We start from the raw sequence: 57671 nt of genomic DNA on the forward strand, positions 1-57671 counted from the left end.
TGTGTGGTGAGTATGCAGAGTCAGACAGCACTGCCAAGAGAAGATTCCGGCATTTTCCCTATTTGCCGAGGACAGAGCCTAAAAAAACGCTAGGCTCGCCGACAGGTCAGCCTGGCGTTTTGACGGGCAACAGCATTTCCACGCACAGCCCGCCGCCGCCGCGCAAGCTGGCACCGATGCGGCCGCCATGGGCGCTGATGACGTGCCGGGCGATGGCCAGGCCCAGGCCATGGCCGTCCGTGCTGTGCTGGGTATTGCTGGCACGGAAGAACGGTTCAAAGATGCGGGCCAGGTCGGCTGCGGCCACGCCGGGGCCCCGGTCCAGCACGGCGATGCGCAGCCATTCCTGCTTGCCCTCAGGCAGGCGCGACAGTTCCACGTCCACCGTGCCGCCATCGGGGCTGTGCTTGACGGCATTGCGCACCACGTTTTCCACGGCGCGCGCCAGCAGTTCCGGCTGGCCCGTGATGCTGGCGTCGGCCATGGCCGCGTCGACCGCCAGGTTGATGCCCAGCAGGCGCGCCCGGGCTTCATAGCGGGCGTCCTCCACGATGTCGTGCACGAGGTCGGCGATGCCGACATCTTCGCTGTGCGTATGCACGGCGCCCGCTTGCCCGGCGCCCGCTTCCAGCCGTGACAGGGTCAGCAGTTCACCGATCAGTTTATCCATGCGCTCGCTTTCGCGTTCGATGCGCTGCATCGAGGCGGCCATCCTTTCCGGCTGCTGGTGCGCCAGGCCGATGGCGGCCTGCAAGCGCGCCAGTGGAGAGCGCAGCTCGTGCGAGACGTCATGCAGCAAGCGCGTCTGGCTATCCATGAGGCTGCGCAAGCGGCCCGTCATGCGGTCGAAATCGCGGCCCAGGTCCGTCAACTCGTCGCCGCGCTTGCCGCTGGCGTGAAAGCGCGGCGCCAGGTTGCCGTGCGAGGCGGCTTCGAACGCCTGCCGCAGGTCGCGGATGGGGCGCGCAAAATACCAGGCCAGCAAGAAGGCGAACAGCAGGCTGGCGGCGATGGCGGCGGCCAGCGGAATGAAGGTGCGGTAGGGGTTGTCCATGCGCGGGCCGGGCGGCATGCCGCGGCCGAACTCGCCCGGTGGCGGCGGGGCGCCCGCTGAGTTGGGCCGTGGACCGGGTTCCATGGCGCGCGGGCCGTTCAGGGCGACGGCGTTGAGCGTGTCGCGCGCGGCGCCCGCCTCGGCATTGCGGAAGCGTTCGGACGAGGGCAGGAACAGCAGGTAGCGCTGGCCGTCGCTGCCGGTGACCGTGCGCACGACGGGATGGGGCTGGCTTTGCTGCAGCATGGCGCGCGCCTTGGCCAGCATGGCGGGGTGCACCGCGCGGCCCATCAGTTCTTTCCCTTTGGCATCGACGGCAAACACGCGCATGCGTTCGAGCTTGCCCAGGAATTGCCGCAAGGCTTGGCTGCCGCCCGCTTCCAGGGTGGCGCTGGCGGCCTCGATGATCATTTGCGCGGGCGGACTGGTGTCGATGTCGAGGGCCCGTTCCTGCTGCGCGGCCCGGTTTTTCAGCCAGAAGGTGCCGCCGATGCCGATGGTGGCCGTCACTTGCGCCAGCATGATGCACAGAAAAAACTTCCAGAACAGGCGGCCCACGCTTACTCCTTGATCAGCTGGTAGCCGAGACGGTACACGGTCTGCAGGCAGGAGCGGCCGTCGGCCAGGCTGCCGAGCTTGCGGCGCAGGCTGCTCAAGTGGACGTCGATATTGCGGTCGAAGCGGGCCATGGGCCGTCCCAGACCCAGTTCCGACAATTGATTCTTGCTCACGGGCTTGCCCGCATGGCGCACCAGCACTTCCAGCAGGTTGAATTCCGTGCTCGTCAGTTCCAGCTGCGTGCCGGCCCAGGCGGCGCGGCGCTGCTCGGACCACATCGTCAACTGGCCCACGCTCAGCGGCGCCAGGCCCGACGTATCGTGCGGCGCCGCTTGCGCACGGCGCAGGATGGCGCGGATGCGCGCCGTCAGCTCGCGCGGCGTGCACGGCTTGGTCACGTAATCGTCTGCGCCCAGCTCCAGTCCCACGATGCGGTCCGTATCGTCGCCGCGCGCCGTCAGCATCAAGATGGGTAAAGTGCTGCCGGCGCGGATGCGGCGCAGGGTTTCCAGGCCATTCATGCGCGGCATCATGACGTCGAGGATGGCGATGGCATACAGGCCCGTCAGCGCTTCGGCCGCGCCGCTTTCCCCGTCATGCACGGCGCGGGCGTCAAAACCTTCCTGCGTCAGGTATTCCTGGAACATGCCGACCAGTTCCACGTCGTCGTCGATTAACAAAACCTTGCTCATGCCTGTGCTTTTTCGGGTGAATATCGCCCGATGATAGCAGTCAAAGGGGGCTGTTCACGGTGGTTTTACCCGCTTTTACATGCGTCCGCTTACATTTGCGTGCCTTCCTTTACACGCTTTTACGCGGCCCTGACGTTGCTTTACATGTCATGCGCCGACAATCAGGGCTGACCGCCACGAAAGGAAAACCCGATGAAATACATGAGTATCGCCGTCTCCCTGTTGCTGCTGTCCGCCTGCAGCCTGCCGCTGCTGGCGCTGGCCCAGCAAGAATACGTACCGGACGGCCCGCTAGCGCGCGCCATGCAAGGGCCGCCGCCCGGTCTGCCGCCGTTACTGCACGGTATCGACTTGAGCGAAACGCAGCAGGATAAAATTTTCGCCGCCACCTATGCCCAGGCGCCCTTGCTACGGGAACAGGAAAAGATCGCTTTCAAGGCCCATGAACAACTGCGGGCGCTGGCCGGATCCAGCGCCTACGATGATGCGAAAGCCAGTGCGCTGGCGAATACGGCCGCGCAAGCCATGGCAAAGATCAGCTTGCAGCAGGCGCGGCTGGAGCAGCAATTGCTGGCCGTGCTGACGCCGGAACAGCGTAGGCAGGCGCAGCAGCTGGGTGACAGCCGTCACGGCCTGCACGGTTCCCCGCGCCCCCGGTAGGCGGCAGGCAATGATGCGGCGACAGGCATTTGAACGGCGGCAAGTCCTGCGCTGGCTGCTGGCCGGCGCCGCCACCCTGCCTTTGATCAGCTGCGGCGGCGGGTCGGACGCCGGCGACTCGGTCGCAGGCAGCGGTGCCCGCACGGGCACGTCCGGCAGCGCCGGCACCGTTACGATGCCGACCACGGGCGCCTGCCCGGTGATTCCCGAAGAAACGGGCGGGCCGTATCCGGCCGATGGCACGAACACGCATGGCGGCAGCATCATCAACGTGCTGAACCAGTCGGGCGTCGTGCGCAGCGATATCCGCGCCAGTTTCAATGGCGCCACGGGGGTGGCGGCAGGCGTGCCATTGACCATCAAGTTGCAGTTGCTCAACGCCAGCGGCAGTTGCGCCAGTCTGGCCGGCTACGCCGTCTATCTGTGGCATTGCGACCGCGACGGCCTGTATTCGCTGTATTCGAGCGGCGTGACGGCGCAGAATTACTTGCGCGGCGTGCAGGAAACGGACAGCGCCGGCAACCTCAGCTTCACGACCATCTTTCCCGGCTGCTATGCGGGGCGCATGCCGCACGTGCATGTCGAGGTGTATCCCAGCCTGGACAAGGCGGCCAGCGGCGCGAACCGCCTCAAGACGTCGCAGTTCACTTTCCCGATGGCAACCTTGAAGGAAGCCTACACGGCCAGCGGCTACACGGCCAGCGTGCGCAACCTGGCGCAGATCAGCTATGCCACCGACAACGTCTTTCGCGACGGCACCAGCTTGCAGATGGCCACGGTGACGGGCAATGCCACGGACGGCTACATCGTGAGCCTGACCATCGCCGTGAACGGTTAGCTTGCCGTCATGAAACCCAGGTCGCGCCGGCTGAAGTTGCCGATATTCGGAAACACCTCGGCCAGCTGGCTGTCGGCCACGCCGAACCATTTGGCCAGGGTGGCGCCGTACTGGTCGACGGAGGTGGTCGGCAGCAGGGCGCCGGAACCGACATCCAGCTCATGGCCCAGGCCCGTGACGGGGAAGGCGCCGTAGATATCGCGGCCCTTCACGGCGCCGCCCACGACAAAATGGTGCGCGCCCCAGCCGTGATCCGTGCCGTCGCCGTTGCTGCTGAAGGTGCGGCCGAAGTCCGAGGCCGTAAACGTCGTCACCTGGCGCCGCATGTCGGCGCCCTGCAGGGCCGCCAGGGTGGCGTCGAAATATGCGAGTGCGTGCGCCAGGCGCGCCATCAGGTCGGCATGCAGCACTTTTTGCCGGTCATGCGTGTCGAAGCTGCCCAGGGTTACATAAAACACTTGCCGTTTCGCCCCCAGGGGGCCGCGCCCGCCGATGATGCGCGCCACGGTCTGCAATTGCACGGCCAGCGGATTGACGCCGGATGCGCCCGTGTTCGGATTGATGTAGGGCGGCGGATTGGGCACGCCGCCCGCGCCGGCCGGCAGCATGGCGCCGCTGAGGATGCTCTGGCTGGAAATGGCGCGCTGCACCACCGCCACGTGTTCCTGTTCGATCAGGTCGCTGCCCGCATCGTTGATGATGGCGTGCAGCGCGCCCGCGCCGCCCGTGCTGCCATACAGGCTGCCGCTCAGGCCGCGGATGGGCACGGCGCCGGCCTGGCCCACCTGGAACTGGCGCACCTGGCGCCCGCTGAGGAAGACGGTGTTGCCCGCGGCGGAAATGGCCGTAAACATGGCATTCGTATTGAGCGCGCCGGCCACGTCGGCCACCCGCCCGCCCCAGCCCACGCTGGCGCCTTCCGGCGAGCCCGATTGCCACGTCGATTGCTGGTCGTTGTGCGAAAACAGCTTGGGCGGCAAGGCCACGCTGCCTGCCTTGTACTGGGCCAGGGTGGCGGGCTGGATCAGGGTGCCCACATTGGCCACGACGGCGGCGCGGCCATTGTCGAACAGCTCTTTCAGGGGTGCCAGTTGCGGATGCAGGGCGAAGGCGCGGCCCGTTTGCGCGGTAGCGGGCACGATGGGCAATACGCCGCCCGTCTCGCCCACGCCGGGCAGATAGATGGAATCGGCGCCGCCCGTGTTGCGCAGGCGCGCGTATTCACTCCACGAGGTGGGGTCGGTGGCCAGCACCGTGTTGAAGGCATCGTTGCCGCCTGCCATGAACAGGCACACCATGGCCTTGTAGTCGCCGGCCGATTGCGCGGCGGCGTTGCCCATGGCGGCCAGGTTCAGGGCAAAGGGGGCGGCCGTGGTGCCGGCCAGGCTCAGCATGGAGCCGAGGAAGCGGCGGCGGGAAAAATTTTGCATGTGATTCATCCTATTTTTGCACCAGGTAGGCCGGCGAGGCCATGGTCAGGAAAATGGCCAGCTTGACGCGATTGGCCTGGGCCGTGGCAACTTGCGCGGCATTGCTGGCCGTGGCCGTGGGGATGCTGACGCCATTGATGGCCGTCAGGATCTGTCCACGCAGCCTGGCGGGCATGCTGCCATGCATCAGGAGCAGGTCGATACGGTCGAGCAGGGTGACCGCGTCGCTGGCCAGCGCCAATTCGCGCGTGTAGTCGGGCTTGACTTCACGGTTCTCGCCCGCACCGTTATTGACGGCTTCCTGCATGAAGTTCAGGTAGCCCGTCACCGATGGCTCGGCCGTGATCTGCAGTTCCGGCGCCACCAGGCCCGCGCTGGCCAGGGCGGAATTGGGCGGCGTGTAGGCGGGGCGGAAAAAACTGAACACGGAGGGCGGATTCAGCGGGTTCTGGCCCAAGCCGCTCAGTGGGTCGTCGAGATAATAGATGCGGTAGCGCCCGCTGGCAGGCTTGGCATCGAAGGCGCGTAGCCAGCTGGCCAGGCGCAGCAGCGGTTCGCGCAACTTGCCTGTGCGCAAGGTGGTGCCACCTGGAGCCAGTGCCTCCGGATCGAGCAGCACGGCGCGGATGACGGCTTGCATGTCGCCGCGCACGCCGCTGCCATTGTTGGCAAACGCGGCGGCCACGCGGCCCACGTAGGCGGCGCTGGGATTGCTGCTGACCAGGCGCAGGATCAGTTGGCGGCCAAAGAACGGTCCCGCATTGGGATGGTTGAACAGGGTATCGAGTGCCAGTTTCAAGTCGGCCTGGCCGCTGCTGGCGCCGGAAATGCTCTGACCCAGGAAGCGCTTGTCGCCGCTGGAATGATAGGCCGCGTAGTTTTGCATCGGCTTCCAGTCGCGGTCGGGATCGGCTGAGCCGCCATAGAAGCGCGTGGCGCTCTGGTCTGCTCCGGCCCAGCTCCAGCCCGTAAAGACGCGCGCCAGGCCCGCCACGTCGTCGCGCGTGTAGGTGTCGATGGGCTTGCCACCGGACAGTTTCAGGCTGCCATCGGGATTCAGCTGGTACAGGCCGATGGTAAATAGTTGCATCACTTCGCGGGCGAAGTTTTCATCGGGCGTGCGCGTCGCCGATTCCTTTTGGTTGCGCAGGTGGGACAGGTACAGCCCCATCATCGGATGCAGGGCCACGCCTTCGAGCAGGTCGCGGAAGTTGCCGAAGGCATGCTGGCCCAGCATGTCGTAGTAGCTTGCCACGCCACGTACTTGCGGCTGCACGGACTCATTCTGCGTGGAAATGACGAAGATTTCGGACAGGGCAAAGGCCATGCGCTGGCGCAATGGGTCCTCGCCGCGGATGCCTTGTTGCCAGAACGTTTCATAGAACGTTCTGGAACTGATGCGTTCCCCGCCGGCGGCCTGCGCCCCCAGCATGGCGTCGATATATTTGCGGTGCAAGGTTTGCGGCTTGGAGAACTGCGCACGGAACCAGGCGCCGCTATCGCTGGCAGCCAGGGCATCAATGGCCGCCATGTTGGGGCCGAACGTGGCGCGGCCCAGGAAGCGCGATGCCTCCTGGCGCGTGAAGGTGGCTGTCTGGTTGGCCGGTGGCGTGGTCAGGGGCGGCGGTGGAATGGTGTCGCCCGGCGCGGTGCCGGGGGCTGCCGGATCGCCGGGGGCGGTGGTCGCTGGCGGCCCGACCGATATGTCCGGCTTCTGGGTGGCGCCGGTCTTGCTGTCGCCGCCACCGCCGCAGGCGGCAAGCAGGCTGAGTAGGGTGATGGCCAGTAAGCGGCGCAAAGTAGGGTTAGTCATTAGTTTCTTTCGGGCAATCAAATTCTGACCCATTTATTGTAGGGCTTGCCTACCATATTCCTGTTTTCAATTAACTATTTACGTGTTGGCCACGTTTATTTTTGTGGTCAGTTGGCGTAGGGTTAATGGTGTTTTGGAAGGGGTAGCGCGAAGTTTGTCTTTTGAAAATGAAAAATATTTTTTTCCGATAGCACGCACTGTGGCGGATAGGCGACGTAATCATTCCCGCCAATTAAGCTTGTTTGAACGCTCATCTTGACAACGAAACTCGCTTCGCCGGAAACCATGGTTTTTACGCTATCGGCGAAACGCCGTTCGCCGATAGCACCGTGCTTTCCCCACACCCTTTCTTGGAGCATGGCTGGCATGGCCCTTGCGTCAGGGAGGCATGGGCCACCCGCCCGCCGTTCACCGGAGCCTGTCATGACCAGCCGCCTGCTCGCCTATCGTCCCGAAATGGAATTGCCTGAAACGCCGGGCATGCTGCCTTTGCAGCAGGAAGATGCGCTGGCACTGGCGGCGCAGTTGCTGGAATTACAGGGGCCGGCCCAATTCGATGCTTTCCTGGCGCGGCAGCTGGGCGCCACCGCAGCGGGGCAGCAGGTGCGCGGGACGCCGCTGGAAGGGCCGCTGCGCCAGCTGCTGGGCAAGGTGGTGGCGCCCTTGCTGCCCCTGCATTGTGGTTCGCCGCAGGCACTCAAGCAGCGCGCTGCCGGCATCTTCGGCATGGAACTGGAAGGATTGAGCCCGGAAGACAAGGAATTCGAACTGGCGCGCCAGGTCGTGCATCTGATCGATGCCGTCAACACGGCGCTGGCGCAGGACGGCGCCTTGGGCGCGCGGGCGCCCAAGGCGCGGGTGGAAACTGCCCTGCTGCAAGTGGCGCGCAGCGTGGCGCCAGGCTTGCTCAGGCAGGCGGCGCAAACCCCAGGACGGGACGGAGGCCGCTGGCGCCGCGAGGGTGGGCACATCGTCGTGCTCGATTGTTAGCCGGATGGCCAGTCTGTCCGGCACCGTAGTGTCAACTGAAGTGTCAACCGAGGTGCTAACTTTTAGGAGCTCATCATGCATGACTTGGATCGTACGACCCTGGAATACGGACAGGAGATGTCCGGCTTTGAAGCGGAACAGTTCGAGTTTGGCCAGGGCGAGTGGAGCGGCGAGGGCGGCGCGAACGCCATGTTTTCCGAGGCCGAGGAGATGGAACTGGCCAACGAACTGTTGTCAGTCAGCAATGAAGCCGAACTGGAACAATTTCTCGGCAATTTCCTGCGCAAGGCCGCCTCCGTGGCGGGCGGCATCATCAAGTCTCCCGTGGGCCAGGCCGTTGGCGGCGTGCTCAAGGGCGTAGCGAAGAAGGCCATTCCCCTGGCCGGCGGCGCCATCGGCGGCTATTTCGGTGGCCCGCTGGGGGCCAAGATCGGCAGCGGCCTGGCTTCGGCTGCCGGCGGCGCGCTGGGGCTGGAGGCGGAAGCGTCGTCGAACGAGGACCGCGAATTCGAGGGCGCCAAGCAGTTCGTGCGCCTGGCTGCCGACACGGTCAACCGCGCCGCACAAGCGCGCGGCACAGGCGATCCGCGCGCCATCGCCCAGTCGGCGGCCAGCGCGGCGGCGCGCCAGTTCGCGCCCGGCTTGCTGGCGCGCCCCGGCAGCCAGCTCGCCACCCAGAACGGCAGCGGCGCGGGTACGGGCGGCAGCATGGCGCAGGGCGGTGCGCGCAGCCAAGGTAGCCAGGGCGGCATGCGTCCGTCCAGCGGCCGCTGGGCGCGCCAGGGCCATAAAATCGTCCTGTACGGCGTCTGACATCATGGCCATCGGCGCTTACGCTGCCTGGATGCTGGCGCAGGAGGCGCGCTCGCTGCTGACGCGGCTGGCGCGGCTGGAACCGTTCGCATTGATCGAGCCGACGGTGCTGGCGGCGGCCCTGATGCCCAGCGCCCAGTCGGCCATCGAAAGCCAGCTGGTGCAGGGCCGGCGCGCATTGCGGCGCATGGTGGCCCAGTTCCAGTGGTGGCTGCGGCGCGAGCACGCCGATGGCGCCAGCATGGCCACGGCCGCCGAGGCGCAGCGCCGTTTTACCTTCCTGCGCCTGAAGTTCAACGCCGCGCTGACCCAGTTCGACCTGTTCAACGAAGTCATCACGCAGCGCAGCGAGCACAAGACGGGCGTGTGGCTGGCCGGCCTGGACATCGTTGCCGCCGACGCGCTGGCGCTGCCCGGCAATGTGTACCAGCCGCCGCCCGTGATCTGCTACCTGGACCGGGGGCCGGGCGCGGCCATCCGCCGCGCGCGCACGCGCCTGCCCGGTGGCGGCGACAATCCCGTCGCCATCATCCGCCTGCCGCGCGAACGCATGATCGGCAGCAGCATCGCCTCGTCGCTGGTGCACGAGGTGGGCCACCAGGGCGCGGCCTTGCTGGATCTGGTGGCGTCCTTGCGGCCCGTGCTGCAAGCCATGCAGCACGGCGGCAGCGGCTTTGTGCACGTGTGGCAGTTGTGGGAACGGTGGATATCCGAGATCGTGGCCGATTTCTGGTCGCTGGCGCGGGTCGGCGTAGCCGCCACCCTGGGCCTGATCGGCGTGGTCAGCCTGCCGCGCGTGTTTGTCTTCCGCCTCAATATCGACGATCCCCACCCGGTGCCATGGCTGCGGGTGCGCCTGAGCTGCGCCATGGGTCGGGCCTTGTATCCGCATCCGCAATGGGACCGCCTGGAGCAGCTGTGGCTGTCGTACTACCCGCTGGCCGGCCTGCCGCCGGCCCGGCAGCGCCTGCTGGAGCAGCTGCAGGCCAGCATGGCCGCCCTGGTGGGCTTGCTGGTGCAGCACCGGCCACCCGCCTTGCGCGGCGGCTCGCTGGCCGACGCCATGGCCGTGCACACACGCCAGCCGGCCACGCTGGCGCAGCTGTTTCGCAGCTGGATCCTGGCGCCGGGACAGATGTACCAGGCTGCGCCGACCCTGGTGTTCGCCGTGCTGGGCCAGGCGCGCGCCAGCGGTACCCTGAGCCCGGAAGACGAAAGCGAATTGCTGGGGCGTTTGCTGAGCCACTGGGCCCTGCGCAGCACCCTGGACACGTCGGAGCTGTGCGCGGATGTCGTGCGGCATGGCCGCCAGCCCGGCAGGCCGCTGCCGCCCTGGCATCGCGTTTGATTATCCATTGAGGAGAATGACATGAGCAGCAAGATGAGCAGCAATATGGGGGGCAAAAACAGCGGGGCGGGCCAGGCGGGCCCGAAACACCACGGCGGCAGCATCGCTGTCACCGTGCACGAGCAGGACAGCGGGGCCGTGGTCGTCAATGCCGCCATCTGCCTGTACCGGGGCATTGATGCCGACTGCCATCTGTTCAACGCCGCCACCTGGGTAGCCGATCCTGCCATGCTGGTGGGCGTGCGCTGGACGGATGGCCATGGCAGTACCGTGTTTGCCGACCTGGCGACGGGCAGCTACGTGGGGGTGTATGGCAATTTTCCCGCCACGGCGCCCCAGTGTGTGACGGTGCAGTCCGGCTGCAGCGCCGTGCTGTGCTTCAAGCCGCGGCTCAATCCGCAGGTGGGGCTGGTGTTTGAAACGCCGGACTGCCATCCCAGCGACTGTCAGTTCGGCAGGGTGGGCGACCGCGCCGTGGCCACCGTCTCGTTTGACGGCGATCAAAGCGCCGACGGGCGCGACCAGGTGCAGGTGCTGGCCGCCGCGCCATGGGTGCCCATGCGTGGCATGCCGAACGCCTTTTCCACACAAGTGCGGCGCGCCGGCATGCACCGTTTCATGGCGCAGATGATGCTGTCGCAGCGTCCCGAACTGCGCAGCGCCTTGCCCGTGCCGGAAGGTCTCAGCCCGAACGCCATGCTGGCGCTGGATGCGGAATACGAGACGGAGGAGCGCCAGCCGCAGCCCATCTCGGGCAATGTGGGCGTGTCGCTGACGCGCACGGAAACGGAGCCGACGGAAGACTTGCCGCTGTGGACCCTGATACGCAACAGCACCGAAGCGATGTCGTTTACGAATTACCTGCATTTCATGGACAGCCTGTTTTGCGGCGACCTGGCCAATGTGCGCGGCTTCGAGCAGGAGCGTTTCGTCAAGAAGGCTGACATGTTCCAGCAGCTCAAGCAGCGCCGCGCGCTGCCATTCTCGGATGCCGATTCCTACCGCGTGCTGAAGGTGGCGACGGAAGCGTTCGTGATGGTCAATTGTGGCGTGCTGAACCAGCCGCTGGCCTTCAATCCCGCCGAAGACAACGCCTACCTGGACCGGCGCGACATTCCCCAGGGGCGCGACCTGGAAACCGTGCTGCGCAACGATTACCTGGAAAACATCGACGGCTGCCAGACCTTGCCCTACCTGGCCGTGATCCGCCGCAAGCTGCCCGATATCCCCATCAGCATCCCGCGCGGCCAGGAAGGCGAAGTGGACCTGTGCTTCGGCATCATCCAGGAAAGGCTGGCGAACCCTTGCCTGCTGGAACTGATCTGGTCATATTGGCATGAAGAGGGCATGCTGGTGCAAACCATGAACGCCATCGCGCAACGCTTCCAGAACCTGCGCGCGCCGGGCAACGCTCTCGATCCCTTGTCGAACACGGAAATCGACATGCTGCGTCCGCTGAATAATTTACTCTGGGGATACACGCAGGATGAACAGCATCGGCTGACCGTGATGCGCCGGAACTATGAGTATGACCATCACTACGGTGTGCGCCTGGACGGCAAGGCAGTGCAGCACTTCCGGCCAGCCGATAGCCGCTCCAAATTCCTGGAGGCCTTCCACCACTTGCTGCGCCTGCTGACCTCGTTCTACAAGCAGGATGACGACACCACCGTGAAGGCGGATGCCTTCCCCGTGCTCAACGCGCTCAAGGAAATCCACTTGATCCTGTCGCAGGGCGCGCACAACCAGTTCGGCGACTTGCCGTCGACGGCGCGCATCGAAATGCTGATGCAGCAGTGGATGCTGGCGCGGCCGGAATTCCGCGAATTTTTGCCCACGCGCGTGATGGTGGCGTATCCGGAACCATGGATGGACCGGGTCGATGCCATGAAGAAACTGCAGGGCTGGACGGATACGAGTGTGATGCACTTCCGTAACCTGGCCATCTTTGGCGAACAGTTGCTGCTCTCCGTGCGCTATGGCAACTGGAGCGACATCTATGAGCCCACCCAGGCGTTCAACTGGGCGCGCTTCTGGCGCCCGCAAGTGCAGGGCTATATCCACGGCTACCGCGCCGCCACCGGGGTCGACCTGTCCGTCGACAGCAGCGACCCGGCGATCGAAGCGACGATGCCCTCGGTGTTGCTGCGCCAGCGCCTGAGCCAGCAGCTGCGCAGCGTCTAGTGCAAGGGCGAGGGCGGGGCCCGTGCATGCTCGACTTTACCAGTGCCCTGTACCTGGGCATGCGCCATCCGGCGGCCTCGCTGGCACCGTGGAGCAGCTTGAGCCTGGGTCAGCCGGCCGCCCTGCAGGAGCCGCCCGGTGCGCAGGCCCTGGCCGCCAGCCTGGCTGCCCTGCAAGGCTGCGAAGCGGCTTGCGTGCTGCCGTCGACCCTGCACCTGTTCTGGGATCTGTTCGGCATGCTCGCTGCCGAGCGGCTGGTGATCCTCGTCGATGGCGGCAGCTACGCCATCGCGCGCTGGGGCGCCGAGCGGGCGCAGGCGCTGGGCTTGCCGCTGCGATTGTTTCCCAGCGGCGAGATGGCCCCGTTGCGGCGCCTGGTGGCGGCCTGGGGCCGGCAGGGACGGCGCCCATTGATCCTGGCCGATGGCTATGTGCCGGGCGGCGAACAGGTCTTGCCGCTGGCCGGCTACGCGGCCCTGGCGCGGCAGGGAGGCGGTTATCTGCTGCTCGACGATACGCAGGTGCTGGGCGTGGCCGGTGCGCAAGGCGGTGGCTCGGCGCGGCTGCATGGCTTGCCGGGTGGCTACGACAAGGCGGGCGGCCACCTGATCGTCGGCGCCTCGCTGGCCAAGGGATTTGGCGTGCCGCTGGCCGTGCTGGCCGGCAGCCGCAAGCTGCTGCGGCGCTTCGCGGCGCACAGCCAGACGCGCGTGCATGCCAGTCCGCCTTCGGCCGCCGTGCTGGCGGCAGCGGGGCGCGCGCTGGCGCTCAATGCGCGCCATGGCGATACCCTGCGCGCCAGGCTGGCCGACAGGGTGGCGCAATGGCGGACGGGGATGGCGGCGGCCGGCATCGCCTGCCAGGGCGGCAGCTTTCCCGTGCAGCGCCTGCCCGGCCGCGCCCATTTGCGCTCAGCCTTGCGCGTAGCGGGCGTGCTGGCGCTGGCGCAAGCGGGGGATGGTCCCGGCGCGCTGACTTTTCTGCTGCGGGCCGATCAGACGCCCCGGCAACTGGAGCAGGCGATGGACTTGCTTGAACATCACATCAGGAGGCGATATGAACGGAGCGTTTGAAATACTGCCCTTTGCGGGACAGCCAGTGGCGGGCGAAACGGAGTGGGCTGGCGAGTGGGAATGGCAAGGCGAGGAAGAGGGGGAGTGGCAAGGCGAATGGGAGCAAGAACGCATGCGTCCTGGCGGCGGGCGCGGTGGCCCGCGCGGCGGCGGGCTGCGCGGGCGGCCGCCGTTGCGCGGACAGCGCCGTCCCACGCCACCGCGTTATCAGGGGCAGGGACGCCGGCTGCCCCGCCTTGTTCCCCAACCCTTGCCCTATCTGCCGCCGCGCTACCGGGGCTGGGGCGGCTACCCGGCCATCTATCCCACGATGTATCCGGCGCCCTATCCTGTGTTCGACGACCGGCAGGGATTGGACCAGGGGCAGGATCAGGGAGCCGACCAGGGGCAGGACGACGACCAGCAGCAGGGCGAAGTGCCGCCAACCCTGGCCGGCACCATGGGCCGGGTGCCGGAAGCGGCCGCCTTGCGCTACCAGGCGCTGGGGACGCTGGCCAGTGCCTTGCGCGATCCGAATGGCCGTGGCCCGGGCCTGTATGTGATCGAGTTCGATGCGGGCGGACGGCGCCGTGCCTACAGCGGGCAGACGGACGATCTGCACCGCCGTTTGCTGCAGCACCGCCTGTGCGGCCAGATGATGGGCGTGGACTTGAGTACGCACCAGGTATATGTGGCGCCCCTGTCCTCTGCGGTGCAGCGGCGGCGCATCGAGCAACGCATCCACGACGACATGTTTGCCAACCAGCGCGGCGTGCTGACGAACCAGCGGCGCGAACTGGAACTGGCCGTGCTCGGTGAAATGTGGGGCTGACGATAGCAGCTAGCTGACTGGGAAGGAGAACATCATGCACCAACTCGAATGCGAATGCGCGCAATGCCGGCAGCGGGCCGGCGCTGCGTTTGAAGTGCTGGAGTTCGGATCGGACTGGCCCGGCAAGGGCCGTGCGCCGGCTGTCTTCAGCGAAGAGGAAGAACTGCAACTGGCCATGGAATTGCTGGAAGTATCCAGCGAGGAAGAGCTCGATCAGTTTCTCGGCAACGTCTTCAAGAGCGTGTGGAAGGGCGTCAAGAAGGTGGGCTCGACCATTGCCAAGGTGGCCAAGCCCTTGGGCGGCGCCTTGAAGGCCGTGGCCAAGACGGCCTTGCCCATTGTCGGCGGCGCCCTGGGCTCGATGATCCCGATACCGGGCGTGGGTACGGCGCTGGGTTCGGCCCTGGGGCGCGCCGCCAGCAGTGCCCTGGAACTGGAACTGGAAGCCGAGGCGCCAGCCGACCGCGAACTGGAACTGGCGCGCCGCTTCGTGCGCATCGCGGGGCAGGCGGCGCGCCTGGCGGCCGACGGCGACGGCAGCGCGCGCGCCGTGGAAAGCGCACTGACGCGGGCCCTGCACCAGCAGTTGCCGCATTTCCGTTCGGCCGCGCCGCAGAGCGAGGACGAGAGCGGGCGCTGGCGTCGGCGCGGCAACCGCATCGTCGTCATGGGCGACTGGCAATAGCGTGACGGGATGATCATCGATTGCCATTGCCATGCTGGACCGGGCGACGGCCTGAGCGGGCCGTGGGACAGCGATGCGCCGCTGCAGGCCTACCTGCGGCGTGCGCAGGCGGCCGGCATCGCCCGCAGCGTGCTGTTCGCCACCTTCCACTCCGATTACGCGATCGCCAACCATGGCGTGGCGCGCCTGGTCGCGTCCGAGCCGCAGCGTTTTTACGGCTTTGCCTTCGTGCATGCGCGGCGCGACCGGGGCCGCATCATGGACCTGGTGCGCACGGCCGTCGAACGCTACGGCTTTGTCGGCATCAAGGCGCACCGGCTTGATGCGCGCATCAGCGGCGAGGTGTGCGACGCGGCCCGCTTCTTCGGCTTGCCCGTGCTGTACGACCCGGCCGGCGAGGTGGCCGTGGCCGAGTTGCTGGCGCAGCAGTATCCCGACGTCGATTTCATCCTGCCCCACCTGGGCAGTTTCGGCGACGACTGGGCCGCGCAGCTGGCGCTGATCGACCATCTGGCGCGCCACCGTAACATTCATGCGGACAGTTCCGCCGTGCGCCGTTTCGACTTGCTGCAGCAGGCCGTGCGCCGCGCGGGGCCGCACAAGGTCTTGTTCGGTTCGGATGGCCCCTGGCTGCATCCGGGGCTGGAATTGCACAAGATCCACCTGCTGGGCTTGCCGCCGCAGGACATGGCGCTGATCACGGGCGGCAATTTCTTGCGGCTGGCGCGGCTGGCGTGAGGCTGCTTACCGCGCAGCCGGGGTGGTTGGGGGAGTCGCGGCAGTAGTGGCTTGCGCCGCGCAAGTGGCCGACTTGCGGCGTATCTGCAGGGCGCGGTCCGTCACGCCCAGGCGGGCGGCGGCGCGCTGGTTGTTGCCGCCTTCCTCGGCCAGCACGAGGCGGATGGCCATGTCGGTGGCACAGCGCGTGATGTGCGACAGCGTGCAGCCCTGCGCCAGGGCGCGCCGGATGGCCGCCTCGAAGTGCTGGTCGGGCCAGAGCGGCGTCAGCGGCAGTTCTTCGGGGGGCAGGGCGCCGATGGTGATGGGGCCGGGGCCGCAATGGCGGTGCCAGATGCGCGTGACGGTCTGGCGCAGCTCGCGCACATTGCCCGGATAGTCGCGCAGCAGCAGGTATTCGCGCACGGCGGCGTCCAGCGGGGGCGGCGGCCGTTGCGCCAGCTCGGCGAGGAAATGCCGGGCCAGCGGCAGGATGTCGTCCTGGCGCTCGCGCAGGGGCGGCGTTTTGCAACGCCAGCCGGCGATGCGGTAATACAGGTCGGCGCGGAAGGCGCCGCGCGCCACTTCGCCGTCCAGTTCGCGGTTGGTGGCGCAGACGAGGCGAAACTGGGTTGGTTGCCAGGTATTGCCGCCCACGCGCTTGTATTTGCGCTCCTGGATGGCGCGCAGCAGCTGCGCCTGAAGGGGCAGCGGCAGTTCGCCCACTTCGTCGAGGAAGAGCACGCCGCCGTCGGCCAGGGCGAAAGCGCCGTCGCGCGCGGCCGCCGCGCCCGTAAACGCGCCCCGTTCATGGCCGAACAGTTCGCTGCCAGCCAGTTCCGGCGACAGGGTAGTGCAGTCGAGGATGGTGAAGTCGCCGCTGCAGTTGCCGAGGCGGTGGACCAGTTGCGCCAGTAAATCCTTGCCCGTGCCCGTCTCGCCCGTGATCAGCATCGACGCCTGGCTGAAGGCGGCCATTTCCACAATCTGGTGCAGCAAGGCGGTCCAGGCCGCGCTGTCGCCCACCAGCTGCTGGCGCACGGCGTTTGACGCCAGCAGCTGTGCCACGGCTTGCCAGCGCTGCAGGCGCGCCAGCACCTGGCCCGCATCGATGGCGCCGTCTGGCCACAGCAGCACATCGAGCGCGCCGGCGGCCATCAGGGCCCGCTGTTGCGCACAACTTGGGGGACGGCCACAGGCGGCAATGGCCAGCACGCGCGCATGGCTGCACAGCGCCGCCAGCGCTTGCAGCAGCGCGCTATCAGCCTCGGCAAACAGCACGATGCCCGCGCCGTCCTCGTCGCCATCGTGCCGCCGGGCTACAGTTACCTGAGCCTGCTTCAAGGCCGTCATCAGCAAGGCGCCACTGCCAGCCGCCGCCTGCTGCATAATCTCCAGCCAGACCTTGAGCGCCATATACGGGCCATCCCAGTACGCGAGTGGCCCATCTTAGAAGCCCGATACCCCAGCCGTTTGATCTGGCGCAAGCGTGCGCGGTAGCCTGAAATGAAAAACGCCACCTGAAAGGTGGCGCGAATGAATGGCGTTCAACAAACGTTAGAATTAACCGTTTTTAACGAACGTCACGACGGTTCATCCAATCGTAGCGAGCGGCAGTGATTTGTGGCAGAGAAGCGCAACCGTACTCTAGTACGGTGAGCATCGCCGGCCGCAAAGCGCGCCGCGTAGTGGATTGGATGAGCCGTCACTAATCGTCCAATTTGACACAGTCAACAAAATAGCCACGCTTGCCATCGACCTCGCGTTTCACGAGGCCATGTACATCCGTCTCGAAGCCGGGGAAGCGCTCGTTGAAGTCGCGCGCGAAGCGCAGGTAGTCGACGATGGTCTTGTTGAAGCGCTCGCCCGGGATCAGCAGCGGAATGCCCGGTGGATACGGCGTCAGCAGGATGGACGTGATGCGCCCTTCCAGTTCGTCGATGGCCACGCGCTCGATTTCGCGGTGCGCCATCTTGGCGAACGCGTCCGACGGCTTCATGGCCGGGATCATGTCGGACAAATACATTTCCGTCGTCAAACGGGCCACGTCGTAGGCCTTGTAGAAATCGTGGATCTGCTGGCACAGGTCGCGCAAGCCCATTTTCTCGTAGCGTGGGTTGGCCGCCGCGAATTCCGGCAGGATGCGCCACATCGGCTGGTTCTTGTCGTAGTCGTCCTTGAACTGCTGCAACGCGGTCAGCAGGGTATTCCAGCGGCCCTTGGTGATGCCGATGGTAAACATGATGAAGAACGAGTACAGGCCGCATTTTTCAATGATGACGCCGTGCTCGGCCAGGTACTTGGTGACGATGGAGGCGGGGATGCCCGTCTCGCCGAACTGGCCGTCCAGCGACAGGCCCGGGTTGACGATGGTCGCCTTGATCGGGTCGAGCATATTGAAGCCGGGAGCCAGGTCGCCGAAGCCGTGCCAGTCATCCTCGGCGCGTATCATCCAGTCTTCCTGCTGGCCCATGCCTTCGTCGTTGAAGGTGGCCGGACCCCACACCTGGAACCACCAGTCCTGGCCCCATTCCTGGTCGATCTTCTTCATGGCGCGGCGGAAATCGAGCGCTTCCATGATCGATTCTTCCACCAGGGCCGTGCCGCCCGGCGCTTCCATCATGGCCGCGGCCACGTCGCACGAAGCGATGATGGAATACTGCGGCGAGGTCGAGGTGTGCATCAGGTAAGCCTCGTTGAAGGCGTCCTGGTCCAGCTTGACTGTGTCCGATTCGCGCACGAGGATTTGCGAAGCCTGCGACAGGCCGGCCAGCAATTTGTGCGTGGACTGGGTCGAGAAGATCATCGATTCCTTGGCGCGCGGACGGTCCTTGCCGATGGCGTGCATATTCTTGTAGAAATCGTGGAAGGTGGCGTGCGGCAGCCATGCTTCATCGAAGTGCAGGGTGTCGATCTTGCCATCGAGCATTTCGCGCAGGGTTTCCACGTTGTAGATCACGCCATCGTAGGTCGATTGCGTGATGGTCAGAATACGCGGCTTCTTGTTCTTCGCTTCGCGCGCGAACGGATTCGCTTCGATCTTGCGGGCAATGCTTTCCGGCGTGAATTCATGCAGCGGAATGGGGCCGATGATGCCCAGGTGATTGCGCGTCGGCATAAGGAACACGGGAATGGCGCCGCACATGATGATCGAATGCAAGATCGACTTGTGGCAGTTGCGGTCGACGACGACGATGTCGCCTGGCGCCACGGTCGAGTGCCACACCATCTTGTTCGACGTCGAGGTGCCGTTGGTAACGAAATAGCAATGGTCGGCATTGAAGATGCGCGCCGCATTGCGTTCCGACGCGGCGACGGGGCCCGTATGGTCGAGCAGCTGGCCCAGTTCCTCGACGGCGTTGCAGACGTCGGCGCGCAGCATGTTTTCACCGAAGAACTGGTGGAACATCTGGCCGATCGGGGATTTGAGGAACGCCACGCCGCCCGAGTGGCCGGGGCAGTGCCACGAGTAGGAGCCATCGTTGGCGTAGTGCACCAGCGCGCGGAAAAACGGCGGCGACAGGCCGTCCAGGTAGGATTTCGCTTCGCGGATGATGTGGCGCGCGACGAATTCCGGCGTATCTTCGAACATGTGGATGAAACCATGCAGTTCGCGCAGGATATCGTTGGGGATGTGGCGCGAGGTGCGCGTTTCGCCATACAGATAAATGGGAATGTCGGCGTTCTTGTAGCGGATTTCCTCGACGAAGGCGCGCAGCGATTTCAAGGCGTGATCGGTTTCCTCGATGGAACCGGCGCCGAATTCCTCATCGTCGATCGACAGCACGAAGGCTGACGCGCGCGATTGCTGCTGGGCAAATTGCGACAAATCGCCGTAGCTGGTCACGCCCAGCACTTCCATGCCTTCTTTTTCCATTGCGGCGGCAAGGGCGCGAATGCCCAGGCCGGACGTATTTTCAGAACGGAAATCCTCGTCAATGATGACGATAGGGAAACGAAATTTCATGCATGTCTCCAAAAAAGCAAGCCGCCCCTGACAGATGTGAAGGGGCGGACTAGGGCGCGACGGTCAGGCGGTAGGGCAACCCGGCAGCCGCAGAAAAAAAATAAGAACGGGATTCTCGCAGAAATGCGGCATCTGCGGGAAAAAAATATCGTCCCACAGCGTCACACGCTTGCGCTAGCGTGACGCACAGGTGTGACAGGGGTATTACAGCAACACTCTGGCTATCAATATCACCTTATCAGGCTTTGCGTTCCAGCGTGACAAAGGCGTAAGGCAGGCCGGACTTCTCCGACACATGCGCCTCGCGCGCGGTTTCTTGCCACGCGGCATGATCCACGGCGGGGAAGAAGGCGTCGCAGTCGAACGTCTGGCCGATTTCCGTGACGATCAAACGTTGTGCCAGGGCCAGTGACTGCCGGTATATGTCGGCGCCGCCGATGACATAGCCTTCGGCGCCGTCCAGCAGGGCGATGGCCGCTTCCAGCGACGGCGCCGCTTCCACGCCGTCATGGCGCCAGTCCGGATTGCGCGTGATGACGATGTTGCGGCGGTTCGGCAGCGCACGGCCGATGGAATCGAAGGTCTTGCGGCCCATGAGGATGGGGTGGCCCGTCGTCAGGCGCTTGAAATGGGCCAGGTCTTCCGGCAGTTTCCATGGCAGGGTGTTGTCGATGCCGATGCCGCCTTGCTGGTCGGTGGCGACGATGATGGTCAAATGGCTCATTGGTTCTGTGTAATTGGTGGGGGCATGGCCCGATGCCCGTCATTATCGTTGAAATTGCCCGCTGCCTCCAGATGCGCACGCATGGCTCGTGCCAGCGCGCCTGGCGCTTCCAGGGGAATCATGTGGCCCGTGTTGTCTTTCAGTAGATGCAGGGTGGCTTGCGGCAGGCGTGCCGCCATGGCGCGCAGATCGTCGGGAGGGACGAGCTTGTCGTCTTCGGCGCCCACGATCAGCACGGGGCAATCGAGTTCCGGCAGGCGCGCCATCAAGTCGGGGCGGTTGATGGTGGTGACGAATTGCGCCAGCAGCACGTCCTTGCCCAGGTCCAGCCCCATCTGCTTGATCAGTCCCGTGATGGCGACGTCGTCCAGGTGCGACGGGTGCAGCAGTTCGCGCAGGCGCTGGCGCGTGATGCCCGCATAGGCGTTGCGCTCGAGCATGGCGACGATGCGCTGGCGCGCGTTAATTTCCGCCGGCAGCAAACCTTGGGCCGAATTGGCGATCAAAGTGAGAGATTTCACACGTTGCGGGTGCGCCAGCGCGTGTTCCAGCGCCAGGTAGGCGCCCAGCGAAAAACCCATCAGATGGGCTCGCGGCGCGCTGTGGCTGGCGATCATGTCCCGCATCTGCGGGCGCGTGCGCGCCTGGTGCAGGGGCACGTGCTGCAGCTCAAAGGCGTCGCCCAGGGCAGGCGCCAGGCGCGACCACAGGCGCTCGTCGCACAGGGTGCCGGGAATGCAGTCGAGCCGTATCTTGGTGTGGTTCAAGGACAAGCCTGGGGTCAGAGAATAGTGAAAATTTTTGTCGAGCAGCATTATCCGTCATTTCGCGCATCCGGGCAGCGGCAGGGGATTTTTCGTATGGTACTATTTTCAATAGTGCGCGGCTGGCAAGCAGGAACTTTATGGTAGGCTCATGGCTCATCGAGCCGGCGTGCCGGCGACGTGACCTGAAACACCGAATGCAACCCCCACATTAAAGAGGAATTACCATGGCGATCAGTTTGCAAAAAGGCGGCAATGTCAACCTGAGCAAGGAAGCTCCCGGCTTGAAGAAAATCGTGATTGGCCTGGGCTGGGACCCGCGCGCCACCGATGGCGCCGCGTTCGACCTGGACGGCAGCGCCTTCCTGCTGAAAACGGATGGCAAGGCCCGCTCCGATGCCGATTTCATTTTCTATAACAATCTGAAGTCGGCTGACGGCTCCATCGTCCACGCGGGCGACAACACCACGGGCGGCGGCGATGGCGACGACGAGAAAGTTGCCGTCGACCTGGCCAACGTGCCTGCCGATATCGACAAGATCGCCGTGGCCGTCACCATCCACGACGCGGAAAACCGCAAGCAGAATTTCGGCATGGTCGGCAAGGCGTACATCCGTTGCCTGAACGGCGACAACGGCACGGAAATCGCCCGCTACGACCTGTCGGAAGACGGCTCGACGGAAGCGGCCATGATCTTCGGCGAAATCTACCGTGCCGGCAGCGAATGGAAATTCAAGGCCATCGGCCAAGGCTTCAAAGGCGGCCTCGGCCCACTGGCCCGCTCGTTCGGAATTAACGCTTAAGAGCTCCGGAAAACGGCCCATGGCGGCGTTGCGCCGCCATGCATGTTCTGTACTATTCGTACTGTCTTCGGACGACGCGCCTTGCCCTGAGCCGTTATCCGAAGCTCCCACACCTGAATACATAATCCCATGGAAAACCTGATCAAGGGGCAGCGCCTGGCGCTGTCCGGCCTCGTCACGGGCAATGTCGTGCAACTGGGGCTCGCCAGCGCCGGCGTGCCGCTGGACTTTGCGTGTTTCGGCCTCGACGTCAACGGCAAACTGTCCGACGACCGCTACATGACGTTCTTCAACCAGCCGCGCACGCCGTGCGGCGGCGTGGAAACCTCGGCGCCGTCCGGCGATGGGGCCGGTTTCAGCTACCAGCTCGACCGCTTGCCTGCCGCCATCGAGCGCCTGGTCGTCACGGCCGCCATCGATGGCGCGTCCATCATGGCGCAGCTGGGCAGCGGCTACCTGCGCCTGCTCGATGGCGGGCGAGAATTGGCCCGCTACACGTATGCGGGCGCTGATTTTGCGCAAGAAAAAGCCGTCATGCTGGGCGAGTTCTACCGCAAGGACGGCGGCTGGCGCTTCATGGCCGTGGGCCAGGGGTTCAATGGGGGGCTGGACGCGCTGGTCGCGCATTTCGGCGGCGAAGTGGCGCAGGCCGTCGCGGAACCGGCGCCGCCGCCCAAGATTTCCCTGTCGAAAATCTCGCTGACCAAGGCGGGCCAGACGCACAGGGTATCGCTGGAAAAGGGCGCCGGCGCGCCGGGCAAACTTACCGTCAAGGCCACCTGGGTCGATAACGGCGATGGCGACGATGATAACGACGACCTCGATTTGCGTGTCGGCATCCTCTTGCCGAACGGCCAGATGCGCTTCATCCAGGCGCCCGATACGCCCGGCAACTTTGGCGCCATGCCCTTCGTGCGCCACCTGGGCGACGTGGCGGGCGCATCGGGCAAGGAGCCGGCCACGGAAACGGTGGAAGTCAATCCCGCGCTGGCGCAACATTATGGCGGCACGGTGGGCCTCGTCTTCAGCGTGTATTCGGCGCTGGCCAACGGCGCCGTCCCGGTCGCCTCCATGCGGCCGAAGATGGTCATGCAATATGGCGAGCAGATCGTCGAGTGCGCGTTCGACTTCCGCTTGTCCAAGGCGGCCGAGGACGACACGGTCTACACCTATGTGATCGGCATGGCGCGCATCACGCCCGACAGCATCATCCTGGAGCCGTCGGGCAGGACCTCGGAGCCCGGCAGCGAAGCGACGCCATGGCTGAGCTGGCAGGGCGAGAACCTGCAGCTGGCCTTCAACGGTCCCGTTGTTTTCAAGGGGGATGCCAAGGAAGACGAAGATGATTTCAATGCGGACAATCCGCGCCGCTACATCGCCTAGGAGACACTGATGGAAACCTTGTCCAAGGGACAGCGCTTACCGCTGGCCACTCTCGTTCCCGATGGCATGCTGCAGATAGTCGTCGCCGCGCAGGGATTGGCGCTCGACGTGGCCTGTTTCGGCCTCGATGCGGGCGGTAAACTGTCCGACGAGCGCTACATGACCTTTTTCAACCAGCCGCGCACGCCGTGCGACGGCGTGGAAGCGCGGGCCGGCAGCGGCGGCGACATGGCCGAGTTTGCCTTGCAACTGGCGCGCTTGCCGGCCGGCATAGACCGCCTTGTCGTGACGGCGTCCGTCGATGGGGGCGGCGTGATGTCGCAGCTGCAAGCTGGCCACGTGCGCCTGCAGGCGGGCGGGCGCGAGCTGGCCCGTTTCGCCTTTGCTGGCAGTGATTTCGCACAGGAAAAAGCCGTCATGCTGGCAGAAGTCTACCGCAAGGATGGCGGCTGGCGCTGCATGGCCGTGGGACAAGGTTTCAATGGGGGCCTCGACGCGCTGGTCGCCCACTTTGGCGGCGAAGTCGACCAGGCCGCTTCTGCTGCCCCTGCGGCGGCATCGGCCGTCATGCAGGCGAAGATCAACCTGGAAAAACGGGTCGAACGCGATGCGCCGCAGCTGGTCAGCCTGGTCAAGCAGGCGGGCGTGTCCCTGCAAAAAGTGGGCCTATCCGAGCACCGCGCCAAGGTCTGTCTGTGCCTGGATATTTCCGGTTCCATGGGACGGCTGTATAAAGAGGGGCTGGTGCAGCGCTTTGCCGAACGCATCCTGGCCCTGGGCTGCAAGTTCGACGACGATGGCGAGATCGATGTATTTCTGTTCGGCAAGAACGTCCATCATCCGGCACCCATGGACTTGAGCAACTGCAACACTTACGTGGGGCGGGCGATCATCCGCCACCCGCTGGAAGGCGATACGCGCTATGGCGCCGCCATGCAGGCCATCCGCGCATTCTATTTCCCCGATGCGGCCGGTGGCGAGCGCACGCGCCCCGTCGCCGCGGAATTGCCCGTGTACGTCATGTTCGTCACCGATGGCGGCACGAGCGACCAGGCAACGACAGAGAAGCAATTGCGCTGGGCCAGCAATGAACCGATCTTCTGGCAATTCATGGGCATCGGCAAGGGGCGCAAGTCGAAAAGCAAGTTCCTCGCCGCCTTTGCCGATTCCGACTTCCCCTTCCTGGAAAAACTCGACGAATTGCAGGGACGGCTGGTCGACAATGCCAATTACTTTTCCGTCAGCTCGCCCGACGAGCACAGCGATGCGGAACTGTATGATTTGCTGATGACGGAATATCCGGGCTGGCTGAAGCTGGCGCGCAGCAATGGCTTGCTGAGCTAGCTGCTCCTCTAGGGATGAGGCTGTAATGCCACAAGCGCAAGAGATTTGTAAATTGAAGTAAATTGCAATTGTTTGGCTGTGCGTTGGCCCCTAGAATCACGGCATTCGATTCTCGGTTGCCACGCGCTGGCGTTGCGCCTCACAGTTCCTGGGCTATCTATTTCATGCGTAAAATTGTTCTCTACTGCCTGGCGGGCGGCAGCCTGCTGTCTGCCAATGTTTCCGCTCAGGCACAAGCCGCGGCCACCGGCGACGCCGTCGTCAAGCCGTCGGCGCCTGCCAATGCGGCCAAGGCGCCTGCTACCGATGCCCCGCCATCCGTCAGCGTGACGGCCGAACGTCCCACGGGCCGGATCGACCGGCAAGTCTACGACGTCAAGTCCGACGTGGGCAGCAGCAACGGCACGGCGGCCGATGCCTTGAACAATGTGCCATCGGTGGCCGTCGACCCCGATGGCAGCGTTTCCTTGCGCGGCAGCAGCAATGTACAGATTTTGATCGATGGCAAGCCATCGGCCATGCTGCAGGGCGATTCGCGCGGCGCCACCCTGAACGCCATGGCGGCCGACGACATCGAATCGGTGGAAGTGATCAACAATCCCGGCGCCCAGTTCGGCAACGAAGCAGGTGGCGGCCCCATCCTGAACCTGGTGATGCGGCGCAACCGCAAGCCGGGCGGCTTTGCCACCGTCAACGCGAATGCGGGCATCGCCGGGCGCTACAACAGTGCCGTGTCCGGCACCTACAATGAAGGGCCGTGGGGCTACCAGGGCGGCATCAATGTGCGCCACGACGGCCGCAATTCGGTGGGCGAGGTCAGCCGTGAACGCCTGGAGCGAGGCACGGGCGCTTTCGCCCCCAGCAGCCAGCAATCCACCAGCAATGGCTTGAATGACTCGCTGGGCTTGCACGGCACCGTCAATTACAACCTGAACGCGAACGACACCCTTGCCGCCAGCATGTCGTATAACGGGCGCAGCAACGACCAGCGCTCGCTGGACCGCTATATCAACGGCGACAGCACGGGCGGCACCATAGTCGACTATGTGCGCAGCACCGTGCGCAATGGCGACAGCCGCAATTACAGCTGGGGCGGGCGCTACGACCACAAGGGAGAATTGCCGGGCGAAACCCTCAAGATCGACTTGCGCGTATCGTCCTCCACCAACGAGAGCGACAGCGATTACGCGAATACCTACGCGGTGGCGCCCGTGAATGCCTTCGACAGCCGCGCGCGCCAGCACAGCGAGACGGGCAACCGCATCGTCGACTTCAGCGGCGACTATGAGCGTCCGCTGGCGGGTGGCGTCGCCAAGCTGGGCTACAAGGTGGCCGATAACCAGAGCAGCTTCGACACTTTATATACGGATATCCATCCGGGCAACCTTTTTGAAACCGTCAACCCCATGCGCAGCAACCGTTTCGAGCTCGACGAGCGCACCATCGCGCTGTACGGCTCTTACCAGATGCGCTTGAGCGAGCGCTGGGGCGCGCTGGCCGGCCTGCGCGCCGAATACACGGACTTGAACGTGCGCCAGATCACCAGCGGCATCGAGGCCGGCAACAACTACGTCAACTATATTCCCAGCCTGTTCGCTACCTATAAGGTCAGCGACGAGAGCAACCTGCGCTTCAGCTATGCGCACCGCATCCGCCGTCCGAATGCGGGCGACCTGAACCCGTACGTGGTCTACCGAGACGAGTTCAATGTCTCGGCCGGCAATCCCAAGCTGAAACCCACGCAGACGGACTCGTTCGAGATCGGTTATGAAACGAAGATCGCGGGCCTGGAAAGCAGCTTGCGCGCCTACCACCGGCGCGATACGGACGCCATCGTCGATTACCGCTACTTTGTCGGCGACAACGTGCTCCTGACGACGCGTGAAAACGGCGCAGGCAGCCATTCGAGCGGCCTGGAGTTCAGCGTCGGCGGCAAGCTGACGCCATCGTTGACCCTGAACACGAGCGGCAACCTGGCGCGCAGCCAGCAGACCAGTTCGGACGACCTGGGCAACCGCAGCACGCGCACGGCGAATGCTTTGAGCGGCCGCGCGCGCCTCAATTACCAGGTCAATCCCGCTAACCAGTTGCAGCTGGCCCTGCAAATGCAAGGCAAGATGCTGTCGGGACAGGGCTACCGCTCGCCGAACAATACCTTGAATGTGAGCTGGCGCCATACGCTGACGCCGCAGCTGAGCCTGGTCATGAACGTGACCGATATGTTTAGCAGCAACAAGATGGAAACCGTCATCAACAGCGCTTCCTTGCGCGAGACGAGCACGCGGCGCTTCGATGGACGCATGATTTATGTGGGGCTGTCATACCGCCTGGGCGGCGCCACGTCGGCGGCGAAAGAGGGCGAGCGTGCACCGCGTTTCGGTCCGCCGGGCGGACGCGGGCCAGGCGGCCCAGGCCCCGGCGGTCCGGGAGGCGAAGCAGGCTAGGCCGCTGTAGCGATCGCGTTCAGAAAGTCGATAAAACTGTCCGCATGGCGCTCGAAGCGCCATGTGCCCATGCCATGCTCGGCGTGATACACGGGCGCGTCGCCATCGGCGATGGCACCGAGGTCCAGGCAATACGGATCGGCGCCCGCATCGGCGATCACCAGGTACTGTTCCGGCCAGCCGGCGATGGTTGCACTGCTGACGGGATTCCAGGCATAACCGTGCTGGGCCTTGATCAGATCGGCCGCGCCGTACAGGCGCAAACCCTGGAAATACTGCTGGCTGTCGATATGCACGCGCAGCGGCGAATGGCAGGCGAGGAAGCGCCGGTAGTGCTCCGGCAAGGCCCAGCGTTGCGCGATGCCGGCCATGTCGGCAGCGCTGGCGATGGTCAGCCAGTTCGATGGCTGCGCCAGGTCCTGCTCCTTCTTGCGACTGGCTCCCAACTTTTTCTCCAGCCTTGCCGCGGCTTTTTCCAGCGGCGTGCGCGGCTCCTCGAGCGCTGCATGGGTGACGGGCACGGCATGGCCTGCGCCATCCGGGGTGCCATCGCGCTGCCAGGCCAGCACGGCGTCCAGCCGCAGCTGCTCTGCCTTCCAGTGGCCGGGATCGCGGGGCAAGCCCGCATCAAAGGGCTGGCGGCTGAAGACGGCCAGGCTTTTCACGGCCTTGGCCCGCACTTCCAGGCGCGCGGCGCCGGATTCCGCCAGCGCCACCAATGGCGCATAGGCCGCCTTGCCCATGCTTTTCAGCATGCCATCGACAGCCCGGTACGCCAGCTCGGGCTGCGCCAACGCCCATGCAAAAAATGCCGCATGTTCATTGGCTTCCGCCAGTTGCACGATATCGCTCATCAGGAAGGCGCGCCAGTGCAGCAGCTGGCCTTCCCTGGCGTAGGCGATCAGGATGGCGAGCACGGCTTGCCGCTCCTCGGCCGCATGCTTTTTCAGCAGCCGCTCTTTCAGTTTGGAAAACTTGCTGCCGTCCGTTTCGTCAAACAGCTTGCGGTGCAGGGCGGCCAGCGGTGCGACCGCCATCAGACGGCCATTGCCGCCTTGATCGGCGCATGGTGTTCATAACCTTCCAGCGAGAAATCCGACGGCTCGATCTTTTCCAGCCATTCCGGCTCGTACTTGCCCGTTTTCGCATAGTCGGGCACGCGGTCGGAAATGACGAAGCGGGGCGCCGGGAACGGCGTGCGCTTGAGTTGCTCTTCCACCATGTCGAGGTGGTTTTCATAGATGTGCGCGTCGCCGATGAAATACGTGAACCAGCGCGGCGTGTAACCGGTCAGGCGTGCCACCAGATGCAGCAGGGCCGCGCCTTCGGCGATGTTGAACGGCGTGCCCAGGCCGATATCGTTGCTGCGTACATATAGACACAGCGAGATTTCGCGCGTGCTGGCGTTCGGGATGAACTGATACAGCAAATGGCAGGCGGGCAGGGCGACGGCGTCCAGCACGGCCGGGTTCCAGCCGTGGAACAGGATGCGCCGGCTGCCCGGGTTCGTCATGATGGTATCGAGGCACTCGCGCAGCTGGTCGACGGCCTTGTACAACAGCACTTTTTGCACGCCGTCTTCAATCATCTTATCAACGACTTTGAACCCTTTAGATTCGGCATCGCTAATTTGCGCATGCTTACATGCATCAAGTAGTTTGTATGCTGGCCAGCTGCGCCACTGTACGCCATACACGGGGCCCAGGTCATCCTCGCCTTCGCGGTAGGGATTGGCCAGCCATTGCGCATTTTCGTTGGCGTTCTGGTCCCACACTTTGCAGCCCAGCGCGCGGAACTCGGCTGCGTTGCGCGAGGCGCGCAGGAAGGCGCACAATTCGCCGATCACGGATTTGAAAGCCAGTTTCTTGGTCGTCACGGCAGGAAATACACCATTGGCCAAGTCGAAACGCATCATGGCACCCGGCACGCTCAGGGTGCGGATGCCCGTGCGGTTGTCTTGCCAGCTGCCCGTTTTGAGAACGGTCTTGATCAAATCTTGGTATTGCTGCATCTATTTCTCCAACGGGACAGGGCCCAGCTAGTGATATAAATAAGACCTCAATCACCAGCCGGATATGGATTGTAACCAACACAAGCCTATGCGACTAGCATAATTTGCTGAGCCAAAGCCAAACCTATTACACGTATCGATGGTCATGTGGTAACTTCTGTGTCTTCACGGAAATTTTTCCTATTTTCACACCATAAGTAGACAGCCTGTTAAATCCCCCATGTTCTTGCGACAATTTGTAAATAATAATAACGCCGCCGTGGTGGAGATGAGCAGGGCCGATTTTCTCAAGGCCAACCTGCGCCTGATCCTGGCCTGGCCCTTGCTGGGACTGGTCCTGTGCGCGGTGCTGTGGACGGCCACCTTGCTGCAGCTGGAGGCGGAAAAGAAGGTGGCGCAGCAGCAGGCGCTCGACAGCGTCTCTTCGTTATCGAAAGCGTATGGCCAGTACCTGCTGCGCACGCTGGAACAGATGGACCAGCTGACCTTGCAGCTCAAGTATGAGTGGGAAAATTCGCACGGCCAGCTGCGTCTCGACCAATTGAAGACGCAGGGTATGTATGCCTTGCCGCAATTTGCCATTGTCGCTATCCTCGACCGCAAGGGCCATCCCGTGACGGCCACGGCGCCGCTGCAGCGCCTGCGGGTCAACGAGCGCAGCGATTTCCTGCTGCGCCACTGGCGCAGCAATTCCAGCGCGCTGCGCATCGCGCTGGGGAGGGCCAATGCAGCCGGCGAAGCCACGCCGCCCGGCACCGGCGCAAGCCTCGTGCATTTCACGCGCCGGCTGGAAGACGAGGATGGCAATTTTGACGGCGTGCTGCTGATCTCCATTCATTCCAGCTATTTTTCCGAATTCTATAACAGCGTCAGTTTTGGCAAGTTCGGCATGTCGGCCATGGTGGGCGAGGAGGGCGAGCTGTTCAGCACGCGCCTCGGCTCGCGCGTGCTGCCCATTCCGAGCGGCGAGGGCACGCCGTTTCTCGATACCAGCTTCCTGGAAACGGACAGCGGCGCCCTGCACTCGGGCGGCAGGATCGCTTTTTCCGACAAGCAAAGCCGCTACGTGGGCTGGCAGGCGCTGAAAGCCTATCCGTTTACGGCCGTGGTCGGGCTGTCGGACGGCGAAATGCTGCATCCCTACGAGGAGACGCGCACCATTTACATCGGCATCGCCTTTGCCGTCACCTTGCTGCTGCTGGCCTTTGCCGCCGTCGCCACCGTGCTGTCGCTGCGCCTGGCGTGGCGCCACCACCAGTCCGAAGGGGTGCGCAACGCTTACCGCATGGCCACCGAAGGCACCAGCGACGGCTTCTATATCATTGCCGCCCTGCGCGGCGCGGACGGCAGCATCCTCGATTTCGAAATCGTCGATTGCAACGAGCCGGGCGCCGGCTACTTTGGCGTGCGCCGCGAACAGTTGCTGGGCATGCGCTTGCAGTCGCGCGCCCATGAGCCGTATTTTCGCGACCTGATCCATAATTACCGGGCCGCCATGGTCTCCGGCTTTTCCGAGGAAGAGATCGAGCTGCCGGAAGGCAACCCCTTCAAGCTGCGCTGGATACGCCGGCGTCTGGTGCGCAGCGGCGACCGCCTGGCCGTTACCCTGCAAGACATCAGCACGGCCAAGGAGCACGAGCGCGCCTTGCGTCGCCTGGCCAATGAAGATGGCTTGACGGGCTTGCCCAACCGCTATTGGCTGCAGCAATTCCTGCCCGGCGCCCTGGGGCGCGCCGCCATCGCGCGCCACATGCTGGCGTTGCTGTTCATCGACCTGGACGGCTTCAAGGATATCAACGATACGCAGGGCCACGCCGAGGGAGATAAAGTGCTGCGCGCCGCCTCCTTGCGCCTGAAGGCCGTGCTGCGGCCGGGCGACCACGTGGTGCGCCTGGGTGGCGACGAATTCGTCGTTGTGCTCGACCCGGTGGAAGACGACAGCCGCGCCGAACAGGTGGCGCAGCGCATCGCCATCGCCTTCGATGAACCGTTTTACCTGGGCAGCGAACGCCACAAGATGGGCGCCTCGATCGGCATCAGCCTGTATCCGCGCGATGGCGCCGAGACGGAAGTGCTGCTGAAGAATGCCGATATCGCCATGTATGCCGTGAAAGTGGCGGGCAAGGGCCATCACCGCTTCTTCCAGCCGGAACTGTTTGAAACCATCCGCAACCGCCGCGAACTGGAACAAAGCCTGGTGGCGGCGCTGGAGCAGGACCAGTTCCTCGTCGTCTATCAGCCGCGCGTTGACGCCATGAGCGGGCAGCTGTGCAGCATGGAGGCGCTGGTGCGCTGGCACCATCCGCAGCATGGCATGGTGCCGCCGCTGGAATTCATCCCCGTAGCCGAGAGCAGCGGCCTGATTTCGCAGCTGGGCGAAGTCGTCATCGAAAAGGTGTGCCTGCAGATGGCGCGCTGGCAAGCCAGCGGACTGGAACTGGTGCCCGTGTCCATCAACGTCTCGGCGCGCCAGTTCGGCCGTGGCGACGTGCACCAGGTGCTGGCGTCGGCGCTGGCGCGCCACCGCATCGATGCGCGGCTGATCGAGGTGGAAATCACGGAATCGGCCATGATGGATGAACAGAACCGCGCCGTGGAGCAGTTGTCGGCCATCCGCGCGCTGGGCGTGCGCCTGCTGGTCGACGATTTTGGCACCGGCTATTCCTCGCTGTCGCAGCTGCAGAAGTTCGCCATGGATGGCTTGAAGATCGACCGCGCCTTCACCATGGAGCTGGGCCGCTCGGAGCAGGGCGAAGTGTTCGTGCGCGCCATCCTGTCGATGGCGCATGCGCTAGGCATGAGCGTGGTGGCCGAAGGGGTGGAGACGCGCGAGCAGCTCGACATCCTGCGCGCCCTGCAATGCAACGAAGTGCAGGGCTATTTCATCTCGCGCCCCGTGCCCGCCGAACAGATGCTGTCGCTGATGCATCAGCGCTTTCTGATACCGCTGCCAGCCCCCGTGCTGGCAGTGTAGAACGTCGCGATGGGTGAAGAAAACAACGCCGTTTCATAAAAAGAGCGAACGTTCGCTTTTTTCTAAAAAATATTATATGCTTCGCTCATGCCGTCAGTGAATTGGAGTTCACGGCGGCAAGAAAAGTGCAAGACGGGTCAGGTTGAGATGCCCGCGATAGTGTGCCGAAGATAATTTCATATAATAAAGAGAGACCAACTTGAAACATAAATACCTGCCCCTCCTGATCGTTGCCGCGTTCGCCGGCATTTCCTCCACCGCACAAGCATCGGGCTACCGTTTCGGCTCGCAAAGCGTTTCCGCCCAGGGCACGGCCGATGCCAGCGGCGCCGAAGCGGCCGACGCCTCGACCATTTTCTACAACCCGGCCGGCCTGTCGCGCCTGGAAGGCACGCAGTTCATGGGTGGCGGCACCCTGGTGGTGCCGCATTCGACCTATGAAGACACGGGTTCGAGGACCTTTACCGGCCGCATCCCGGGCGGCACCACCAAGGATTACGCGCCGGACGCCGTCTTCGCGCCAGCCCTGTATGCCAGCAAGAAGGTCAATGATCAATGGACCGTCGGCATGGGCATGTTCGTGCCATACGGCGCCAAGCTCGATTATGGCAATGACTGGAGCGGCCGCTATGCGATCACCAACATCAAGCTCGACGCCATCGCCCTGAATCCTTCCGTTTCCTTCAAGGTCAACGAACACCACTCCTTCGGTTTCGGCGTCACCGCTGAGCACATGAAGGCGGAACTGGGCCAGGCCGTCGACGTGCCGGGTTCCGTGGCTTTCCTGGCTCAGCACGCGCCAGCCGCGTCGCAAGCCTTCCTGGCCAATATCGCCAAGACGCAGGGCCTGGCCGCCGCGCAGGCAGCTGGCGCAGCACTCAAGGGCGCCAAGGATGGCCATGCCTCGATGGATGGCGACGACTGGGGTTTCGGTTTCAACCTGGGCTATCTGTACCAGATGAATGAAGGCACGCGTTTCGGTATTTCCTACCGTTCGTCGATTTCGCACAAGCTGAAAGGCGACACGATCTGGGACTTCTCGCAAGTGTCGGACAATGCCGCCGTAAATGCCTTTATCGCCAAGGCATCGAACAAGGTCAATTCCAAGGCGCTGGTGGAAGTGCGCACGCCGGAAACCCTGTCAGTCAACGCCTTCCATCAGATGGATGATCGTTGGGCCTTGATGGGCGACGTCACCTGGACCCGCACCTCGCGCCTGGAGAATCTGGACATCCAGTTCCCGCCGACGGCCGAAGGCCCGGAGCGCATCCGCCAGCAGTGGAAGAACACCTACCGCGTGTCGCTGGGCGCCAACTACAAGTACAGCGAAAACCTGTTGCTGCGCGCCGGTATCGCGCATGACCAGGCGCCAGTGCGCAGCGCCGAACTGCGTCATCCAGCCCTGCCGGACAGCGACCGCATGCAGTACTCGATCGGCGCGAACTGGAAGCTGAACGCCAATTCCTCGCTCGACCTGGCTTACAGCTTCATCGACTTCAAGGATGCCACTGTCAACTACAAGAATGACTGCTCGCCGGTGACCCCTGGCTGCACCGGCAACGGTGAAACCACCAAGGGCCTGTTCAAGACCCGCATGCAGTTGATCGGTCTCGCTTACAACTACAAGTTCTAAGCAGGTAGTGGCGGCCAACCCGGCCGCCATGAAATGGAAAAAGCGCCTTCGGGCGCTTTTTTTTGTGCGGTCTGGGCGGGATGGGCAGGCGGCGGTGCTTCGAAGGTGTTTTCGGGATGTTGAACTTGTTTTTCGAATATGTCAATTTGTCACTATAATGCACCTTGCCATACATCTTGAGTGGCTAAAAACCGACAAGGACAAGACATGCAAATGGATATTTATCAACGCAACAGCGAGGAAGTAGAACGCCTGGCTGTTCCCGCCAGTACCTGCCCATTGGTGCGGCGTTGCGCGCTTGACGCCGGGGAGCGGTGCTCATGAGCCCCACGTTTCCCTCGGTGCAGCCGTTCTACACGGGCTTTGGCGACCCGCCCGTCGGCGCGGTGGTCGCCTTTGCCGGGCCTGTCGCTGACACAGCTTCTCCCGCCGGGTCCCCCGTCGAAGCCTTTGGTTGGCTGGTCTGCGACGGCCGCATGCTGGCCGCCGAGCGCTATCCGGAATTGTTTACAGTGCTCGGGTATCTGTATGGCGGCGTGGACGGGCAGTTTCAATTGCCTGACTACCGGGGCCGCTTCCTGCGCGGCCATGCTGGCGGCACCGGTGCGTGCACCGACATCGGCCGGGGGGATGGACCTGCCCAGCCGGATGCGCGGCCCGATAGCATCGACGTCAACTATCTGATCAAATTCACCTATGGCTTGCGCATGCAGCCGCCATTTCCGGCCTGATTGCCGCGCATGCCCTGATCCAGCAGGCTCAAGGCATGCCGCACGCTGTCGTCCGGCAGGTCCAGCAACTGGTCTCCCACATACCATTCCACCACGCTGTGCCCGGGGAGGGCTGCGTGGCTGGCGCGGCCGAACAGCCAGATGCCGTGCTCCTCGGCCACCTGGTTGCGAATGGCGATGGCCCGCTCGCGCGAGACGGGCAAGTGCAGATGCAGCATGTTGGCCTGCGGCTGGGCAGGGTTGACGGCAATGGCCGGATAGTCGCGCAGCAGCGCGTACAGCCATTCGGTGCGCGCAAAATACTGCGGCATGGCGGCGATGCGCGCGTCGAACTGCATGGCGGCGGCCACCACCCAGGGCGTGCGGTGCACGATATTGCCGCCCTGGCGGTGGAACCATGCGCGCGCCCGTTCGACGAACGGGCGGCTGCCGGCCAGCATGGCGCCACCGAGGCCGCCGATGCCCTTGTACAGCGACACATACACGGAATCAAAGCCGGCGCAGATGGCGGGCAGGGGCTGGCCAAAACCGGCTTGCGCTTCCCACAGGCGCGCGCCATCCATGTGCAGGTGAATGTTGTGGTCGCGGCAGTGCCGTTTGATCTCGTTCAGATCTTCCCACGAAGGGCACTGGCCGCCGATTTCGCGCATCGGCAGCTCGAGCTGCGCGGCGCCCAGCGCATCGGGCACGGCCCGCAAATCGTCCACCGTCCACGGGCGGTGCGGGTCGCCGAGCATCAAGCCCTTGAAGTGATCGAGCAATGCATGGTTGCCCCGCTCGTGGCGCAGGATGTGCGACGTCGGATGCAGCGCCACCAGCGAGGAACCCCGGTCCTGGCACGCCAGGCGCAGGGCAGTCACCTGCGCCATGGTGCCCGTGATGCAGAACACGGCCGCCTCGAAGCCGAGCAGGCTGGCGATCTTGTTCTCGAACTGTTCGATCAGCGCGCCTTCGCCATAGGTGTCGTGCGCGATGTCGTTGGCGTCGCACCAGGCGGCCATGGCGGCGAAGGTGGCCGCTGGCGTGGGCTGGCGCTGCCCAGGCAGGATGGTATGGCAGCGCTGGCGCAGCTCAAGCTCGTTCACGGTCGTTCCTTACAGGGTGGCTGTGGCCAGTTTTGCACCGAAGCCGATGAACATGGCGCCCACGCCGCCGCCCATGCCGGCCGACAGGCGGCGACGGCGGCGGAAGGTCTCGGCCAGGCGCGCGCCGACAAAGATGATGGCCGTCAGATAGCTGAAGCTGATCACCTGGCAGATCAGGCCCAGGCCGATGAAGGACAGCACGGGATTCGGGAAGGCCGGGTCGACAAACTGGATGAAGAAGGAAATGAAGAACAAAATGGCTTTCGGGTTCATCAGGCTGATGATCAGGGCCTTGCGGAACGGATCGCTTTCCTTGGCGGTGCTTGGCGCCACTGCCGCTTCGCCGTCGACGGCACCTGGCGCGCGCAGCTTGCGCCAGCATTGGACCAGCATCTGCAGGCCGATCCAGCCCAGGTAGGCCGCGCCGATGTATTTCACGACGTAGAACAGGGCCGGGCTGGCTTTCAGCAGGGAAGCGACGCCGCAAGCGGACAGCACCATCAGAATCAGGTCGCCGGCGAAGATGCCGAAGGCACCCTGGTAGGCGGGCCGCACGCCGCGCTGGGCGGCGACCGACAGCACATACATGGAATTGGGACCGGGCAGGATGACGATGAAGATGGTGCCCAGTAAAAAGGTCCAGAAATCGGTGATGCCCAGGTTGGCGTGGAAAAGTGCGTTCATGATGGTTCTGTTTAATTGATTTGTGCGTGATGGAATTGCAGGGCCGCCAAATTGGCGTAGATGCCCCCCAATGCGACGAGCGAGGCATGCGTGCCCGTCTCGACGATCTTGCCGTCTTCCATGACGATGATGCGGTCGGCCCGCTGCACGGTGGCCAGGCGGTGCGCGATGATGACGGTGGTGCGGCCCACCATGGCCGCTTCCAGCGCCTTTTGCACCAGGCGTTCCGATTCCGCATCCAGCGCGCTGGTCGCTTCATCGAGCAGCAGCAGCGGCGGGTTCTTCAGCAGGGCGCGGGCGATGGCGATGCGCTGGCGCTGGCCGCCGGACAGGCGCACGCCCCGTTCGCCGAGGAAGGATTTATAGCCATTCGGCAGGCGCTCGATGAATTCGTGGGCGGCCGCCATTTTCGCGGCGGCGATGACTTCCTCGTCGCTGGCGCCGGCGCGGCCGTAGCGGATGTTTTCCATGGCGTCGGCCGAGAAGATCACGGTATCCTGCGGCACGATGCCGATGGCGTCGCGCAGGGTATGCAGGTCGAGCTGCTTGATGTCCACGCCGTCGAGGCGGATGCTGCCGCTTTGCGGGTCATAGAAGCGCAGGAACAGCTGGAACAGCGTGGTCTTGCCGGCGCCGGAAGGGCCGACGACGGCCACCGTTTCACCGGCGCGGATGTCGAGGCTGACGTGATCGAGCGCGTGGGTGTCGGGGCGCGACGGGTACGAGAACATGACATCGTCCAGCGACAGCGCGGCGCCAGTGGCGGCGCGCGCGGGCAGCGGCAGCGGCGTGGCCGGGGATGCGATTTCCGATTTGACGGCCATCAGTTCCAGCAGGCGCTCGGTGGCGCCGGCGGCGCGCTGCGCTTCGCCCATCACTTCGGACAGGGCGCCGATGGCACCGGCCACGATCGACGCGTACAGGATGAACTGGCCCAAATCTCCGCCCGTCATCGCGCCTTCCAGCACGGCGCGCGCGCCCAGCCACAAGACAAACACGATGGTGCCGAAGACCAGCAAAATCGCGATCATGGTGAGCAGGGCGCGGGCGCGAATGCGGCGCATGGCCGTCATGAAGGCGCCTTCGACGGAGTCGCCGAAGCGTTTCGATTCGATTTTCTCGTGCGTAAACGCCTGCACGGTGGGCATGGCGTTGAGGATTTCGCCGGCCATGGCCGAGGCGTCGGCGATGCGGTCCTGCGAATCGCGCGACAGCTTGCGCACGCGGCGGCCAAACACGATGATGGGCACGACGACGAGAATCAACAGGCCGATGATGATGCCGGCCAGCTTGGCGCTGGTGACGAACAGCATCACCAGGCCGCCCAGGAACAGCAGCACATTGCGCAGCGCCATCGAGATGCTGGTGCCGACCACGGCCTGGATCAGGGTCGTGTCGGTGGTGATGCGCGACAGCACTTCTCCCGTCTGCGTCGTTTCAAAGAATGCGGGGCTTTGCGTGACGACGTGGCGGTACACGGCGCTGCGGATGTCGGCCGTGACGCGCTCGCCCAGCCACGACACCGTGTAAAAGCGCGCGGCCGTGGCCAGCGCCAGGATGGACGCCACGCCGAACAGGGCGAGGAACACCAGGTCGACGTGCTGGATGCTTTTTGAGCCGGCCGTGCCGCCGAAACCGAGGTCGATCATCTGCTTGAAGGCGGCGGGAATGGCCAGGGTCGAGGCGGCGGCCACCACCAGCGCGATACCGGCCAGGAAGAACTGCTTGCGGTACGGCGTCAAAAAGGGCATCAGGCCCTTGAAGGCGGCCAGGCTGCCTTTTTTCAGTTCGCGGCTGGTGCCGGTGTCGGGGGACGGTGCGCTTGCGGTGGTACTGGTGCTGCCTGTTTCTGTGCTGGTTGTCATTGTTTTTCGCTTGGTAGGTACTGTATCCGGTCTTGCTTACTTATAATTGCTTACAACTTCATCGGCTGCACGTAGCCCGTCATTTCCAGGTAGGCGCGGCCCACAGGCTGGCCGTCGCGCTCCACCGTCACGGCGCCTTCCCAGTACACGGCCCCCGTCGAGCGGCGCGAATCGAGCTCCTGGTCCGCTTGCAACGGCTTGATCTGCCAGCGCGTGGGGCCAGTGCGGATCTCGGTGGCGACCGGATATTCGGCCTGCGTGCGGGGCGAGCGCCACAGCTGCGTGGGCGTGAAATCGACGTCGCCGGGCGCGTACTGCGTCATCTTACCGGACGCATCGCGCCATGTCGCGTGCGCCCATAGTTTAGCACCTGTCTTGCTGCGGATCTGGAAGGCCATCAAGGCGCCGCCATCATCGAGGTTGGCGCCTATCCAGTTCCAGCCGCTGGCGTCCGCATCGAGCACCTGGCTCGACCACTCGTGATCGAGCCAGGTGGTGCCCGTGACGGTTTCCGGCTTGCCGCCCGCGCGCGCGATGGTGCCACGGGTAGCAAGCTGCGGCTCGCTGTAGTAGTAGCTCGATTGCGCGGGCCGGGCGCCCTTGCGCGAGTAGCCGCCAACGCCTTGCAGCAGCGCGGGCTGCGTGGGGGCCAGGGTCAGTTGTAGTGAAAAATCGCGCGCGGCCAGGCTGACCCGGTAGCTGCCGTTCGCTTGCCGCTGCATGCGCCAGTCGTCGAGTTTCACGTCCGTGTCGCCCACCCTGGCGTAGGCCAGGCCGAAACCTTCGCGCGCGCTTTTTTCGTCGTGCAGCAGCTTGCCCACCTTCGGGTCGGACAGGGCCGCGTGGCCGATGATCAGCTGTTTCGGCGCAAACGCGCTGGTGTTGTTCGTGTCGGTCGCCGTGGCGCTGCGAAAGAAGGTCACCTGGTAGCCCAGCTGTTCGCCGCCCGCGGTTTTTACCCAGCCGGTGGCGTACCACCATTCCGTCTTGTACGCGGGATGGGCGCCAAAGTCGTGCGGCAGGCGCAGGGCCTGGCCGGCCGGCAGCGGCGTGACGGGGGCGAATGCGGGCGGCGCGGCGACGGCGGCGGCGCTGCAGAACAACAGTAGACAAGTCAAACGGCGCATTACCAGTCCTCCCTGACGGCGCGGATGGGGCCAGCGGACAGCGCCTGGCGGCCCGCGATCAGCGCCGTGGCGGCAGCTGCCGTCAGCAGGGCGCCGGCCACGGTGGCGATCAAGGGCCACGGCAGGTGCAGCTGCATGGTCCAGTGGAACGATTGCGGATTGACGATGAAGACCAGCACAAAGCTGATCAACAGGCCCAGGATAAAACCGGTGGCGATGCCCAGCGCCGTCAGCGCGCCGCCTTCGAGCGCCAGGATGGACAAGATCTGCGCGCGCGTCACGCCGACGTGGCGCAGCATGCCGAATTCGCGCGCGCGCGCCAGGGTCTGCGCGGAAAACGTGGCGGCCACGCCGAACAGGCCGATGACGATGGCGATGGCTTCCAGCAGATACGTGACGGCGAAGCTGCGGTCGAAGATCTGCAGGCTCAGGGCGCGGATGGCTGAAGGATTCGACACTTCCAGACTGGCGCCGAAGGGCAGGCTTTTCAGGCGCTGTTGCAGTGCGTCGCCGGTGGCGTCCTTGGCCAGCCACAGGGCCGCATCGCTCACGTCATTGTCCCCGGTCAGGGCGCGGTAGTCGTCCAGCGGCATCTGGATGGCGCCGGAAGAGCGCGCGTAGTCGCGCCAGATGCCGGCGACGAAGAACTTGTGCAAGCCGCCTGCCAGCGGCAGTTCGATGCTGTCGCCGGGCTTGTGGTTGTAGAGGTCGGCCGCCGCTTCGGATAGCCACACGGGTTTCGCGCCATCTGGCACGGGCACGGTGTCACCCACCAGCACCATGCTCTTGCCCGGATCGGCCAGGTCGACAGGGCGTGCCAGCAGCGCCACATTCGGGCGGTCGGGCGCCAGCGACAGCGAGCGCACGCGCTGGAAATCCACCCTGGCCACCTCGGGCAAGGCCTTGATGCTGGCCTGTTCGCGTGGATTCAGGCCGGCCGTCCCGCCGCTGGCGGCCGTGCGCGCATACACGTCGGCCGGCAAGATCTGCAGCAGCCAGTCGTCGACGGAGACGCGGAAACTCGACACCATGATGGCCATCGCCACCATCAGGCTAAAGCTCGACAGCACGCCACCGAGGGCGATGCCGGCCTGGCCCGAGGCGTTCGCCAGGCGCGCCAGGGTCAGGCTGCGCACGGGCGCGTGCAGGCTGATATCCGTGCGCAGCCACGCGCGCTGCAGGAAGCGGAAGACGACGGCCGCCAATTGCGGCATCAGGGCGATGGCGCCGATCAGCAGCAGCGCGATGGACAAGTAGCCGAACAGGGGCAGCGCGAACACGGGCGGCAGGGACGTCAGGGCGCCAGCCAGCAGCAGGCAAGCCAGCGCCGGCCAGGTTTTCGCCAGGCGCGTCGTCACGACTTCCTCGCTGCCTGATTTCAGGGCGATGGCGGGGGCGGCGCGGGCCGCTTCCAGCGCAGGGGCCGCGCAGCCCAGCAGGGCCACGCCGAGGCCGAGGGCGAAATACACGAAGGCGGCGACGGGCGTGAATTGCACCTGCGGCTGCACGCCCGCGAAATAGCCGGCGCCCAGGTCGCCGCCGAAGAAGCGCAGGGCGACAGCGGCCATGGCGTAGCCGCCGGCGATGCCCAGCGCGGCACCGACGATGCCGAGACTGGCGCCTTCGAGCAGTACCTGGCGCAGCAACTGGCCCCGTTCCATGCCCAGCACGCGCAGCAGCGCGAACTGGCCGCGGCGGCGGATGACGGACAGCGCCTGCGTGGAAAAGACCAAGAAGGCGCCCGTAAACAGGGCGACGAGGGCCAGCACCGTCAGGTTGACGCGGTAGGCGCGGCTGAGGTTATTGTTGCGGCTATTCTGGTTTTCGTCATTCGGCTGGCCCACCTGGAAACGCCCCGGATACTGCGCCTCCAGCGCGCGGGACAGATCCGCCTGGAAGGCGTCGCGGTTGACGCCCTGGCGCAGTTTCAAGTCGATGCGCGACAGCTTGCCCAGCTTGTTGAAGCGCCACTGCGCCGCGCCGATATCCATCACGGCGATGCGCTGGCCGGCGCGCGCCCGCTGCAGCGAACCTGCCACGCGCAGCGGCACCGTGCCCGTGCCCGACTGCAGGGCGACCTGGCCGCCTTCGGCCACAGCCAGCCAGCGCAAGGCGGCCGGCGACAGAAAGACGGCGTCGTCGGCCAGCGTGTCGAACGGCTGGCCATCGGCCGGCGCGCCGATCAGGTCGGGCGAGATGAAGCCGGCGCGGAAGACGTCGAGCGCCAGGATATGCAGCGGGCCGCCATCCTTCTTGCCCGCCACCGTGGCCTGCAGTTCCAGCACGGGCGAGGCGACGGCCACGCCGTCGCGCTGCGCCAGCCACGGGTAGATGGCTTCGTCGAACAGCGCTTCGCGCCCCGCCACCTGCACGTCGGCCTGTCCGGACAGGCTTTTGACGGCCGTGGAAAATTCATTGAAGGCGGCCGCGTTGATCAAATGGATGGCAAAGCCCAGCGACACGCCGATAGCGATGGCGAGGATGGCGACCAGGGCGCGCACGGGATGCGCGCGCCATTCGCCCAGCAGCAGCCAGCGCGACAGCAGGCGCGTGCCTGCAGGATTTGCTGCCGGCGCCCTCAATTCAGGCATTCGACGGCCAGGCGTTCGCCGGCGCGCCGCGCTTTCAGTTGCGCCGCGTCGCGGTGCTTGTCGCCCGCGCCGACGGCATCCTGCGCCGCCCATTTTTGCTCCAGGCGCAGCTGGGCGCAGTGCTTCTCGTGCGTTTCCTTCTGTTTGGCGGCCCGTTCGCGGGCCTGGTCTTCTAGCTTCTCGCGCTGCTTGCGCGCCGCTTCCATCTGGTTCGCTACCCGTTCCTGGCGCGTGGCCGCGCCCTTGTCGGCGGCGGGCGGAGGCGAGGGCACTTCCAGTATCTGCAGCTGGCCGGCCGTGCAGGGCGTGGCGCTATAGCTGGTCTGGCCATCCTGCACGCATTTGTAGACGTCTTGCGCACTGGCCGAACCGGCCAGCAAGGCCATGAGCACGAGGGACGGCGCTCTCACAATATCTTCCCCGGATTCATGATGTTTTGCGGGTCCAGCGCCAGTTTCACGGCGCGCATCAGCTGCAGTTCCAGCGGCGACTTGTAGCGGGCCAGGTCATCCTTCTTCAGCGCGCCGATGCCATGTTCGGCCGATATCGAGCCGCCAAAGCCGTGGACCTGGTCGTGCACGATGCGGTTGATGGCATCCTGATTGGCCAGGAAGTCGCGATCAGTCATGCCGGCTGGCGGCGCCACGTTGTAATGCAGGTTGCCGTCGCCCAGGTGGCCGAAGCACACGAGCTGGCAGCCGGGGAAGGCGCTTTCCAGCGCGGCATCCGTGACGCTGATGAAATCGGCGATGCGGGAAATCGGCAGCGAGATATCGTGCTTGATGTTCTTGCCGGCCTGCGCCTGGGCCAGCGGAATATGCTCGCGCAGCTGCCACAGGCCTTCGGACTGCGCCACGGAACTGGCGACGACGGCGTCCTCGATCAATTCGTCTTCCAGGGCTGCGCCGATGCTCGCTTCCAGCAATTCGACGGCATGCGCCTCGGACTGGCTGCTGGACAGTTCCAGCAGCACGTACTGGTCATGCGGGGAGGTAAATGGGCGCGGCAACTGGGGGAACTGCTGCGCCACCAGTTGCAGACAATATTGCGACATCAGTTCAAAACCCGTCAGGCTGGCACCGCACTGGTCCTGCATCAGGCTTAATAGACGCAGGGCGTGGGCGGGCGAGGGCATGGCGGCCAGCGCCGTGATGCAGGCTTTCGGCTGCGGATACAGTTTCATGACCGCGCCGGTAATCACCCCCAGGGTGCCTTCGGCGCCGATGTACAGGTCGCGCAAGTCGTAGCCCGTATTGTCCTTGCGCAGGCCGCGCAAGCCGCTCCAGATCTCGCCCTGCGGCGTGACCACTTCCAGGCCCAGACACAGCTCGCGCGTATTGCCGTAACGCAGTACGGCCGTGCCGCCCGCGTTCGTGGCCAGGTTGCCGCCGATGGTGCAACTGCCTTCGGCCGCCAGCGACAGGGGGAACAAACAGCCGGCGGCGCTGGCCGCTTCCTGAATGGTTTGCAGGATGCAGCCCGCGTCCACCGTGATGGTGCGGTTGACGGGGTCGAGGGCGCGGATGGCGTTCAGGCGCGCCAGCGACAGCACGATGGCCGTGCCGGCGGCATCCGGGATGCTGCCCAGAACCAGACCCGTATTGCCGCCCTGCGGCACGACGGGGACTCGCCATTGCGCGCAGGCGCGCAGCACGCCGGCCACTTGCTCCACGCTGGCTGGGCGCAGCACGGCCAGGGCCTTGCCGGTAAACCTGTCGCGCCAGTCGGTGAGGAAGGGCGCCATGTCGGCGTCCAGGGTGAGGACGTAGGTGTCGCCCAGCAGGTCGCGGCAGGCGGCGAGGAAGTCGGCTTGGTCAGTCATAGGCTTGTCGCTCATTTCTTGATGCTCACTTTATTCACTTTTTCCAGCAGTTCCCTGGCCATGCGCTTGGCCGCTTTCTTGTATGGGCGCAGATACAGCACGGCGCAGGCAAAATAGATGCAGACGATGGCCGCCTCGCCCCAGGCCATCAGGGCCGAGGTGGCGTTCGTGTCGCTGTAGCCGCGCACCACGCCCTCTGTAAAATACAGCAGGATCACCATCGACGACCATTGCAGGGTGTAGACGTCGCGCTTGATGACGCCGTACAGGGGAATGAGCAGCGGCGCCGCCTTCAGCGCGACCCAGGAGCCGCCCGGCTGCAGCGGCGCGACGACGGTTTCCCACAGCAGGCACCAGAAGATCAGGGTGACGAGGCTGGCGATGGCGCCCCAGTGAAAATACTTGTGCAGTGTGCCGTGCATCATGCGCCTGCCAGTTTCGCGGCGTTTTCCGCCAGGCGCCGGCCCAGGGCGATGGCCAGGCGTTTTTCATCGTCGCTGAGCGCCTTGTCGCCATCGATGCCCGACCAGTGCGTGGCGCCATACGGCGAGCCGCCGGTGGACGTCGTCATCAGTTCGGGATGCGTGTAGGGCAGGCCCATGACCAGCATGCCGTGGTGGAAGAGGGGGATCATCATCGACAGCAGGGTCGATTCCTGGCCGCCGTGCAGGCTGCCCGTGGACGTGAACACGCAGGCGGGCTTGCCGGACAGGCTGCCGGACAGCCAGTCGCTGGCAGTGCCATCCCAGAAGTACTTCATGGCGGCGGCCATGTTGCCGAAGCGCGTGGGCGACCCCAGGGCCAGGCCCGCGCATTCCTGCAAGTCCTCCAGTTCCACATAAGGAGCGCCATCAGGCGGGACTTCCGGCGCCGTCGCTTCCGTCACCGTCGAGACGGCGGGCACGGTGCGCAGGCGCGCATCGCAGCCTGGCACGCTTTCCACTCCCTGGGCTATCAGCTCGGCCAACTGGCGCGTGGCGCCATGGCGTGAATAAAACAATACGAGAATAATCAGATTGGTTGGCTTCATCATTGGTATTATAGGGCGCTTTACAGCCTGATACGACTGCTGTCATGGCGCCGTTCTGATTTTGCACATGTTTTCAAAATATATACTCCCCATCTTTCAATATCTGTGGCGCGCCCTGAGCATGGGACTGGCCGTCGTGCGCGGCCTGACCTGGTCCGAGACGCGCGACCTGCTGCAGTTCGCACGCCGCCGCGTGCGCGAAGAAAGCCTGCCGCAAGTGGCCGGCAGCCTGACGTTTGCCACCGTGTTCGCGCTGGTGCCGCTGCTCACTTTGGCGCTGGCCATCTTCACCACTTTCCCCCTGTTTAATACCTTCCGTCACGCGCTGGAAGACTATTTCGTGCAAAGCGTGATGCCCAAGGGCATATCGAACACCATCCTCGGCTATCTGACGACGTTCGCCTCGAAGGCCACGCGCCTGTCGGCCATCGGCGCCGGTGCCCTGATCGTCACGTCGGTGGGCATGATGGGCTTGATCGAGCGCGTCTTCAACCGCATCTGGCGCGTGCGCCAGGAGCGCCGCTGGACCAAGCGCCTGCTTGTTTACTGGGCCATCGTCACTCTGGGGCCGCTGCTGGTGGGCGTGTCGCTGACGGTGACTTCGCGCGTCTTCATCGCCACCAGCGGCGTGGTGGGCGCCGTGCCGTTCCTCGGTACCGTGTTCTATACGCTGGTGTCGATCGGCCTGACCATGCTGGCGTTTACCCTGCTCTACATCGCCGTGCCGAACCGCGACGTGGATTGGCGCGACGCGGCCTGGGGCGGCCTGCTGGCCGCGCTGGCGTTCGAGGTGGCCAAGCGGGGCTTCGGCGAATTTATCCAGGAATTTCCCACGTATTCGCGCATCTACGGCGCGCTGGCCGCCTTGCCGCTGTTCCTCGTGTGGATATACCTGAGCTGGATGATCACCCTGGTGGGCGCCTTGCTGGTGGCCGCCTTGCCCGTCGTGAAATACGAGCGCTGGTGGTACGAGGCGGCGCCGGGCAGCGAATTCGTCGACGCCGTCGCCATCCTGAAAGTGCTGCACCAGGCCTGCCACTGCGCCGATTCGGCCCTGGTGGGCGCGGCCGAGATCCGCCGCAGCACGCGCCTCGGCTTCGAAGAGATGGAAACCCTGCTCGACAAGATGGTGCAGCAGGGCTGGGTGGGACGAGTCAATGTGGAGGGCGCCGTGCGGGTGCAGTGGGGCAAGCGCGTGGCCGACAGTTCCGACCACTGGGTCTTGCTGGGCAATGTCAACCGCATCAGCCTGGCCGATGTCTACCGGCTGTTCGTCTTCGGCGGCATGCGCGTCAATTCCGGCTATCCGGCCGGCTCCACCAATGAACGCGACATCAAGGCCGCCATCGAGGCGGCCGCCCTGGCGGCGCAGGTGGAAAATGCCGTGGAGCAGGGACTGGGGTTGACTTTGGCGCAGCATTTCGGGGCCGTCAAATGCAATTGAACGGCCCTTACTCTTAGTACACTACGGGCCGCAAGGCTGCCTGCAGCGCCACCTTGCTGAATGCGGCCGCATCCTGCTCCCGCACCACGCCCAGATAATACGTGTCCTCGCCGCCGTGCATGTTCACCAGGCGCAGCTGATGCGGCGCCAGGTGGGCGGCGATGGCGGCCAGGCCCTCGGCCATCGCGTCGCCATCCTCGCGCTCCGCCCAGGAAAAATCGCGCAGTGCGGGCAGGCCGATATGCTGCGCGATGCGCGGCACTTCATCGACGGCTTTCCAGTCCAGGGTGGTGCCGTGGCCCAGCGCATCGGCGGCCGTGGACCAGAGCAGGAAGAAACAGGCCGCTTCGGGCGTGTCGCCTTCGTATTCCTCTTCCAGATCGTCCTCCGCCAGTTCTTCCAGCGTGATGTCCACGCAGCGCGCGGCCAGGTCCGCATCGCCTTGCAAGAGCAGGGCGGCCATGGCGCGCAACTGCTCGCGGTCGGCCTTGGCCAGGATTTGCGCCGGCGTGAAGCTGCGGCGCTTGACGGATTTTTTCTTGCCCAGCCCCATGGACTCGCTCAACTGGGCTGTGATGGCCGCCTTGAAGTTTTCCACGGTGTCGAATTGTTCCAGCAGCTGGCCCGTGAAATCCATGCTCCAGGCCATGCCATCCTTGACCACATATAAAAAATCGCTTTGCACGGCCACGCCGCGCAGATGGTGGGCGGGCGGGTACAGGGGCGTGAACGCCTGTTTGCCATCAAGCGTCAGCATGCAGGCCAGGCCTTGCGCATCGATGGCGAAGATCAGGTTCTTGCGCAGCTTGGGTGGCGACGAGGTGGTGGCGCAATCGATGGCTTCGTACTGGCACGGTGCCAGCAGCTCGCCCTGGCTATTGATCAGGCCAAACAGGAAGCGCCCGGCTATGCGCTGGCTGACGACGGCGATTTTTTTCTTCGTGCCGAAATCCTGCACGGAGCTGTAGGCCGGCGGCACCACGACCTTGCCTGTCTTGTCGAGCACGCCGCAGACATTGCGTTCGTCGTCATTGTCTGTCTGGCGCTCGATGTCGATCAAGCCGTCTTCGCGCTCGCACATGTTGTCGACCCTGTCGATGAGCAGCGCGCCATCGGGCAGGCGCAGCAGGCGGCTGGCGCCGTCTGCATCGATCTGTTGCAGCAGATGGGGGCTGATCACATACAGGGCGCCGGGGGCGGGCGGCAGCACCACCGTGCCATTGAGGTCCAGCACGCCGTGCGCGTCGGGGGCGTCCGCCGTGGCAAAGGTGATCCAGCCTTCCTCCGCATCGTGTGCACTCAGGTCGACATAGCGCTGCGACAGTGGCACGAGCCAGCGGCCATAGGGCGTGACCAGACCGGTGACGGCCGGTTCGCCGGCGGCGCGCACTTCATAGCACAACGCGTCTTCCTCCCATCTCACTACTTCCAGTCCTTGCAGGAAAGGCAGTTCGTCCGCGCCGAGTTCCTCGACATCGGCCAGCTGTGCGCTGGCAGACGCCGACCAGTAGCCGGTGGCGGACGATGCGGCGCCGGCGGCCAGCAGGGGCGCCAGCGCTTCCCGCTCGCCGCGCTGCAGGGCGAGGTGCAAGGCTTGCGCCTCGGTGCGCAGGGCGTCGAGCCCGGCCGCGTATTGCGGCGTGCCGATATCGTGCGGGATCAGCTGCACGCAATCGAGGATCAGCCACGCCTGCCCGCCGGCCAGTAGGGCGCTGATGGCGCTGCGCGCGACGATGGATGCGGCATCGCGCGGCTTGTCCATCAGGGCGGACAGCGCTTGCCAGCTGGCCTGCGCCTGTGCCATCGGCGCGGCCAGCACGCAGGGGCAGTCTTCGCCATCGCCGTAGATGGGCCAGGCGGCGGCTTGCGCATCGGCGCCGACGAGCAGCTTGAACAGCATGGGCGTGTCCAGCCGCCATTCGGCCAGGCCCGTGATGGCGTCGGTGTCGAAGCCGGTCTGGCCGGGTAAAAAGGCGGTGCTGAACAGGGCTGCGGTATTGATCATGGATATGTATCTAAAAGTGTACGGGGGATTCAGGGCGACGGCGGCATGACCCAGTGCGCCAGCGCGCCGCGATCGAGTCCCAGCTGCTTTGCCACGGCGCCCGCCTCGAAGGCCCACAGGCCGTAGTAGCCGCCCAGGCCGTGCGCGCGCAAATGGCCGTTGAACCAGTCTTCGCGCACCAGCGCGCCATGCCAGCTGGCCAGGTAGTGCTGCAGGTGCTCGAGCTGCTGCGCAGGATCGTCCGCGTCGAGGCAATCGAACAGGGCGGTATAGGGCTCGGCGAAATACCATTCGTCGACGGCGGCACGCTGCGGATCGATGAAGGACAGCAGGGCTTCATACACGCCGTCTTCGCCATCGAAGGCCGTCTGCAGGGCGGCCAGGCGCCTGGCCAGGTCGTGGCGGCCGAACAGCAGGGTCGCGCCCAGCAGTTGCAGGGTGCGCGCATAGTCCGTCAACTGTTCGAAATCAAAGGCGGGCAAGGCATCGTCATCGTAGGCCGCGGCCAGGGTCGCGCGCGCCGTTTCGCAGGCGGCGACGGCCGCTTCCAGCGCCGTTTCCACGTCGGGCAAGGGCAGGCCCGCCGTGTAGCGCAGCGAGAACACCTGATAGGCCGTGCTGGCGGCCGCGCACGCCCAGTAGGCAGCATCGCCACCGTCGATTTCCGCCTGCGCCTGCGCGCGGACATAGGCTGCCAGCAGGGCGTCGAGGTGAGCGAGGTTGCGGCTAAAGTCGAACGCAGTGCCGAACGTCTCGGGCGGCAACTGGCGCGGCGTGCAGGGCCAGGGCGTGGACGAAGGCTGGCAGGCATCGGCGCATTCGCGCTGGATGGCCCAGTCGGCGAAGATTTGCTGCATATATTGCGCCGTTTCGTCGTCGTGGACGATGGCGCCGACGCCCACCATGGTCGTGCCGAGCAGGGTGTAGCCAGGGAAGCGGCTGCTCTCGTAGGCGATGGTGGTCACGCTCTGGATGGCCCTGCCGTCGCTCAGGTCGCGCACGCGGAAGTACACGTCGTCCCAGCCGGCCAGCGGTGGCGCTGGCGGTTCATTCGGCAGAGTGGTCCAGCTGCCGTCCGCCTGCTCTTCATAGGCATCGAGCAGCTCATCGATGCCACCGGGGCGGTCGATGCGGTTGTTGGCGTCATACTGCAGGCCCAGTTCGGCCCCGAAAGCTGCCGCGTGGCGGCCCTCGAAGACCAGGTACTGGGCGCTCGTGGTGCCGACCAGCAAGTCCGTCTGCTGGCCCGCCACGCTGAGTGCCTGCGGCAGCCGGCACCATTGGTAGTAAGGAATGCCTGCCATGGGGCCGCCTTCGTCCGCCAGCGGGTTGGTGAAGCGCAGCTGTTCCAGCCATTTATGGCGTTCGTACTGCTCCTCTTCCGTGCCGCTGCCGCGGCCAGTCAATTCGTCAAACAGGGTATTCAACAACATCATCCATCTATCCTAAAAAAACATGCACTCACGCTGCCTGCGCAAACGCAAACAGCGCGTCGAGCACGGCGTCCGGCTGCTCGGCCATCAATTCGTGCCCGCTGTCGACCTGCACCACCGTCCCATGCGCGATGCTTGAGGTCAGCAGCTTGGTCGATTTGGGCGGCGTCATCATGTCGCGCGCGCCGAAAATGAATAAAGTGGGGCAGTGTACCGAAGCGGCGGCGATTTCGCCGTTCGCGTAGGCATTGCACGCATAAAAATCCGTGTGAAACACGTGATCGGGGTTGAGGGCGGCGATGCGCTGTTTCAAGCGCCGCGCGCCACCCATGGCATAGAAGCCGGGGCCGGGAAACGAGGGCTTTTGCGCGATCGACGAGTGCGACCAGATATTGACCATGTCGATGGCCGCCTGTTCATCGTTGAGCGACGTTTCCAGCAGGGCGGGCGAGACCTTCATCGGGTAGGTGGAACCGAGCATGGCCAGGTGGCTGATTCGCTCGGGCGCCAGGAATGCCGCTTCCAGCGCGATCAATGAACCCATGCTGTGGCCGATCAGCATGGCCTTGGGCGCGCCGGCCGCGTCCAGCACGGCCAGTATCCATCGCGCCAGTTCCTCGACGCTGCTTTTCGCCGCGCCGCCGCTGCGGCCATGGCCCGGCAAGTCGACGGCCAGCACGTTCCAGCCGTGGTGGGCGAAATAGCGCGTTTGCAGGGCCCATACGGAATGGTCGTTCTGCGCGCCGTGGATGAAGACGGCCGTCGGCTGATTCGGGTTAAAGGTCTTGCCGCCCGTGTAGCAGTAGGCGACGGTATTGTCGATGGTGAGCAGCATCTCAGGCGCCTTTCTGCGACAGTTTCAGGCTGCGGGCCAGGTCTTCGATCAAATCGTCCGCGTCTTCCAGGCCCACCGATAGACGCATGGTGCCCTGCGTGATGCCCGCCTGCGCCAGTTGCTCGTCGGGCACGCGGAAATGCGTGGTGGAGGCGGGGTGGATGACGAGCGACTTGGCGTCGCCCACGTTGGCCAGGTGCGAGAAGATCTTCAGGCTGTCGACAAAGCGCTGCCCCGCCGCGCGGTCGCCGCGCAGGCGGAAGGTGAACACGCCGCCCGCGCCTTTCGGCAGCAGGGTTTTCGCCAGCTCGTAATCGGGATGCGACGGCAGTTCGGGGTAGGACACGGCATCCACGGCAGGATTGGCGAGCAGGAAGTCAATCACCTTGCGCGTGTTGGCCACGTGGCGGTCCATGCGCAAGCCCAGGGTTTCGATGCCCTGCAGGATGGCGAAGGCATTGTGCGGACTCATGACGGCGCCGAAATCGCGCAAGCCTTCGCGCCGGGCGCGCAGGGCGAACGGCGCCACCGTCGATTCCTCGGCAAAGACCATGCCGTGAAAGCCTTCATACGGCTCGCACAATTCGGCGAAACGGCCCGTCTTGTCGTAGGCGGCCTGCCAGTCGAAGGTGCCGCCATCGACGAGCAGGCCGCCGATGGCCGTGCCGTGGCCGCATAAAAACTTGGTGGCCGAGTGGAACACCAGGTCGGCGCCATGCTCGAAGGGGCGCAGCAGATACGGCGTGGTAAACGTCGAATCGAGCATCAGCGGCAGATGGTGCTCGTGCGCCAGGGCGGCAATTCGCGGGATGTCCAGCACGTCGAGGCCGGGATTGCCCAGGGTTTCCGCAAACAGTAGCTTGGTGTTCGGACGGATGGCGGCGCGCCAGGCGTCCGCATCGCGCGGGTCGACAAAGGTGGTCTCGATGCCGAAGCGTTTCAAGGTATAGGCCAGCAGGTTGTGCGAGCCGCCGTACAGGGCGCGCGAGGCGACGATGTGCGAGCCGGCGCCAGCGATGGTGGACAAGCCCAGGTGCATGGCGGCCTGGCCGCTGGCGGTGGCGAGGCCGGCCACGCCGCCTTCGAGCGCGGCGATGCGCTCTTCCAGCACGGCGTTGGTGGGATTCGAGATGCGCGAGTACACATGGCCGGCCCGCTCCATATTGAACAGCGAGGCCGCATGCTCCGAACTCTTGAAGGCAAACGAGGACGTGAAATGGATCGGCGTGGCGCGCGCGCCCGTGGCCGGGTCGGGCGCCGCGCCCGCATGCAGGGATAAAGTGTCGAAACCGGGGTATTTCGGGCCGCTCATGGTGTCTCCGCCAAGTTTTATAGTGGCAAGATCGTAACCTGATTTGCAGCCGAGCAAAAGGGCTCCTGTGCAGGGCGCATGGAGCCGTGCTGGCGGGCCGCGGGTGTAACCTGCAGTGTAAAAAAAGTGACCGGCACGGTGCGGCGGTGGTACGATATCGTATCAGCGATATTCGGGCTGTTTGACCTGTGCGCGTGCGCCGCGCCGCAGGGAAGGCGGCTACGTGCCAGCGAAATCCTGGGCTTCAGGCGAACTCTCATCGCATGTCCACCAAGAAAGATTTTATGCCCGCAATATCGTTCGACGGCTTCATTGCCGTACCCGGACATTCTATCGTCGACGGCCTGTGCCACGCAGGCTGGCTCACGCACGAGCATTTTATCTCCCCTGAACTGAGCCGCGAGTTGGCCGCCGAGTGCGTGCAATCCATGCTCAATGGCAAGATGAAAGGCGCCGGCGTGGGCAGCGGCCATGCGCCGTTGCTGCAGCCGGACATCCGCGGCGACCATATCGAATGGCTGGAAACGGGCCGCTCAAGCGCCTGCGACCGCTACCTGGAGCATATGGAAGCGCTGCGCCTCATGCTCAACCGCGAGCTGTTCCTGGGGCTGGAAGAGTACGAAAGCCATTTCGCCCTGTACGCGCCGGGCGCCTTTTACCGTGCCCATCTGGACCGTTTTCGCGACGACGACAAGCGCACCGTGTCCGTCGTGCTGTACCTGAACGACGACTGGCTGCCCGAGCATGGCGGCGCGCTGCGCCTGCACCCGCAGGGCGGCGAGCACGTCGATATCGCGCCGCAAGCGGGCCGCATGGCCATGTTCATGTCGGGCGAGATGCTGCACGAAGTGTTGCCGACGGCGCGCGAGCGCCTCTCGATCGCAGGTTGGTTCCGCCGCAGGGGCTGAAAACGCCTAAGCAAAACTACTGCGCGTCGCGGGGCGCGGCCGGCGATGCTCGCTACGTTTTTGTTAGACGTCTTGCGGGTGCATCTTGTCGCTTGTAATGTCTCTTGATTTGATTGCGCGCAAGGCTGGATTTTTCCGCAGGCATAGGCTACAGTCGCAGTAAGGGCTAGAATAACTAAAATACCAATCACGCGGACAGGACGGCCAATATGAAAGTATCTGAAATTCTCCAAGTCAAGGGCAATATCCTCTACACGGTCACGCCTGACCAGCCCCTGCTTGACGCGGCCAATACCATGGCTGAAAAAGACATCGGTTCGCTGGTGGTCATGGAGTTTGGCGACCTGGTCGGCATGCTGACCTTCCGCGAAGTGCTCAACGCGCTGCATGAAAACGCGGGCCAGATCGGCGGCGGCACCGTGCGCAAGCACATGGATGACCACCCGATCACCGTGACCCCGGATACGGAAGTCAATGAAGTGCGCCGCATCATGCTGGAAAAACACGCGCGCTACCTGCCCGTCATGAATGCCAAGACCTTGCTGGGCGTCATTTCCTTCTACGACGTGGCGCGCGCCGTGCTCGAAGCGCAAAGCTTTGAAAACCAGATGCTCAAGGCGTATATCCGCGACTGGCCGGCTGAAACCACCGACTAAGTTTCGCTGATGCAGTAAAAACAACGCCGGCATCGCCGGCGTTTTGCATTGTCAAGCCAAGGTGACGCCTAGGCGGCGCCCTGCAGCGCTTCGTTGTTCAGCCAGGTGCCCAGCGCCGTGGCCGTCATCGGGCGGGCGAACAGGAAGCCTTGCGCCATGGGGCAGCCCAGCGCTTGCAAAATTTGTGCTTGCCGCTCGTCTTCCACGCCTTCGGCGATCACGGCCAGGCCCAGGTTGCGGCCCAGCTGGATGACCATTTCGGCGATGCTGCTGCCGCGCGCGGAACCGGTGATCTCGGTGACGAAGGCGCGGTCGATTTTCAGGCGGTCGACTTGCAGGCGCTGCAAATAGGACAGGGAAGAAAAACCCGTGCCGAAGTCGTCGATGGCGATGCTCACGCCCGTCTGTTTGATCTGCCACAGCATCTTGATCAGCAGATCCGGCTCTTCCATGGCCATCGATTCCGTGATTTCCAGCTCGATGAACTCGGGCGGCGCCTGCGTCTCTTCCAGCGCCGCGCGCAGCATTTCCAGGAACAGCGGGTGGCGGAACTGCACTTGCGACACGTTGACGGACATGACGAAATTGCGGTGGCCCTGCTCGCGCAGCAGCACCAGTTCCCGGCAAGCCGTGCGCAGCACCCATTCACCGAGGTCGATGATGATGCCCGAATACTCGGCAATCGGGATGAAGCGGTCGGGCGAGATGAACTTGCCGTCCGGCGTCTGCCAGCGCAGCAGCGCTTCGGCGCCCACGGGGCGGCGCGTGGTCAGGTCGATCTGCGGCTGATACACGACAAACAGCTGGCCCTGGCTGAAGGCCGTGCGCAGCGCGTGCATCATGCGCACGCGCTCGCGGATTTCGATGCCCATGCTGCGCGAGAAATAGAAGTGGCCGGCGCGTTGCTGGCTTTTCGCCCGTTTCAGGGCGATATCGGCGTCTTTCAGCGCGTCGGCGCCCGTGCCCGCATGTTCGCCCAGCCGCACCAGGCCCAGGGTGGCGGACAATTGCACGTCCTGGCCATCGATACAGAACGGCGCCTGGAACAGGGCCAGGATCTTGCTTGGGTTGACTTGCGAGGAGTCGCCCAGCACGCAAAAGATGTCGCCGCCCAGGCGCGCCACCGTCAGCTGCGGTCCCAGCTGGGTTTGCAGGCGTCCCGCCACGGCCACCAGCAGGGTGTCGCCGAACTGGTGGCCCAGCGCGTCGTTGGTCTCGGCAAAGTGGTCGAGGTCCACCAGCGACAGGGTGGCGTCGTCGCGCGCGGGGCCGGCCAGGGTGGCGTCGAGGATTTCCACCAGGCGCGTACGGTTCGGCAGCTTCGACAATTGATCGTAGAAGGCGGCATTGTGCAGGTGCGACACCAGCTCGACGTTGTCCAGGCCCACGGCGACGTTGCTGCAGAATACTTCCAGCAGGCTTTCATCGATGGCCGAGAGGGGGCGCGGCAGCACCAGGTAGGCGGCCGCGTCGCGGCTGGCCTTGCCCGCGAAGTACAGGGTGGCGTAGTCGTGCGCGTAGACATTGCGCCGCTGCGCCAGGGTGTGCTCGATGGCGGCCATCACGCGCGGGTTTTGCAGGCCGCACAGGGCGCTGTGCGGCAAGCTGGAAAAGCTGCCCGTGCAGGCCGAGACGAGCAGTTCGCGGGAACCGTTGTCCTGCAAATCCTGTACGCACAGCACGCCATCGGCGCGGATGCCCAGCAGGTCGGCGATCTGCGCCAGCACGCCGGCCGAGAAGTTCTGCACGCCGTGCAGCGCCATCAGCTGCGTGCTGGCGTGGACGATACGGTCCAGGCCGCGCCGGCTGCTGCTGATCGAACGGATCTGCTCGTACGAGCGGATGGCCGCCGTCACCGTCGTAAACAGCTTGATGCGCGTCAGTTCGGACTTGGTCTTGTAGTCGTTGATGTCGAAATCGCGGATGGCGTCGATTTCCGGCGCATAGCCGGGCTGGCCCGTGCGCAGGATGATGCGCACGTCCGTCATTTTCAGGGTTTCGCGGATGTAGCGCACCAGGTGCAGGCCCGCGTCATCCTGTTCCATCACCACGTCGAGCAGGATGACGGCAATGTCGTCTTCATGCTTGAGCAACTCGCGCGCCTGGCCGGCCGAGTACGCATGCACGAATTCCAGCGGGCGGTGCTGCATTTCCAGGTTGCCCAGGGCGAAGGTGGTGGTGGAGTGAACGTCTTCATCGTCGTCGATGATCATCACCCGCCAGACGCTGCGCGGTGCGACGGCCAGCGGCGGCGCCGGTTGCTCATCGAGGAATACCAGGTCGTCGTGATCGTCCTTGTTGGCGTCAAGGGGGATGATCGGTGCGGGCATGTATAGCTTCTCCAGGATGACTCAGTACGGGATGTGAGCACATCAGAAATGTCCATGGCGTTGTTGCACCGCCTCGCCGTACTCGCGTACTGTCTTCGGCGGCGCGCCTAGCCCTGGCCATTTCTGATGCACTCTGGCACAGCAAAAAACAGCGCTCAGGTATCGTGGCATTGCCTCGCCCCGGGCATTTTTTGACGTGCTCTCGGCGCAGCCTAAATCTGGTTTGGTAACCAGTATTGTGTCGCGCGCTTTGATTCAAGTATATAGCTATTTAATAAGCAAAATGTTTTTTTAAATCTATTCCGTCGCGCAATATTTCTTGTATTGCATGATTGCAACTCTTATTTGGTATTTTTCATATGAAAAAATACGCAGGATTTCAAAATGGCGAGATGGGCGGGGCAATATCGGGGCTAGTCGCGGCATTAGCGGCATGGCATGCCCCGCAGGCTGGTAGAATTAGGTTTTCCAGTCCTTACACTTCCTACTATGTCCGGCAATTCTTTTGGCAAGCTGTTTACTGTTACCACTTTCGGCGAATCGCATGGCCCGGCCATCGGCTGCGTGATCGATGGCTGTCCTCCAGGATTGATCCTGTCGGAAGCCGATATCCAGCCCGAGCTGGACCGCCGCAAGCCGGGCACCTCGCGCCACGTGACGCAGCGCCAGGAATCCGATACGGTGGAAATCCTTTCCGGCGTGTACCAGGGCGTGACGACGGGTACGCCCATCGCGCTGCTGATCCGCAATGAAGACCAGCGCAGCAAGGATTACGGCAATATCGCGGAAAGCTTCCGCCCCGGCCACGCCGACTACACCTACTGGCACAAATACGGCGTGCGTGATCCGCGCGGCGGCGGACGCTCATCGGCGCGCCTGACGGCGCCCGTCGTGGGCGCGGCGGCGATCGCCAAGAAATGGCTGCTGCAGCAGTACGGCACCACCTTCAAGGGCTGCATGAGCCAGCTGGGCGACATCGCCGTGCCGTTCCAGTCCTGGGAGCACGTGCATGCGAACCCGTTCTTTGCCGCCAGCGGCGACGCGGACCTGATTGCGCGCATGGAAGCGGCGATGGACCAGTTGCGCCGCGACGGCGATTCCATCGGCGCGCGCATCGACGTCATCGCGCAAAACGTGCCGGTGGGACTGGGCCAGCCCATCTACGACAAGCTCGACGCCGACATCGCCTACGCCATGATGGGCATCAATGCCGTCAAGGGCGTGGAAATCGGCGCCGGTTTCGATTCGGTGGCGCAAAAGGGTTCCGAGCACGGCGACGAACTGACGCCGGAAGGCTTTATCGGCAATAACGCCGGCGGCGTGCTCGGTGGCATCTCGACGGGACAGGATGTCAGCGTCTCGATCGCCATCAAGCCGACCTCGTCGATCCGCACGCCGCGCCGCTCGATCGATAAAGAAGGCAATCCCGTGATGGTGGAAACGTTCGGCCGCCACGACCCGTGCGTGGGCATCCGCGCCACGCCGATCGCCGAAGCCATGCTGGCGCTGGTGCTGATCGACCACGCCCTGATGCACCGCGCGCAATGCGGCGATGTGTCTGTTTCTACGCCGAAGTTGAAATGATTAATTTTGTCGTTTAATAAAAACGCTAGCGACACCTGACAAAACCGTAGCGAGCGGAAGGGAGAGGTGGCTAGGAAGCGCAACCGTACTCTAGTACGGTGAGCATCGCAGGCCGCCTATACCGACGCGCAGTAGGTTTGGTCAGGTGTTCTCATGCAACTTTATTCGCCACCAATTCCAATTGGTGCCGCATCTCCACCGACTGCACCAGCAACGCCCGGATATCGTTGATCAGGTTGAATTCCGTCTGGTTCAGCTGGATCGGCGGGAAGCTGTCATCCCAGTCACCGTATAAAAATCCCGTGGGGTGGCCGTTGGCCGACAGGGGCAGCACGACGAAGCTGCGCGCTTCCGACAGGGTCGCTTTCCACCATTGCGGCAGCTTGGCGGCAAATTTCGGGTCGCGCGCATTGTCGATGAAGATCACGCGGTCGCTATTGAGGGCCGCATGGAACACGTTCGGTTCATACGCGTCGCCAAACACCATCAGATCCTGCAAGTCGGCCATGCCTTCGC

General features: G+C 64.5%; 47 protein-coding genes (1 of these 47 running past the window's edge). 21 read left to right on the forward strand and 26 right to left on the reverse strand.

What is annotated here, in order from left to right; all coding sequences use genetic code 11:
- Positions 1-106: 106 nt before the first annotated feature.
- Together AC54AF_RS19855 and AC54AF_RS19860 are read right to left on the reverse strand one after the other, a co-directional pair.
- Positions 107-1612 carry a HAMP domain-containing sensor histidine kinase gene (locus tag AC54AF_RS19855; RefSeq protein ID WP_496637904.1) on the reverse strand — a complete coding sequence of 502 codons (1506 nt, stop codon included), beginning with the start codon at positions 1610-1612 and terminating at the stop codon, positions 107-109.
- 2 nt (positions 1613-1614) lie between these two features.
- Positions 1615-2304 carry a response regulator transcription factor gene (locus AC54AF_RS19860; protein WP_496637905.1) on the reverse strand — a complete coding sequence of 230 codons (690 nt, stop codon included), beginning with the start codon at positions 2302-2304 and terminating at the stop codon, positions 1615-1617.
- Between the two features lie 192 nt (positions 2305-2496).
- On the opposite strand from AC54AF_RS19860, the gene AC54AF_RS19865 reads away from it, so the two are divergent.
- Together AC54AF_RS19865 and AC54AF_RS19870 are read left to right on the forward strand one after the other, a co-directional pair.
- Positions 2497-2964, forward strand: coding sequence for a Spy/CpxP family protein refolding chaperone (locus AC54AF_RS19865; protein WP_496637906.1), 468 nt, complete (start codon positions 2497-2499; stop codon positions 2962-2964).
- 10 nt (positions 2965-2974) lie between these two features.
- Positions 2975-3802, forward strand: a complete 828-nt coding sequence (locus AC54AF_RS19870; protein ID WP_496637907.1) for a dioxygenase family protein — start codon at positions 2975-2977, stop codon at positions 3800-3802.
- On the opposite strand, the gene AC54AF_RS19875 is transcribed toward AC54AF_RS19870, so the two are convergent.
- From AC54AF_RS19875 to AC54AF_RS19885, 3 genes are all read right to left on the reverse strand, one after another.
- Positions 3799-5241 (reverse strand): DUF1501 domain-containing protein, encoded by a 1443-nt coding sequence (locus tag AC54AF_RS19875; protein WP_496637908.1) that lies wholly within the window; start codon positions 5239-5241, stop codon positions 3799-3801. The two genes, AC54AF_RS19870 and AC54AF_RS19875, sit on opposite strands and share 4 nt — an antisense overlap.
- A 1-nt stretch (position 5242) precedes the next feature.
- Positions 5243-7045, reverse strand: coding sequence for a DUF1800 domain-containing protein (locus AC54AF_RS19880; RefSeq protein ID WP_496637909.1), 1803 nt, complete (start codon positions 7043-7045; stop codon positions 5243-5245).
- 122 nt (positions 7046-7167) lie between these two features.
- A complete protein-coding gene (locus tag AC54AF_RS19885) occupies positions 7168-7413 on the reverse strand; it encodes a hypothetical protein (RefSeq protein WP_496637910.1) in 246 nt (81 codons plus the stop codon).
- Positions 7414-7468: 55 nt separating this feature from the next.
- Between AC54AF_RS19885 and AC54AF_RS19890 the strand changes: the two genes are divergently transcribed.
- The 8 genes from AC54AF_RS19890 to AC54AF_RS19925 all read left to right on the forward strand — a co-directional run bounded on the left by AC54AF_RS19890 (position 7469) and on the right by AC54AF_RS19925 (position 15687).
- Entirely contained in the window at positions 7469-8035 is a 567-nt protein-coding gene (locus AC54AF_RS19890) for a hypothetical protein (RefSeq protein ID WP_496637911.1), read from the forward strand.
- Between the two features lie 75 nt (positions 8036-8110).
- Positions 8111-8848 (forward strand): hypothetical protein, encoded by a 738-nt coding sequence (locus AC54AF_RS19895; protein WP_496637912.1) that lies wholly within the window; start codon positions 8111-8113, stop codon positions 8846-8848.
- 67 nt (positions 8849-8915) lie between these two features.
- The gene (locus AC54AF_RS19900; RefSeq protein ID WP_496637951.1) at positions 8916-10196 is read left to right on the forward strand and encodes a hypothetical protein; all 1281 of its coding nucleotides are present in this window, start codon (positions 8916-8918) and stop codon (positions 10194-10196) included.
- 21 nt (positions 10197-10217) lie between these two features.
- Positions 10218-12380 carry a hypothetical protein gene (locus AC54AF_RS19905; RefSeq protein ID WP_496637913.1) on the forward strand — a complete coding sequence of 721 codons (2163 nt, stop codon included), beginning with the start codon at positions 10218-10220 and terminating at the stop codon, positions 12378-12380.
- A gap of 26 nt (positions 12381-12406) precedes the next feature.
- Positions 12407-13453 (forward strand): aminotransferase class I/II-fold pyridoxal phosphate-dependent enzyme, encoded by a 1047-nt coding sequence (locus AC54AF_RS19910; protein WP_496637914.1) that lies wholly within the window; start codon positions 12407-12409, stop codon positions 13451-13453.
- On the forward strand, positions 13437-14264 hold the full coding sequence (locus AC54AF_RS19915) for a hypothetical protein (RefSeq protein ID WP_496637915.1): 828 nt from the start codon (positions 13437-13439) through the stop codon (positions 14262-14264). Before AC54AF_RS19910 ends, AC54AF_RS19915 begins: the two co-directional genes overlap by 17 nt.
- Positions 14265-14298: 34 nt before the next feature.
- The gene (locus AC54AF_RS19920) at positions 14299-14949 is read left to right on the forward strand and encodes a hypothetical protein (RefSeq protein ID WP_496637916.1); all 651 of its coding nucleotides are present in this window, start codon (positions 14299-14301) and stop codon (positions 14947-14949) included.
- 9 nt (positions 14950-14958) lie between these two features.
- Entirely contained in the window at positions 14959-15687 is a 729-nt protein-coding gene (locus AC54AF_RS19925) for an amidohydrolase family protein (protein WP_496637917.1), read from the forward strand.
- Positions 15688-15693: 6 nt separating this feature from the next.
- On the opposite strand, the gene AC54AF_RS19930 is transcribed toward AC54AF_RS19925, so the two are convergent.
- From AC54AF_RS19930 to AC54AF_RS19945, 4 genes are all read right to left on the reverse strand, one after another.
- Positions 15694-17082 carry a sigma-54-dependent transcriptional regulator gene (locus AC54AF_RS19930; RefSeq protein ID WP_496637918.1) on the reverse strand — a complete coding sequence of 463 codons (1389 nt, stop codon included), beginning with the start codon at positions 17080-17082 and terminating at the stop codon, positions 15694-15696.
- 292 nt (positions 17083-17374) lie between these two features.
- Positions 17375-19633 carry an Orn/Lys/Arg family decarboxylase gene (locus AC54AF_RS19935; RefSeq protein WP_131687836.1) on the reverse strand — a complete coding sequence of 753 codons (2259 nt, stop codon included), beginning with the start codon at positions 19631-19633 and terminating at the stop codon, positions 17375-17377.
- Between the two features lie 238 nt (positions 19634-19871).
- On the reverse strand, positions 19872-20357 hold the full coding sequence (locus AC54AF_RS19940) for a dihydrofolate reductase (RefSeq protein ID WP_496637919.1): 486 nt from the start codon (positions 20355-20357) through the stop codon (positions 19872-19874).
- Entirely contained in the window at positions 20354-21172 is an 819-nt protein-coding gene (locus tag AC54AF_RS19945; RefSeq protein WP_496637920.1) for an alpha/beta fold hydrolase, read from the reverse strand. Before AC54AF_RS19945 ends, AC54AF_RS19940 begins: the two co-directional genes overlap by 4 nt.
- A gap of 176 nt (positions 21173-21348) precedes the next feature.
- On the opposite strand from AC54AF_RS19945, the gene AC54AF_RS19950 reads away from it, so the two are divergent.
- The 4 genes from AC54AF_RS19950 to AC54AF_RS19965 all read left to right on the forward strand — a co-directional run bounded on the left by AC54AF_RS19950 (position 21349) and on the right by AC54AF_RS19965 (position 27095).
- The gene (locus AC54AF_RS19950) at positions 21349-21924 is read left to right on the forward strand and encodes a TerD family protein (RefSeq protein ID WP_436477931.1); all 576 of its coding nucleotides are present in this window, start codon (positions 21349-21351) and stop codon (positions 21922-21924) included.
- A gap of 129 nt (positions 21925-22053) precedes the next feature.
- On the forward strand, positions 22054-23307 hold the full coding sequence (locus tag AC54AF_RS19955; RefSeq protein ID WP_496637921.1) for a TerD family protein: 1254 nt from the start codon (positions 22054-22056) through the stop codon (positions 23305-23307).
- Positions 23308-23316: 9 nt separating this feature from the next.
- Positions 23317-24651 carry a VWA domain-containing protein gene (locus AC54AF_RS19960; protein WP_496637922.1) on the forward strand — a complete coding sequence of 445 codons (1335 nt, stop codon included), beginning with the start codon at positions 23317-23319 and terminating at the stop codon, positions 24649-24651.
- A 164-nt stretch (positions 24652-24815) separates the two neighbouring features.
- Positions 24816-27095: a TonB-dependent receptor domain-containing protein gene (locus tag AC54AF_RS19965; RefSeq protein ID WP_496637923.1), complete on the forward strand. Its 2280-nt coding sequence runs from the start codon at positions 24816-24818 to the stop codon at positions 27093-27095.
- Here AC54AF_RS19965 and AC54AF_RS19970 read toward each other — a convergent pair.
- Positions 27092-28132 carry an SMI1/KNR4 family protein gene (locus tag AC54AF_RS19970; RefSeq protein ID WP_496637924.1) on the reverse strand — a complete coding sequence of 347 codons (1041 nt, stop codon included), beginning with the start codon at positions 28130-28132 and terminating at the stop codon, positions 27092-27094. The two genes, AC54AF_RS19965 and AC54AF_RS19970, sit on opposite strands and share 4 nt — an antisense overlap.
- On the reverse strand, positions 28132-29106 hold the full coding sequence (locus AC54AF_RS19975) for a thymidylate synthase (protein ID WP_496637925.1): 975 nt from the start codon (positions 29104-29106) through the stop codon (positions 28132-28134). The genes AC54AF_RS19970 and AC54AF_RS19975 overlap by 1 nt, the downstream gene beginning before the upstream one ends.
- Positions 29107-29326: 220 nt before the next feature.
- Here AC54AF_RS19975 and AC54AF_RS19980 point away from each other — a divergent pair, with 220 nt between their 5' ends.
- The 3 genes from AC54AF_RS19980 (at position 29327) to AC54AF_RS19990 (ending at position 34444) form a co-directional block, all read left to right on the forward strand.
- The gene (locus AC54AF_RS19980; RefSeq protein ID WP_496637926.1) at positions 29327-32080 is read left to right on the forward strand and encodes a bifunctional diguanylate cyclase/phosphodiesterase; all 2754 of its coding nucleotides are present in this window, start codon (positions 29327-29329) and stop codon (positions 32078-32080) included.
- Positions 32081-32279: 199 nt separating this feature from the next.
- Positions 32280-33713 carry an OmpP1/FadL family transporter gene (locus AC54AF_RS19985; protein ID WP_496637927.1) on the forward strand — a complete coding sequence of 478 codons (1434 nt, stop codon included), beginning with the start codon at positions 32280-32282 and terminating at the stop codon, positions 33711-33713.
- Positions 33714-34033: 320 nt separating this feature from the next.
- A complete protein-coding gene (locus AC54AF_RS19990) occupies positions 34034-34444 on the forward strand; it encodes a tail fiber protein (protein ID WP_496637928.1) in 411 nt (136 codons plus the stop codon).
- Here the strand turns inward: AC54AF_RS19990 and AC54AF_RS19995 are convergent.
- The 9 genes from AC54AF_RS19995 to wrbA are packed head-to-tail and all read right to left on the reverse strand — an operon-like array spanning position 34408 to position 44648.
- Entirely contained in the window at positions 34408-35529 is a 1122-nt protein-coding gene (locus tag AC54AF_RS19995; protein WP_496637929.1) for a threonine aldolase family protein, read from the reverse strand. The genes AC54AF_RS19990 and AC54AF_RS19995 overlap by 37 nt on opposite strands.
- Positions 35530-35538: 9 nt before the next feature.
- Positions 35539-36213 carry a leucine efflux protein LeuE gene (gene leuE, locus AC54AF_RS20000; RefSeq protein WP_496637930.1) on the reverse strand — a complete coding sequence of 225 codons (675 nt, stop codon included), beginning with the start codon at positions 36211-36213 and terminating at the stop codon, positions 35539-35541.
- An 11-nt stretch (positions 36214-36224) separates the two neighbouring features.
- Positions 36225-38078 carry an ABC transporter transmembrane domain-containing protein gene (locus AC54AF_RS20005; RefSeq protein WP_496637931.1) on the reverse strand — a complete coding sequence of 618 codons (1854 nt, stop codon included), beginning with the start codon at positions 38076-38078 and terminating at the stop codon, positions 36225-36227.
- A 50-nt stretch (positions 38079-38128) separates the two neighbouring features.
- Complete coding sequence (locus tag AC54AF_RS20010; protein ID WP_496637932.1) at positions 38129-39205, reverse strand: lipocalin-like domain-containing protein; 1077 nt, start codon at positions 39203-39205, stop codon at positions 38129-38131.
- Positions 39205-41796, reverse strand: coding sequence for an FtsX-like permease family protein (locus tag AC54AF_RS20015; RefSeq protein WP_496637933.1), 2592 nt, complete (start codon positions 41794-41796; stop codon positions 39205-39207). The genes AC54AF_RS20010 and AC54AF_RS20015 overlap by 1 nt, the downstream gene beginning before the upstream one ends.
- On the reverse strand, positions 41784-42206 hold the full coding sequence (locus tag AC54AF_RS20020; RefSeq protein WP_496637934.1) for a DUF4124 domain-containing protein: 423 nt from the start codon (positions 42204-42206) through the stop codon (positions 41784-41786). Before AC54AF_RS20020 ends, AC54AF_RS20015 begins: the two co-directional genes overlap by 13 nt.
- Positions 42203-43618 carry an FAD-binding oxidoreductase gene (locus tag AC54AF_RS20025; protein ID WP_496637935.1) on the reverse strand — a complete coding sequence of 472 codons (1416 nt, stop codon included), beginning with the start codon at positions 43616-43618 and terminating at the stop codon, positions 42203-42205. The genes AC54AF_RS20020 and AC54AF_RS20025 overlap by 4 nt, the downstream gene beginning before the upstream one ends.
- Before the next feature lie 11 nt (positions 43619-43629).
- Positions 43630-44040 (reverse strand): DUF2069 domain-containing protein, encoded by a 411-nt coding sequence (locus AC54AF_RS20030; RefSeq protein ID WP_496637952.1) that lies wholly within the window; start codon positions 44038-44040, stop codon positions 43630-43632.
- Positions 44040-44648 (reverse strand): NAD(P)H:quinone oxidoreductase, encoded by a 609-nt coding sequence (wrbA, locus tag AC54AF_RS20035; protein ID WP_496637953.1) that lies wholly within the window; start codon positions 44646-44648, stop codon positions 44040-44042. The genes AC54AF_RS20030 and wrbA overlap by 1 nt, the downstream gene beginning before the upstream one ends.
- 67 nt (positions 44649-44715) lie before the next feature.
- Here wrbA and AC54AF_RS20040 point away from each other — a divergent pair, with 67 nt between their 5' ends.
- The gene (locus AC54AF_RS20040; protein WP_496637936.1) at positions 44716-46092 is read left to right on the forward strand and encodes a YihY family inner membrane protein; all 1377 of its coding nucleotides are present in this window, start codon (positions 44716-44718) and stop codon (positions 46090-46092) included.
- 13 nt (positions 46093-46105) lie between these two features.
- Here AC54AF_RS20040 and AC54AF_RS20045 read toward each other — a convergent pair whose 3' ends face one another.
- From AC54AF_RS20045 to AC54AF_RS20060, 4 genes are read right to left on the reverse strand one after another with little or no spacing between them, the layout of a single operon-like run.
- Positions 46106-48097, reverse strand: a complete 1992-nt coding sequence (locus tag AC54AF_RS20045; protein ID WP_496637937.1) for a DUF6630 family protein — start codon at positions 48095-48097, stop codon at positions 46106-46108.
- A 29-nt stretch (positions 48098-48126) separates the two neighbouring features.
- Positions 48127-49533, reverse strand: a complete 1407-nt coding sequence (locus AC54AF_RS20050; protein ID WP_496637938.1) for a PoNe immunity protein domain-containing protein — start codon at positions 49531-49533, stop codon at positions 48127-48129.
- Between the two features lie 25 nt (positions 49534-49558).
- The gene (locus AC54AF_RS20055; protein ID WP_496637939.1) at positions 49559-50365 is read right to left on the reverse strand and encodes an alpha/beta fold hydrolase; all 807 of its coding nucleotides are present in this window, start codon (positions 50363-50365) and stop codon (positions 49559-49561) included.
- 1 nt (position 50366) lies between these two features.
- Positions 50367-51677 (reverse strand): O-acetylhomoserine aminocarboxypropyltransferase, encoded by a 1311-nt coding sequence (locus tag AC54AF_RS20060; protein ID WP_496637940.1) that lies wholly within the window; start codon positions 51675-51677, stop codon positions 50367-50369.
- A 284-nt stretch (positions 51678-51961) separates the two neighbouring features.
- On the opposite strand from AC54AF_RS20060, the gene AC54AF_RS20065 reads away from it, so the two are divergent.
- Together AC54AF_RS20065 and AC54AF_RS20070 are read left to right on the forward strand one after the other, a co-directional pair.
- A complete protein-coding gene (locus AC54AF_RS20065; RefSeq protein WP_496637941.1) occupies positions 51962-52585 on the forward strand; it encodes a 2OG-Fe(II) oxygenase in 624 nt (207 codons plus the stop codon).
- A gap of 209 nt (positions 52586-52794) precedes the next feature.
- Positions 52795-53241, forward strand: coding sequence for a CBS domain-containing protein (locus tag AC54AF_RS20070; RefSeq protein ID WP_010398828.1), 447 nt, complete (start codon positions 52795-52797; stop codon positions 53239-53241).
- 68 nt (positions 53242-53309) lie between these two features.
- Here AC54AF_RS20070 and AC54AF_RS20075 read toward each other — a convergent pair whose 3' ends face one another.
- The gene (locus AC54AF_RS20075) at positions 53310-55571 is read right to left on the reverse strand and encodes a putative bifunctional diguanylate cyclase/phosphodiesterase (protein WP_496637942.1); all 2262 of its coding nucleotides are present in this window, start codon (positions 55569-55571) and stop codon (positions 53310-53312) included.
- Positions 55572-56060: 489 nt separating this feature from the next.
- Between AC54AF_RS20075 and aroC the strand changes: the two genes are divergently transcribed.
- Positions 56061-57155: a chorismate synthase gene (gene aroC / locus AC54AF_RS20080; RefSeq protein ID WP_131687860.1), complete on the forward strand. Its 1095-nt coding sequence runs from the start codon at positions 56061-56063 to the stop codon at positions 57153-57155.
- A gap of 151 nt (positions 57156-57306) precedes the next feature.
- Here aroC and AC54AF_RS20085 read toward each other — a convergent pair whose 3' ends face one another.
- On the reverse strand, positions 57307-57671 hold the final stretch of the coding sequence (locus AC54AF_RS20085; protein ID WP_496637943.1) for an HDOD domain-containing protein. Its footprint extends 1132 nt past the window's final position; 365 of the gene's 1497 nt are visible here — the last part of the coding sequence; the start codon falls outside the window, past its right edge — the gene reads right to left on this strand; it ends in the stop codon at positions 57307-57309.

The sequence above is a fragment of the Janthinobacterium sp. JF4 genome (assembly GCF_059617925.1).

Coding starts and splice junctions, on each gene's coding strand:
- AC54AF_RS19860 (WP_496637905.1), bottom strand. CDS start 2,304: ATGAGCAAGGTTTTGTTAATCGACGACGACGTGGAACTGGTCGGCATG.
- AC54AF_RS19865 (WP_496637906.1), top strand. CDS start 2,497: ATGAAATACATGAGTATCGCCGTCTCCCTGTTGCTGCTGTCCGCCTGC.
- AC54AF_RS19870 (WP_496637907.1), top strand. CDS start 2,975: ATGATGCGGCGACAGGCATTTGAACGGCGGCAAGTCCTGCGCTGGCTG.
- AC54AF_RS19875 (WP_496637908.1), bottom strand. CDS start 5,241: ATGAATCACATGCAAAATTTTTCCCGCCGCCGCTTCCTCGGCTCCATG.
- AC54AF_RS19880 (WP_496637909.1), bottom strand. CDS start 7,045: ATGACTAACCCTACTTTGCGCCGCTTACTGGCCATCACCCTACTCAGC.
- AC54AF_RS19885 (WP_496637910.1), bottom strand. CDS start 7,413: ATGCCAGCCATGCTCCAAGAAAGGGTGTGGGGAAAGCACGGTGCTATC.
- AC54AF_RS19890 (WP_496637911.1), top strand. CDS start 7,469: ATGACCAGCCGCCTGCTCGCCTATCGTCCCGAAATGGAATTGCCTGAA.
- AC54AF_RS19895 (WP_496637912.1), top strand. CDS start 8,111: ATGCATGACTTGGATCGTACGACCCTGGAATACGGACAGGAGATGTCC.
- AC54AF_RS19905 (WP_496637913.1), top strand. CDS start 10,218: ATGAGCAGCAAGATGAGCAGCAATATGGGGGGCAAAAACAGCGGGGCG.
- AC54AF_RS19910 (WP_496637914.1), top strand. CDS start 12,407: ATGCTCGACTTTACCAGTGCCCTGTACCTGGGCATGCGCCATCCGGCG.
- AC54AF_RS19915 (WP_496637915.1), top strand. CDS start 13,437: ATGAACGGAGCGTTTGAAATACTGCCCTTTGCGGGACAGCCAGTGGCG.
- AC54AF_RS19920 (WP_496637916.1), top strand. CDS start 14,299: ATGCACCAACTCGAATGCGAATGCGCGCAATGCCGGCAGCGGGCCGGC.
- AC54AF_RS19925 (WP_496637917.1), top strand. CDS start 14,959: ATGATCATCGATTGCCATTGCCATGCTGGACCGGGCGACGGCCTGAGC.
- AC54AF_RS19930 (WP_496637918.1), bottom strand. CDS start 17,082: ATGGCGCTCAAGGTCTGGCTGGAGATTATGCAGCAGGCGGCGGCTGGC.
- AC54AF_RS19935 (WP_131687836.1), bottom strand. CDS start 19,633: ATGAAATTTCGTTTCCCTATCGTCATCATTGACGAGGATTTCCGTTCT.
- AC54AF_RS19940 (WP_496637919.1), bottom strand. CDS start 20,357: ATGAGCCATTTGACCATCATCGTCGCCACCGACCAGCAAGGCGGCATC.
- AC54AF_RS19945 (WP_496637920.1), bottom strand. CDS start 21,172: ATGCTGCTCGACAAAAATTTTCACTATTCTCTGACCCCAGGCTTGTCC.
- AC54AF_RS19950 (WP_436477931.1), top strand. CDS start 21,349: ATGGCGATCAGTTTGCAAAAAGGCGGCAATGTCAACCTGAGCAAGGAA.
- AC54AF_RS19955 (WP_496637921.1), top strand. CDS start 22,054: ATGGAAAACCTGATCAAGGGGCAGCGCCTGGCGCTGTCCGGCCTCGTC.
- AC54AF_RS19960 (WP_496637922.1), top strand. CDS start 23,317: ATGGAAACCTTGTCCAAGGGACAGCGCTTACCGCTGGCCACTCTCGTT.
- AC54AF_RS19965 (WP_496637923.1), top strand. CDS start 24,816: ATGCGTAAAATTGTTCTCTACTGCCTGGCGGGCGGCAGCCTGCTGTCT.
- AC54AF_RS19970 (WP_496637924.1), bottom strand. CDS start 28,132: ATGGCGGTCGCACCGCTGGCCGCCCTGCACCGCAAGCTGTTTGACGAA.
- AC54AF_RS19975 (WP_496637925.1), bottom strand. CDS start 29,106: ATGCAGCAATACCAAGATTTGATCAAGACCGTTCTCAAAACGGGCAGC.
- AC54AF_RS19980 (WP_496637926.1), top strand. CDS start 29,327: ATGTTCTTGCGACAATTTGTAAATAATAATAACGCCGCCGTGGTGGAG.
- AC54AF_RS19990 (WP_496637928.1), top strand. CDS start 34,034: ATGAGCCCCACGTTTCCCTCGGTGCAGCCGTTCTACACGGGCTTTGGC.
- leuE (WP_496637930.1), bottom strand. CDS start 36,213: ATGAACGCACTTTTCCACGCCAACCTGGGCATCACCGATTTCTGGACC.
- AC54AF_RS20005 (WP_496637931.1), bottom strand. CDS start 38,078: ATGACAACCAGCACAGAAACAGGCAGCACCAGTACCACCGCAAGCGCA.
- AC54AF_RS20010 (WP_496637932.1), bottom strand. CDS start 39,205: ATGCGCCGTTTGACTTGTCTACTGTTGTTCTGCAGCGCCGCCGCCGTC.
- AC54AF_RS20015 (WP_496637933.1), bottom strand. CDS start 41,796: ATGCCTGAATTGAGGGCGCCGGCAGCAAATCCTGCAGGCACGCGCCTG.
- AC54AF_RS20025 (WP_496637935.1), bottom strand. CDS start 43,618: ATGACTGACCAAGCCGACTTCCTCGCCGCCTGCCGCGACCTGCTGGGC.
- AC54AF_RS20030 (WP_496637952.1), bottom strand. CDS start 44,040: ATGCACGGCACACTGCACAAGTATTTTCACTGGGGCGCCATCGCCAGC.
- wrbA (WP_496637953.1), bottom strand. CDS start 44,648: ATGAAGCCAACCAATCTGATTATTCTCGTATTGTTTTATTCACGCCAT.
- AC54AF_RS20040 (WP_496637936.1), top strand. CDS start 44,716: ATGTTTTCAAAATATATACTCCCCATCTTTCAATATCTGTGGCGCGCC.
- AC54AF_RS20045 (WP_496637937.1), bottom strand. CDS start 48,097: ATGATCAATACCGCAGCCCTGTTCAGCACCGCCTTTTTACCCGGCCAG.
- AC54AF_RS20050 (WP_496637938.1), bottom strand. CDS start 49,533: ATGATGTTGTTGAATACCCTGTTTGACGAATTGACTGGCCGCGGCAGC.
- AC54AF_RS20055 (WP_496637939.1), bottom strand. CDS start 50,365: ATGCTGCTCACCATCGACAATACCGTCGCCTACTGCTACACGGGCGGC.
- AC54AF_RS20060 (WP_496637940.1), bottom strand. CDS start 51,677: ATGAGCGGCCCGAAATACCCCGGTTTCGACACTTTATCCCTGCATGCG.
- AC54AF_RS20065 (WP_496637941.1), top strand. CDS start 51,962: ATGCCCGCAATATCGTTCGACGGCTTCATTGCCGTACCCGGACATTCT.
- AC54AF_RS20070 (WP_010398828.1), top strand. CDS start 52,795: ATGAAAGTATCTGAAATTCTCCAAGTCAAGGGCAATATCCTCTACACG.
- AC54AF_RS20075 (WP_496637942.1), bottom strand. CDS start 55,571: ATGCCCGCACCGATCATCCCCCTTGACGCCAACAAGGACGATCACGAC.
- aroC (WP_131687860.1), top strand. CDS start 56,061: ATGTCCGGCAATTCTTTTGGCAAGCTGTTTACTGTTACCACTTTCGGC.